The following is a 57671-nucleotide window of genomic DNA, read 5'->3' as shown; positions in this document are numbered from 1 at the left end:
AAATAAACGGTTTTTGGTCCATACCATTACCCTACGCAGCGAAGGACGGTTCGACGAATCACTAAACTTGATCCTAGTGATAAATAGAACAGGAATTGTAACATCGGTGTAATCATCAGTATCTGGCTATAAGGTAAGCTAATTAAGCAACCAATCGCAAAAGCGTTAAACGCCGGTGCAAAGCTCAACAACTGAAGATCCTGCTGGTCCAATTGCTCAAGCATCAGTAATGGCTTTGGCTGACAAACCTTCAGGATATAAATGAATAAGCTAATAAAGAGCAACGTGCCGATCACCCCCACTTCCCACAGCAGCATACTCAGGGAAGTCGAGTCGAGAATTAAGTTGTAGATAATATTCAAAAAGCCCGGCGACACCGTACTACCACTGTTAGTTGCATTGAGTCCGTAGCCAAATAACGTTCCTGAAAGCCCCCACAGATCGTTATTTTTCAACCAGAACAGGAACGTCGTAAAGCGCCCTAACTCACCGGTAGACATAATGTAGTTCGGATCAAAGATATAGCTTAAGGAGTCGATAAAAATGCTTAACGAGCTTTTCGACGGATCGCCGCCGAACGCCGTAGAATAATAGTATGCGAGGATCACAATCGACAGGCTAATAAGCAACAGCATTCCCGCCACAATAACCAACAACGTCTTCAGATTGACCTTACTAACGTCTTTGACGTAGCTCGGTGAAAGCCACACCCACGCCAGGAATATAGGCGATAGCAGGATGACAAACTTTACTTCACCAATGATGCATAACCCGATACCGAGAACAATATGCAGCGCCATGGACTTGAACGTGGTGAGCCCATGCTTATATTCGGAGACTTTTAACAACATAATTAACAGGCAAAACAAGCCCATTGCGGCAGTATTCCCGCCTCCCATTGGGTCACCGCCAAACGTGCCAACCACGGAGTCCCATTTCTCATCTTCGCCGCGCACCGCGACGCGCTGGGGAACGACCAGTAAAACCTGATAAATCATTACCGGAATCTGCGCGTAAAACACCCAATACAGATAGCGCGTTGCGCGGTAAATCTGTGATTCCCGGCAAAAGCCCAGCAGCAAACAGATCATCACCAGCGACAGCGCAATTTCGTTTTTGAATGCCACAATCGCTACGGTGATCCCGCCCTGAATCAGCGTCGATGCTCCAGCCAGCACCAGAAACGAAAAGTACAACGCCAGGACAATCGTCTCCTGGGCATCCAGATGTAAGGAGCCATCACGCGTCTGCATCACCAATAATCCCACCATCAATAAGGTGAGGAAAAAAGGTATCCACAGCACTGACTGCATGCCGGTAAAGTATTGCACCAGGCCACACAGGATCAGCGTGACAAAGGTATAAATCTGTAAATAGTATCCGGTATTCAGCGTCATAGTATCACCGGCTTGTCTTTCAGGAGATTGGCTCGCTTATTCATTTTTAGATAAATGAAGGCGTAGCGAATAAATGTCAGTGAAGAAAACAAGATGACCGACGTTGCATAATCTTTATAAAAATAGGGCGTCACAACAAAAGCGAAGAGTACAATCGCCAGCTGTTCCAGTTGGATGCGCAGAAAATAGCGATGGGAACCAAAAATAAGTTCTATCACCGTCAGAGGGCTTATCGCCAGCGCCGGGAATAAATAGGGCAACATGTAGCGTGATGTCTCAATGGAGTTTATCCAGTCTTCGCTAAAACCAAGGCGCATCACAATCGGGTAGAAAATAAACACGCCAAGAGTACAGAAAACCCCCAGCACCAATAACAGCATCCGTACCCGGGTATATTCCTGATAATTAAAGGTGTTATTTCTAAAATCGATAGACCACTTGGAAAAAATAGTATTACGCACCGCATTCCCGATGATCACCACCGGAGCCAGGCAAAAGCGGCTAACCACGGAAAAATAACCCGCCGTCAGCGCCGAGAACCAAAAGTTAATCAGCATAATAGGCAAATTGCTGCTGGCCATCGCCAACACTTCCGCGCTGCCCACTTTGGTAATGTGATGAATATTCTGTTTGAAAAAATGCCAATTACTGGCGGGTCGCAGATGTCTGGCCGCCACCGAACGAATATCAAACGAATGCAAAATACAGCTTATGGTCAGCACCATCGTCACGCAGGCCCACGACCAATAAAATAGTTGTACATGGTGCGTAAGAAGGACGGAAAGTACAACGACCACAGAAACAGAAATGCGCTGGAAGATCAGAAAACGAAAGTTAGCCGTGCGTAGCGACAGGTTTTCCGAGATTAAAACCCACGCCGTTGCCAGCGTCAGTAAATAGAGGAACAGGATGTTCTGGTGAAACAGCCACGCGGTGAGTACGGCGTAAGGTAAGGCAATGATCGTGCTTTGTATTAGGCAAAACACGACATTCTGCACCAGTTCATCATCCTGCTGTTTAGGAATTAACAGCTGTGATGCAAAGGTACACACCTGAGCGCCCACCACGGCGATGCTGTAGTTGAGCGCATAAAGCCCCACTTCAGCCATATCGTACTTGTGTGAAATCAACCAAATAGACAGTGCACCAATCAACTGCGAGATGACTGATGAACCGGCTATCGTGGAAGCGCTCTTCAGTAGACTCATACGCGGCCTGGCGTTGCCATCAGTTGATCGGTACTGAAGTTCAGTGAACGCAGACCCTCTTGCGTCTCAAGATCCTTTTCTTCAACTGCATTGAGCACAGCACCAATCACCACGCCGTTATTTTCCTCGATCTTATCCAGCGCGTTGGCGATTTGTCCCGCCGACCCCGCCCCGGCTTTCACAATGAAAACAACGCCATCGACGGCACGTTTGATCAGTTGAACATCCTGGCTCTGATTCACAGCAGCAACATCAATAATGATGCGCTGATAATGCGATTTCAACTCGCGCATTAAGAGTTCAACATGCTCCGACGACAGCATCAGTAAAGATGAGATGGTGTTCTTGCCGTGTGGAATAAAGTCGAGATTATCACTGAGTTTGATCCTCGCCTGTTCAAGCTCTGTCTCCCCGCGCAGCAGTTCCGCTAAGCCTGCGGATGTAGCTGAAGCCAGCTCGGATGTGAGCCCACCAGTGTTAAAGAAATCTGCATCAATAAGCAGTGTTTTCTGGTCGAAACTAAAAGAGTTCGCTAACAGATTCGCCAACAAAGAACGCCCATCGCCGTGCTCCGTCGACGCCACGGCGAGTGTCTGTAAAGGTCGATTATCCAGCATAATCCGGGTACGGATGCCGTGCACAATATCGGCATTAAGCGGGTTCTTCATGATCATGTCCCGCACCTGTGCGCGCCCTGAGGTTCCGCTAAAACGACGAATTTCACCCAACGGAACAACATTGAGCCGTTTTTTCATGCGACTGAGTGTACCGATTGAGTTATCCATTGCCGCTTTGACAATGAAATACATGATGCTGAACACCACCACCAGCATGACCACCATCAGCAACAATAGAGATTTATTCGGTTTCGCCGGTTTTAACGCGGGTACCGCAGGGTCGTATAACACCGCATCGGCATTCACGCCGGACAGCGACAGCTCCTGAGTACGTTGATAAAGCGATTTATACAGGTCTTCCATTTTATCTAACGACAGCTTTTGACTGTTCCAGGCATCCCGTTTTGACGCCATTTTCTGGAAGATCTCTTTCTGCTCAATCACTTGCTGTTGATAGTTTTTTTCGTCCGCCAGCGCCGCCAGATATTGCTGACGTAAACCGACTTTCAGCTCGCCCAACACTCGTCCGGTCTGGCTTTGGATCGACTGAACATCGGCCTCGGCTTTTAAAATAGCGGGGTTTTTTGGCCCATACACTTTACGCTGTTCGGACAACGTTCGTTGCGCCTGAATCAACGCAATGCGCAAATCCTGGATCTGAGCGTGGTTAGAGACCGAAGGCAGCGAGATAACGCTCTCAAGGGACTTACCTCCCCCGTTCACCTCGTTATAGACGGATTCAGCGGCAACCCGACGCTGGGTCGCATCGGCCAGGCGATTAGTTACGATACTTAACTGCTCGGTTTCAAAACCATCGATACCGCGGAAGGTCAGCAGCCCGGCATTTTTCAGATAGCTGTCCATCTCGTCTTTTTGCTTAGCTATCGACTTCTGAATCTCTTCCATTTTTTCAAAATTCAGTTCGCGAGCTTTCTCCACCTTCAGACGTTTCTGCTCCACCGTGTAGTTGATGAAAGCCTGCGCGACGCCATTCGCAATGTCAGCCGCTACCTGTGGGGACGTTGATTCATAGGTAATAGACGCCAGGTTCGTCGTACGAATACCAATGACATTCAGATTTTTCGCCAGCGTTTTCAGCGCTTGCTCCATTCTCAGTTGCCGACTTTCATTGCTATCAGCCCCCTGAGCACCGGCTTTTTCCCCGGTAAACTCCGGGTTTTCATCCAGCTTCATATCACGTACGGCTTGCTCCAGCACAATACGTGAATGCATCAACGCATATTGTGTTTCGTAGTAACCACTGCGTGTTGAATCGAAACCATCAACCTGTGGAAACGGAGAAACGTTATCAGCCTGCGCCTTAATCAGCACCGTCGCCGTTGAAACATACTTTGAGGACATCATGCTGATTAACGGATACGCGACGACCCCGGCAACGATACCGGCCAGCGCGATTTTCCAGGCGTTCTTTTTCAGCTCTTTGGCAAAACGGGAGAATTCGACACTGCTTTCTCGTTTTTTGCCGTTTTCCACTATTGATAGTTTCATCGTCAGAAGAACCCCATGCCAATAATCACGACATCCCCAGGATGAACAGAGTGCGTTAAATCGACATTCTCAAGCAGCTGATTGCTCCCTGACAGGCGAATGTTGATATCTTTTCGGTCAGCACGATCTGTAAATCCACCCGCCTGCGCAATAGATTTCTCGACGGTAAGCCCTGGCTCATAAGCGAAGCCATTTGGACTTTTTACCTCACCTGAAACATAGTATTTGCGGAACTCAGCAATACTCACCGTCACCATTGGAGATGTAAAATAATCTCCGGTCAGGCGTTGAGTTAATTCTTTAGTCACTTGATCAACGGTTTTATCTTGTAATTTAAGAGCACCAACAAACGGGAAATTAATTTCCCCGCTCTTATCCAAAATAAACCGCATCGTCATATCGGGTTGACCATGAACAGCGATATTGACCGTATCCCCCGCCCCAAGTCGGTAATCCTGCTGAACAGTAGCAGGATCGTCCATTAATCGCGGGCTGGACGCTGTGCATCCGACCAACAGGATACTGAATAGCAAAACCGCGCACAGTTCTATTATTTTCATTTTAGATCTGAACCTTAGCTTTAAGCATAATCATAGAATTATCATAACCCAACGTTCTAATGACTTCCTGATTGTCGTTGGGACCGATATAAAACGAGTCAGTATCCTTATTCGAATTTAATGTATCTATCTGATATTTAATCTCAAAATTAACCGACGGTGTGTAGTCATAGCTCATGGTGACGCTAAACACGCCATCTTTATCATGTCGATCCTTGTTCTGTTTTTTATAGTCTTCCGAAGTGAATGAGTAGTCCAATAAAGTAGAAAAACGAGTGCCTAACCAGAAATGCTGGTAAGAAAGGCCATACTGGGTCACTAAAATATATCCCCCAACTTCCGATGGGTCTTTAATGCTTTGCGCAGAGTGGGCCGTGAAAACAGACTGTTGTAACGGCTTCCACTCCGCTTTTATGTCCCAGTTTAGACCATTAAAATCATGCGAGTTTGCGTTGTTTTCAAATGTTTTATACAACCATGAAATATTCATGTCGACATTGGTTTTTCCCGTCAACTGCGACTTCAGGCCATACAGTAAATAATACTCATTAGTGTCTTTTTCTGAGTTGTTATCATAGCGACGCTGGTTAGTAATAAAGCTATAGCGAAAGCGCGTTCTGGATGAGTATTGGTCAAAAACTTCCGCTATCAGGCTATTTTCATGCCATTCCTGTTCCTGAATATAATTGTAGAAGTCCTCACTGCTGTCCCGAACATCAGAGGTGTTACCGAAAGTCAGTTTTTTGTATAACAACGCCAGTTCCGCTTTGCCGCGACCATCAGGCGCACCGTAGCTGTAGCGTAATTCACTATTGATAAAATTCGTCGTCAGCGGAGATTTAATCCCATACTGCTCGAACTGACTAGGTAAAAAACCCTCGGTGATGTCACGACCGCGGGATTCATGCCCAAGCGAATCCTCCAGATTGAGGGTTAAGCCATGCTTGAGCCCATACCGCCAGGCACCGTTAAAACGGAAAAAATGATCGTTGTAGTTATCAGCAGAATCGCTTGAGTAGTTACGATAATCCCCAGAGTACATCAGCAAATACTTATCCTGACCACGCTCTCCAATCATACTCAGAACGGGCGCCGCACTCTGAAACGAGGAACCGATAGCATCGCTGCTATGTGGCTGATAAGACACGTTATCATTATAACCATAGTCCACAGCGACCTTGCCCTGGAAGTCTATCCCCGCAAAGCCAATGTGTGATTTCGGTGTTAAATCAGCCCATGCGGACTGCGATATCACGATTCCGGTAATAACGAGTAATTTAGTATGCATTCTTACCGACAAATCCTTTGAAAATAGTTTTAATAATAATTTTTATATCCAGCCATAACGACCAGTTTTGAATGTACTCAATATCGTACTGAACCCTTTTTTCCATCTTATAAAGCGCATCGATCTCCCCGCGGAACCCGTTGATCTGCGCAAGCCCAGTGATCCCTGGCTTAACTTTATGGCGAATCATGTAATTTTCGACCTGTTTTCGGTACTGCTCATTATGCGTAACCGCATGAGGCCTGGGACCGACAATCGACATACTTCCCTGCAAAACATTAATAAATTGCGGAAGTTCATCCAGCGAAGTGCGGCGCAAAAAGCTCCCGAATTTGGTTACCCGCGGATCGTTTTTAGTGGCCTGAATAACCGTATCGGAATTCTCCATGACGCGCATAGAACGAAATTTCCAGACCTTAATTTTTTGCCCACTCAAGCCATAGCGGTCCTGTTTGAAAAAAACCGGCCCACGGGACGTGAGTTTGATACCAATGGCAATCGCCAGCATCAGGGAGGAAATCATCACCATAATGATGCTGCCAAGAACCAAATCTTCCGCCCGCTTAATAAACGAGCCCGCCCCTTCGAACGGTGAACTGAAAATACCGATAGTTTGCAGATTGTGGATGGAGCGTAACTTGGACATGTTGTTACTGTAGGTATAAAAGTCAGGAACAATATAGGTATCTACGGTGGTGTCTGACATCATGGCCAAAAAGTGACGAATACGATGTAAAGCAACCATCGGTAAAGCAATATAGATTTCGTCTATGTTTCCCTTCTTGGCTTCCTCGACCAGATTGATCACCGGACCACGAAAGGGGCTTTTAACCTTATCAACGACATCGCCACAGCGAGATAAGGCGCGCTCATCATAAAAGGCCAGATCTAATGTGATATTGGCGTATTCATTCATTAGCGCGGTTTCTGCGGCCAGACCATTGTCGGTCAGACCAATAATCGCCACACGGATACTCTTTTTCGTTGAATACTTAAAAATAAAAAAACGAATGTAGTAAAGAAAAGGTAATGGAATGAAGTACCAGTAAATAATGGCTGAATAAAAAGGGGAAGGCAGTCTGTCTAAGTAGCCCAGTGACTCAGGTTCAGCCACCGTCATACTGACCAGTTCGTTAAAAAAAATCGCCAGCAGCGTACAAAAAACCAAGCGCTTTTGATTACGTAAACCGATCGTCTTAATCTTTTGCTGGTACATTTTAATGTATTCAGCAAACAGCAAGAAAAAGATTGAGAAGAGAAGACTCAAAATGGCAATGGTGTTAAAGGGCACCAAACCCAGCAGATGGGCGCTAAAAATTAACGTCACATTGATAACAATGAAATCGACCAGTTTTAAAAAGACTGGATATCCTTGGCTGCTAATCTTTAGCGATTTTTTAAGCATATCTCAGCCCATTATTTATTGATCTTTAATTGTTTTTTTCTCATTTCATGTTGCTAATTATATCACAAGTCTAAAAAACGCAATGGTACATTGTCAGTAAATGTAAAAAATAATACTCATTACTGTGACAATACTCCCCAGCGAAATCGTATCTATATGATTTTAATGCAGATGATATCAATAGAAGTTTTATCTACCTCAGCAAAAAAGATAACCTTTAACAACATTTTCGCTATTGACAGATAACATCCCATGGTCTATGAAAAAGTGTTTTATGTATGATAAATTGCACAAAAGTATTGTTTCAGTGACGTTGAATCACCTTAGAGGTGCTGTTTAATACAGTAATTAAAATAAAAACAGCTGCCTTACGACAACATTTCAAATGATATTAATAATACAATTAATTACCTTTTATTATAATTAAACAACAAATATCATCATCATGAATACCTCATACGGTAACGCTTAAAAAGCGTACCCGAACCCTCAGCCCACCTAATGTCTCACTACGCGTTAGCTGAGGATGCGTGCGATGCAGACGAGCAATATCATTGACCAGCGCCAGGCCGATCCCGGCGCCTGGGACATTGCCTACGTTATCAAGACGATGAAACGGTAGCAGGGCCTGATGAACCATCTGCTCATCTATGCCCGGCCCGCTATCTTCGACCACCAGCACCACGGCCTCTCCTTCTCGTTGCAGCCGGGCAGTCACCATCCCCTGCGACGGCGTGTATTTCAGTGCGTTATCCAGCAGATTCCCACACAGTTCACCGAGCAGCACTTCATCTCCCTCGACCCACACCGCGTCCTGTTCCCCCTCATAGCCCAGATCGATCCCTTTACTACGCGACTGCGCCAGTCGGGTAAAACAGCTGGTTTGCACCACCTCATACAGATTAACCGGCGAGAAATGCCTTTCCCCCTGCTCCTTACGCTTCACCGCAGACAGCTGCAACAGCCTCTCCGTCAGTTGAATGGTATTATCGAGCGTGCTACTCATGGCTTGTAAACTCTCATACCATTGCCGCGGTTCGACGCTGGCGAGAGCCACCGATGCCTGAGTTTTCAGTACCGCCAACGGCGTTTTGAGCTGATGGGAAGCATCCGCGCTGAAGCGCTCCTGACGAGAGATCAGACCGCGAAGTCGGTCCAGATAACGGTTGAAAGCCACAATCAGCAGGCGGGTTTCCGACCATGGCAGCAGCTCCGGCAGCGGCGTCAGTAGGCCTGGCTCACGACGCACCATCAGCGATGACAGCTGGCGCATCGGGCGTAGCACCCGGCGCAGCAGCCAGCCAACCAGCACCAGAGTCAGTAGCACCAGCAACCCTTGCGAAACCCACGAGGAAAACAGCAGCTGTCGCGCCAGATAACGCCGCGATTGCAGCGTTTCGGCAACATAAATCTCCGCCATTCCGACAATACCGCCTTCATTGACGGGCTGCAGAAGACGTGCCACGCGGATTGCCTCACCGCGATATTCGGTGTGATAAAACCATGCCAGCGCCGGGTAAAGACGCGTGCGCGAGGTGGCAGGCGGCATCGCCGGTAAATCGTCATAACCAGAGATAACCTTCCCCGCCGGATCAACCACTTTGTAATACAGTCGGTCGTTCATATTCAGTTCAAAGCTGTCCAGCACCACCCATGGCACGTTCACTTCCAGCTGTTTATTGCGCACCACCAGCCGCTCGGAGACGGTCCTGGCGGATGAGAGTAGTGTCCGGTCATACGCCTGGGTCGCCGCCTGTAGCGCACTGACATAGCTGTTAAATGCCGACAGGCCCCACAGCAACATTAGCGGCAGGCCCAGAAACATCAGCAGTTGCAGGTACAACGATTGGGGTTTAACCCACTTCATCGCTACGCTCCAGCACATAGCCCAGACCACGCAGCGTAGCAATACGCACATCGCTTCCCTGTAGCTTTTTACGTAAGCGATGGATATACAGCTCAATGCTTTCGGGACTAACCTCATCACTCAGGCTGAAGACCTGCTCAAACAACTGCTGACGTGAAACCGGCCGCAACCGACGGTACATCAGCACCGTCAACAGCGCCTGTTCACGTGGCGTGAGCGCCAACGGCTGCCCCTGCAACAGAAAATAGCCTTCATCGTGAAACGCCAGCTCCCCCAGTTGCTGTATGCCTTGCACCTGTCCCGCACTGCGACGCAGCAAGGCCCGCAGTCGGGCATCCAGTTCCTCGATTTCAAACGGCTTTGCCAGATAATCATCGGCTCCGACGTTCAACCCTTTCACCCTATCGGCCACCGCGCTACGCGCCGTCAGCAGCAGGACAGGAAGCGTCTGCCCGCGCTTGCGCAGCCGCTGAACGACTTCCAGGCCATCCAGCCCCGGCATATTGATGTCCAGCACCGCCAGCGCATACGTTTCGCTATGTAAAAGATGGTCGGCTGCCAGGCCATCAAACACGCAGTCAACGGCAAAACCGTTTTGCACTAGCGCTTTCTCCAGCCAGTGAGCTAACTCACGGTTATCTTCCGCTAATAAGAGACGCATATCACATCCTGTAAAGTTTCTGCCGCATTGAAAGGGAATTGAAAGGTTAATGTTTTAACAATCACGCAACCGAACTGCTACACATCGGCTCACATAATCACAAAAATCTTCTTCCGTACCTGAAAATCCGGTTTTCCGGTGTGAGGATAAACAATGAAAAAACAGTTATTTCGTACCCTTACTGCAAGCATTTTATTGATGAGTACCTCTGTACTGGCGGAACAAGCGCCGTCGCGCACTGAATGTATCGCTCCTGCTAAACCCGGCGGCGGTTTCGATCTCACCTGTAAGCTGATTCAGGTGAGTTTGATGGAAACCGGCGCTATCGAAAAACCGATGCGCGTAACCTACATGCCCGGCGGCGTTGGCGCTGTGGCCTATAACGCGATTGTTGCCCAACGCCCGGCAGAAGCGGGCACCGTGGTGGCCTTCTCCGGCGGCTCCTTGCTTAATCTGTCACAAGGTAAATTTGGCCGCTACGGTGTGGATGATGTCCGCTGGCTGGCAAGTGTCGGCACCGACTACGGCATGATTGCCGTACGTCAGGACGCGCCATGGAAGACGCTGAAAGATCTGCTGACAGCCATGGAAAAAGATCCCAACAGCGTGGTCATTGGCGCAGGTGCCTCTATCGGTAGCCAGGACTGGATGAAGTCGGCGCTGCTGGCGCAAAAAGCCAATGTCGATCCGCACAAGATGCGCTACGTGGCCTTTGAAGGCGGTGGCGAACCGGTTACCGCATTGATGGGAAATCACGTACAGGTGGTTTCCGGCGATCTCAGTGAGATGGTGCCTTACCTCAGCGGCGACAAAATACGCGTGCTCGCGGTGTTCTCTGAAGAACGCCTGCCGGGTCAGTTAGCCAATGTGCCAACCGCCAAAGAGCAGGGTTACGACCTGGTGTGGCCGATCATTCGTGGCTTCTACGTTGGACCAAAAGTCAGCGATGCCGAATACCAGTGGTGGGTTGATGCCTTTAACAAACTCCAGCAGACCGATGAGTTTAAAAAGCAGCGCGATCTACGCGGTCTGTTTGAGTTCAACATGAGCGGCAAACAGCTCGACGACTACGTGAAAAAGCAGGTCACGGATTATCGTGAGCAGGCTAAAGCCTTCGGTCTGGCGAAGTAAACGCAGAGGCAAAGATGATGAGCGATCGTATTTTCGCAGGTATCTGGCTGTTGCTCTGCATAGCCGGGCTGTTCGTAGCCTGGCAAATCAGCAGCGAATACAGCTATGAGCCGGTTGGCCCGCGTCCCTTCCCGCTTGGCATTATCAGTCTGATGCTGGTCTGCGCCGTGGCGCTGCTGTTGCGCCATCCGGACACCATCAGTTGGCCCCGTCGCCACGTGCTGCAAAAGCTGCTGACGATGGTGATTGTTCTGTTGATGTACGCCTGGGGTTTTGAGTGGCTCGGTTTTCCCATCGCCACCGCCATTCTCACCGTGGTGATTGGCATGCTGTTCGGCGCAACCATCCCGGCTGCAGGAATTTCCGGCGCGGTGCTAGGCATTCTGCTGTGGTATGCCTTTGACAGACTGCTTGACGTCACCTTACCACTCGGCGCCTGGCTGGGTTAACGGAGAAACGATGGATACCTGGATTTATCTTTCTCAGGGTTTCGCGGTGGCAATGACGCCGGAAAACCTGGTCATCGCCTTGATAGGCTGTTTTGTCGGCACCATTGTGGGTTTGTTGCCTGGCCTTGGGCCGATCAACGGCGTGGCGATTCTGCTGCCGTTGGCCTTTGCGCTGCATCTGCCCGCAGAATCCGCGCTGATCCTGCTGGCTACGGTCTACATTGGCTGTGAATATGGCGGGCGCATCTCCTCCATCCTGCTGAACGTGCCCGGCGATGCGGCAGCAATTATGACCGCGCTGGATGGCTACCCGATGGCGCAGCAAGGGCGCGGCGGCGTCGCGCTCTCAATCTCGGCGGTCAGCTCTTTCTTTGGTTCGCTTATCGCCATCGGCGGCATCATTCTGTTTGCCCCAGCGCTAGCCCAATGGTCGCTGGCCTTCGGTCCGGCGGAATACTTTGCCTTAATGGTTTTCGCCATTGCCTGTCTCGGCAGCATGATGGCGCAAAATCCGCTGAAATCATTTCTGGCAGCGCTTATCGGTCTCGGACTTGCGACCGTCGGCGTAGACGCCAACACCGGGGTTTATCGCTTTACTTTTGACAGTGTCCATCTCTCCGACGGTGTGCAGTTTATCGTGGTGGTAATTGGGCTGTTCTCTGTCTCTGAAATATTGTTAATGCTGGAACATACCAGCAGTGGCCAGACGCTGGTGCGTAAAACGGGCCGCATGTTGTTCAACGCCAAAGAAGGCGCACAGTGCGTAGGGGCCACCCTGCGTTCATCAGTGATTGGCTTTTTCGTCGGCGTTCTGCCTGGCGCTGGCGCCACCATTGCCAGTGCCATCACCTACATGACCGAGAAAAAGCTCAGCGGCAACAGCGACAGCTTTGGCAAAGGCGATATTCGTGGCGTAGCGGCACCAGAAGCCGCCAATAACGCCTCGGCTTGTGGCTCTTTCATTCCGATGCTGACGCTCGGCGTGCCGGGCTCCGGTACCACGGCGGTAATGATGGGCGCACTGACGCTGTACAACATCACCCCGGGTCCAGCCATGTTTACCGAGCAGCCGGATATCGTTTGGGGGCTGATTGCGGCGCTGCTGATTGCTAACGTAATGCTGCTGGTGATGAACATTCCGCTGATCGGTCTGTTTACCCGCATGCTGACCATCCCGCTGTGGTTTTTGGTACCGGCTATCGCGGCGGTTTCCGCGGTTGGCGTGTACGCCGTTCACAGCACCACCTTCGATTTGGTATTGATGGTCGCCCTCGGCGTGCTGGGCTACATCCTGCGTAAAATGCACTTCCCAATGTCGCCATTGATTCTGGGCTTCGTTCTCGGGGAAATGCTGGAGCAGAACCTGCGCCGGGCGTTGTCTATCAGTAACGGCAGTATGGATATTCTGTGGGCCAGCGGCGTGGCGAAAGTGCTGCTGGTGATGGCGGTACTGGTTATCGTGGTCCCGCCGGTGCTGCGCATGATCCGTAAACGCAACAGCAAACCGCAGGTGGATATCAGTTAATAATATGCCGGATGGCGGCGCTATTGCGCCCTATCCGGCCTACAATTTGGCTCGGTTGTAGGCCGGATAAGTGCAACGCCATCCGGCATTTTTATTTTCCGCGCAGCCCCTGCGTTCCTTCCAGCACATGTTCAACAAACCGTGTCAGCTTAGGCAAAGGACGCAAATCCTGTCGCCACAGCAAATGAATTGGCCGCGGCTGCGGCGTAAACCCTTCCAGGATCCGAATCAATTTCCCCGTAGCCAGTTCTTGCGCCAGCAGCACCTCAGGTTGCAATAACAGCCCAGCCCCCGCTACCGCTGCCATACGCAGGCCATGACCATCGTTACAGCGCAGGATCGCATCGCGCTTCCATCTGACCTCCCCCGTCACGCCAGGCAGTATCCACTCGTTGCGAGCCGTCCACACGGTATGGGACAGGCACAGATGATCCACCAGATCCGCGGGCGTCCGGGGGGTGCCATGACGAGCAAGATAATCTGGAGAAGCACAAATTGCCATACGGTAGGGACACAGGTATTTCGCCACCACGTCAGTCTGATGGATATCGCCAATGCGGATCGCCAGATCGACACCTTCATTCACCAGATCAACCATCCGGTTGGTGAGATCCAGTTCAATGCGCACCTCTGGCCAGGTCTGTAAAAACGCAGCGGCCAGCGGCGAGATCACGCAAGCGCCAAAAGAAGTAGGCGCGCTAATGCGCAGCGTCCCCGCAGGTGCCAGCCGCAGACGCTCTACCGAACGTTCGGCTATCGATACCTGCTCCAGCACGCGACGGGCTTCTTCAAAATAGACGCGTCCGGCATCGGTCAGACTCTGGCGGCGCGTATTGCGCTCCAGCAAACGCGTGCCGAGCTGCGCTTCCAGTTGGGTGATATATTTTCCCACCATCACCGCAGACATTTCGAGCCTCGTCGCCGCAGAAGTAAAGCTCCCACTCTCCACCACGGCGACAAACGTTTCCATGCCGCGCAGTTTATCCATATTACAAACCCCTGGTTAGTAATCATCTAACTTTTAGCCAGTTTATCTGATTTAATTTTCATTAAAGAATAACGGCTCACACTATTGCGGAGGTGGTTATGAAAATCGTCATTATTGGTGCCAGTGGTACAGTGGGTCGCGCAGTTACGCAAGCATTGAGCCGTAAACATGAGGTGGTCCGCGTGGGTCGCACTCAGGGTGATTACCAGGTCGATATCACCTCGCAGGAGAGTGTCAAGGCCTTGTTTGAAAAAGTCGGTCGGGTAGATGCGATCGTTTCCGCCACCGGTAATCTGTTCTTTGGGCCGCTGTCGACAATGACCGACCAGGACTTTAATCAGGGGCTTCAGGATAAACTATTAGGCCAGATACGCCTGGCATTAACCGGGCAGCATTTCCTGAATGATGGCGGATCGATAACGTTAATTAGCGGCATTATCGCCCACGAGCCCATCGCCCAGGGGACAAACGCCGCAACGATCAATGCCGGGCTGGAAGGGTTTGTTCGCGCCGCGGCCTGTGAACTAGGCCATGGTCAACGCATTAACCTGATAAGTCCGACCGTGCTGAGTGAGTCCGCCGAAGCTTACGACAGTTTCTTCCCGGGCTTTGAAAGCGTGCCCGCCACCACCGTCGCCAACGCCTACCGCCGCAGTGTGGAAGGCATCCAAACCGGGCGTATTTATAAAGTTGGTTACTGACTTTGCCGCTGCCGCTGACACATCACCAACGGCAGCGTGATTAACCCACTGTTTTAAAATACTTTATTTTTTCCCTCGCATTAACCCACACCCTTCATAATGTTAAATATTTGTTGTTTTTGATCACAAATAATAAACAAACAAGCTCATTCTGTGCGCGTTTTTCAAAAATGTAGATATTTTTAATTTATGGCTACGAAACGAGCTGCGCCATATCTCCCTGACAATCTACTGAGAGGAACGATTTGATGAACGCACTGACTGCCGTAAAACCGAACGCTGAAGATCCAGCCCAGCACTACAGCGGTTTCACGCTGAAACCGTCAGCCCAATCCCCACGCCTGCTGGAGCTGACTTTTTCTGCTGAGACCACTGAGCAATTTCTGCAGGCCGTCGCGCAGTGGCCGGTTCAGGCGCTGGAATACAAATCCTTCTTGCGCTTCAAAGTGGGCAAGATCCTCGACGACCTGTGCGGCAATCAGTTACAGCCCCTGCTGCTGAAAACCCTGCTCGATCGTGCCGAAGGCGCACTGCTGATCAATGCCGTTGGCGTAGACGACGTGGCGCAGGCGGAAGAGATGGTCAAGCTGGCAACGGCGGTAGCGCACCTCATCGGACGCTCTAATTTTGATGCGATGAGCGGTCAATATTACGCACGTTTTGTGGTGAAAAACGTCGATAACTCAGACAGCTATCTGCGCCAGCCTCACCGAGTAATGGAATTGCACAACGACGGAACCTACCTCGAAGAAATCACCGATTACGTGCTGATGATGAAGATCGACGAGCAGAACATGACCGGCGGTAACTCGCTGCTGCTGCACCTCGACGACTGGGAGCATCTGGATCAGTACTTTACCCATCCTCTGGCACGTCGCGCCATGCGCTTTGCCGCACCGCCAAGCAAAAACGTCAGTCAGGAAGTGTTCCATCCGGTATTTGACGTTGACCAGCAGGGCCGCCCGGTAATGCGCTACATCGACCAGTTCGTCCAGCCAAAAGACTATGAGGAAGGCGTCTGGCTGAGCGAACTGTCCGATGCGCTGGAAACCAGCAAGAACATTATTTCCGTTCCGGTTTCAGTAGGTAAATTCCTGCTGATCAACAACCTGTTCTGGCTGCACGGGCGCGATCGTTTCACTTCGCATCCGGACTTGCGCCGCGAACTGATGCGCCAGCGTGGTTATTTTGCGTACGCGACCAACCACTACCAGACCCATCAGTAAGCGCGAAGGAAAAGCGGATGTATGATTTTGTGATTATTGGCGGCGGCATTATCGGCATGTCGACCGCCATGCAACTGATTGATGTCTATCCGGACGCCAAAATCGCGCTACTGGAAAAAGAGTCCGGCCCGGCCTGCCACCAGACGGGCCACAACAGCGGCGTCATTCATGCCGGGGTCTATTACACCCCCGGCAGCCTGAAGGCACAATTTTGCCTGGCCGGAAATCGCGCCACAAAAGCCTTTTGCGACCAAAACGGCATCCGCTACGACGTCTGCGGAAAAATGCTGGTTGCCACCTCCGCTCTGGAAATGGAGCGCATGCGCGCGCTTTGGGATCGCACCGCCGCTAACGGTCTGGAGCGCGAATGGCTGAATGCGCAGGAACTTCGCGAGCGTGAACCTAATATCACCGGACTGGGCGGCATTTTTGTCCCGTCGAGCGGGATTGTCAGCTACCGCGAAGTCACCGCCGCGATGGCGAAGATTTTCCAGGCTAAAGGCGGTGAGATTATTTACAACGCCGAGGTCAGCGCGCTGAAAGAGCATGCTGCGGGCGTAATTGTCCGTACCCGTCAGGGCCAGGAATATGAAGGCGCGACGCTGATTAGCTGTTCTGGCCTGATGGCGGACCGACTGGTAAAAATGCTCGGCGTTGAACCTGGCTTTATCATCTGTCCGTTCCGGGGCGAATATTTCCGCCTGGCGCCAGAACATAATCAGATAGTTAACCATTTGATCTACCCCATCCCCGACCCGGCGATGCCGTTTCTCGGCGTTCATCTGACCCGGATGATTGACGGCAGCGTCACCGTCGGCCCCAACGCGGTACTGGCATTTAAACGTGAAGGCTATCGTAAACGTGACTTCTCGCTCAGCGATACGCTGGAGATCCTCGGCTCTTCTGGTATTCGCCGCGTGCTGCAAAACAACCTGCGCTCAGGGCTTGGCGAAATGAAGAATTCGCTGTGCAAAAGCGGTTATCTGCGGCTGGTACAAAAGTACTGCCCGAGCCTGACGCTTAAGGATCTGCAACCGTGGCCTGCGGGCGTACGGGCACAGGCGGTGTCACCTGATGGCAAGCTTATCGACGATTTTCTGTTTGTCACCACGCCACGCTCAATTCACACCTGTAACGCCCCTTCTCCGGCAGCAACGTCGGCAATCCCTATCGGCGCACATATTGTCAGCAAAGTTCATGCGCTGCTGGAGAACCAGAGTAACCCCGGACGCACGCTGCGTGCGGCACGTAGCGTGGAGACATTACACGCCGCATTTACCCGTTAAACCGATTAAGACAGGAAGCAATCATGCAACTTAACGATCCAACCTTATTTCGCCAGCAGGCACTGATCGACGGCAACTGGCGTGACGCCAACAGCGGCGAGACCATCGCGGTGACCAATCCCGCCAACGGTCAGCAATTGGGTAGCGTACCTAAAATGGGGGCAGATGAAACCCGCGAAGCGATTAACGCCGCTAACCGCGCCCTGCCGGCCTGGCGTGCGCTGACCGCCAAAGAGCGAGCCAATATCCTGCGCCGCTGGTTCAACCTGATGATTGAGCATCAGGACGATCTCGCCCGCTTGATGACCCTGGAACAGGGTAAACCGCTGGCGGAGGCCAAAGGCGAAATCACCTATGCAGCCTCATTTATTGAGTGGTTTGCCGAAGAGGGCAAACGCATCTATGGCGATACGATCCCTGGCCATCAGGCTGATAAACGCCTGATCGTCATTAAGCAGCCGATCGGCGTTACCGCCGCGATTACGCCGTGGAACTTCCCCTCAGCGATGATCACCCGTAAAGCCGGTCCGGCGTTGGCAGCAGGCTGTACGATGGTGCTTAAACCCGCCAGTCAAACCCCCTACTCCGCACTGGCGCTGGCAGAACTGGCTAATCGCGCCGGGATCCCGGCTGGCGTTTTCAGTGTGGTGACTGGTTCTGCGAGCGCGGTCGGCAACGAGCTAACAGGCAACCCGCTGGTACGCAAGCTGTCATTTACCGGCTCGACCGAAATCGGCCGTCAGTTAATGCAGCAGTGCGCCAAAGACATCAAAAAAGTATCGCTGGAGCTGGGCGGCAATGCGCCGTTTATCGTCTTTGACGATGCCGATCTTGATAAAGCCGTGGAAGGCGCGCTGGCATCGAAGTTCCGTAACGCTGGTCAAACCTGCGTCTGCGCCAACCGCCTGTACGTGCAGGACGGCGTGTATGAGCGCTTTGCTGAAAAACTCCAGCAGGCGGTGAGCAAGCTGCATCTCGGCGATGGTCTGCAACCTGACGTCACCACCGGACCGCTGATCGACGAGAAAGCGGTTGCCAAAGTGCAGGAACACATCGCCGATGCTCTGGATAAAGGCGCACGCATTATCGCGGGCGGTAAACCTCATGCGTTCGGCGGTAACTTCTTCCAGCCCACCATTCTGGTAGATGTGCCTGATAACGCGAAGGTCGCCAAAGAGGAAACCTTCGGCCCGCTGGCTCCGCTGTTTCGTTTTAAAGACGAAGCTGACGTCATCGCTCAGGCCAACGACACCGAGTTTGGTCTGGCCGCCTATTTCTACGCCCGTGATTTAAGCCGCGTCTTCCGCGTTGGCGAAGCGCTGGAGTACGGCATCGTCGGGATTAACACCGGCATTATCTCCAACGAAGTCGCCCCGTTTGGGGGGATAAAAGCCTCCGGTCTTGGCCGTGAAGGATCGAAATACGGCATCGAAGACTACTTAGAAATCAAATATATGTGCATCGGCCTTTAATAAAACAAATACTGGAGAACACCTGATGAGCACCAACAAAGAACTTATGCAACGTCGCAGCAACGCCGTTCCCCGTGGCGTAGGACAGATCCACCCTATTTTTGCCGAGCGGGCAGAAAACTGTCGGGTCTGGGACGTTGAAGGCCGGGAATTCCTCGACTTTGCTGGCGGTATTGCGGTGCTGAACACCGGTCACCTGCATCCGCAGATCGTCTCTGCGGTAGAAGCGCAGTTGAAAAAGCTGTCCCATACCTGTTTCCAGGTGCTGGCCTATGAGCCGTACCTGGAGCTGTGTGAAATCATGAATAAGAAAGTGCCGGGTGATTTCGCCAAGAAAACCCTGCTGGTGACCACCGGTTCTGAAGCGGTAGAAAACGCGGTGAAAATCGCCCGCGCCGCCACCAAGCGTACGGGGACTATCGCCTTTAGCGGCGCTTACCACGGTCGTACCCACTACACCCTGTCACTGACCGGGAAAGTCAATCCGTACTCCGCCGGAATGGGGCTGATGCCGGGTCACGTCTATCGCGCGCTCTATCCTTGCCCTCTGCACGGCATCAGTGAAGATGATGCTATCGCCAGCATTCACCGCATTTTCAAAAACGATGCCGCGCCAGAAGACGTCGCCGCCATCGTGATTGAACCCGTTCAGGGCGAAGGTGGCTTTTACGCAGCCTCTCCTTCCTTTATGCAACGGCTGCGCGCCATTTGTGACGAACACGGGATCATGCTGATTGCCGATGAAGTACAGAGCGGTGCGGGCCGTACCGGTACGCTGTTTGCCATGGAGCAGATGGGCGTTGCGCCCGATCTCACCACCTTCGCCAAATCCATCGCCGGAGGCTTCCCGCTGGCGGGCGTGACCGGACGCGCCGAAGTCATGGACGCAATCCCACCGGGCGGTCTGGGCGGTACCTATGCCGGTAACCCAATTGCCTGCGCCGCCGCGCTGGCGGTACTGAACATTTTTGAACAGGAAAATCTGCTGCAAAAAGCCAACGAGCTGGGACAAACCCTGCGCGAAGGCCTGCTGGCTATCGCGGAAACCCATCGCGAGATTGGCGACGTACGCGGGCTGGGCGCGATGATTGCTATCGAACTGTTCGAAAACGGCGACCACACGAAACCAGACGCCAAACTGACTGCGGAAGTGGTGGCGCGTGCACGCGAGAAAGGACTGATCCTGCTCTCCTGCGGACCTTACTACAACGTGCTGCGCATTCTTGTCCCGCTGACTATTGAAGATGCGCAAATCCGCCAGGGGCTGGACATTATCGCCCAGTGTTTTGCCGAGGCAAAGCAGGGTTAAACCCCCGAATAAAAACGGGAAATTGTAGGCCGGATAAAGCGCAAGCGCTGCCATCCGGCAATGTTGTGATGCCCGGTGGCGCTACGCTTACCGGGCCTACGGGTAAGGTGCAGGAAGCGACGTCAATAACAATAACGAGGTTTAAAGATGGGGCAAGTGTCACAATCACATGATTTAGGGGGCGGGCTGAAATCACGCCACGTCACCATGCTGTCTATTGCCGGGGTAATCGGCGCAAGTCTGTTCGTCGGTTCAAGTGTGGCGATTGCAGAAGCCGGTCCCGCAGTATTATTAGCCTATCTGTTCGCCGGATTGCTGGTGGTGATGATTATGCGCATGCTGGCCGAAATGGCCGTTGCCACCCCGGATACCGGTTCTTTTTCCACTTACGCCGATAAGGCCATTGGCCCGTGGGCAGGTTATACCATCGGCTGGTTGTACTGGTGGTTCTGGGTATTAGTTATCCCTCTGGAAGCGAATATCGCCGCCATCATTCTGCACTCCTGGGTACCGGGTATTCCTATCTGGCTGTTTTCTCTGGTTATCACGCTGGCGTTAACCGGCAGTAATTTGCTGAGCGTCAAAAATTACGGTGAGTTCGAGTTCTGGCTGGCGCTGTGCAAAGTGATTGCCATTCTGGCGTTTATTACCCTCGGTGCAGCGGCGATTAGCGGTTTCTACCCTTATGCCGAGGTTAGCGGAGTTTCACGCCTGTGGGATCAGGGCGGCTTTATGCCCAACGGTTTTGGCGCCGTGATCAGCGCGATGTTAATCACCATGTTCTCCTTTATGGGCGCAGAGATAGTTACCATCGCCGCCGCCGAATCCGATACCCCGGATAAACATATCGTTCGCGCCACCAACTCGGTTATCTGGCGTATCTCTATCTTCTATCTGTGCTCTATTTTTGTGGTGGTGGCGCTGATCCCGTGGAATATGCCGGGCCTGAAAGAAGTCGGTTCTTATCGCTCGGTGCTGGAGCTACTGCATATCCCGCACGCGAAATTGATCATGGACTGCGTCATTTTACTGTCAGTGACCAGCTGTCTTAACTCCGCACTGTATACGTCATCGCGTATGCTCTACTCCCTTAGCCGCCGTGGCGATGCCCCCGCCTTTATGGGTAAAACGAACCGCAGCAAAACGCCTTATGTGGCGGTGTTACTGTCGACAGGTGCTGCGTTCCTCACCGTCATCGTCAACTATTACGCCCCGGCCAAGGTATTTAAATTCCTAATCGACAGCTCCGGTGCCATCGCGCTGCTGGTGTATCTGGTCATTGCCGTTTCTCAACTGCGGATGCGCAAAATCCTGCTGGCGCGAGGCGGTGAAATTAAACTGAAAATGTGGCTCTATCCGTGGCTTACCTGGCTGGTCATCGCGTTTATTATCTTTGTGTTGGTGGTCATGCTGTTTCGCCCGGCCCAACAGCTGGAAGTTATCTCTACCGGGTTGTTAGCCATAGGAATTATTTGCACCGTGCCCATTATGTCACGCTGGAAAAAACTGCTATCGTGGCAAAAAGCACCATTGCAAAATACGCATTAAACCTGTTCCCGGCGCAGGCCGGGAAATCCTTTCAGGAGTATGACCATGACCGCCATTCCCCAACCGACGGCCATTGATGGATACCGCTGGCTGAAGAACGACATCATCCGCGGTGTGTATCAGCCTGATGAAAAACTGCGTATGAGTCTGCTAACCTCACGCTATGAGCTAGGCGTGGGACCGCTGCGCGAAGCGCTTTCGCAGTTAGTTGCCGAGCGGTTAGTGACGGTGGTTAATCAGAAAGGGTATCGTGTCGCCCCGATGTCAGAGCAGGAGTTGCTCGATATTTTCGATGCCCGCGCCAATATGGAAGCCATGCTGGTCGCGCTGGCCATTGAACGCGGCGACGACGCCTGGGAAGCTGAAATTCTGGCGCGCGCGCATATGCTCAGTAAGCTTGAAGCCATTGATGCCAGCGAACAGATGCTCGACGAGTGGGATCAGCGCCATCAGGCGTTTCACTCGGCGATTGTCGCCGGCTGTGGTTCACAATATCTGCTGCAAATGCGTGAACGGCTGTTTTCTCTGGCGGCGCGCTACCGGTTTATCTGGCTGCGTAAAACGGTACTGTCGGTTGAAATGCTGGAAGACAAACACGATCAGCACAAGACGCTGACCGAAGTGATTCTGGCACGTGATGCCGCGCGCGCCAGCGAATTAATGCGCCAGCACTTGCTGACGCCGATTCCGATTATTCAACAGGCTATGAGCGGTAAATTGCTGACGCAATAAGCCTGAATAATATTACTGTTCCGGAATACGTAAAACCTGTCCAGGATAGATTTTATCCGGGCTTTTCAGCATTGGTTTATTCGCTTCAAATATCTGGTTATACAGGTTGGCATTACCGTAAACCTGTTTGGCAATAGCGCTCAGGGTATCCCCTGATTTCACGGTATAAAACTGGCTTTCGCTCGCGGGTGCAGAAGTTTTAACCTGATCATCTACGCTGGCGATACCAGAGATATTACCAATCGCGATCAGAATTTTTTCTTTCGCTTCCTGACTTAATCCATCACCAGAAACAGTGGCTTTGCCTTCATTAATTTGCACGTCCACTTTATCCGCATCAGGGATGCCGGTTTTGTTCAGGTGTTCCTGCACTCTTTTTGCCAGATCGGCTGTGTCATGGTTTCCAGTGACCGCATCCCACAGTTTTTCACCTGCATCTTTTACGAAATTGAAGAGTCCCATATCCACCTCGGTAATTAACAATCAACACCCAAAAGTGTAGCAGAGGAGAAAGGGACACAAAGAAAACGGCGCCGAAGCGCCGTAGTAGAAAGGAATTAATTACGCGTCTGTATCCAGAAGGCATGGATCAAACCAGGAATGTAGCCCAGCAGCGTCAGAACGATATTGAGGATAAATGCCCAGCCGAATCCCTTCCCCAGCAGCACGCCAAGCGGGGGCAGAATAATAGTAAAAACGATTCTCCAGAAACCCATACACACTCCCTACAAGCAAAAATTAATCATTGTTTAAAAAGAGATTTTATCTCTAAGATTAATCAGTGTAGCTAACTCCTCCCGTCTCGCCCTGCTGTTTTACCCTCCTTTACGCTCTTTACGCTGGCGTACGTTGGCCGTTTATTTTAGAATATACTTAATTTAGACAATACTTAAATACATATGACTGAACTTGAACAACTCCAGGCCAGCGCTGAACAGGCTGCCGCCCTGCTAAAAGCGATGAGTAACCCGAAACGGTTGCTGATTTTGTGCATGCTCTGTGGTTCACCCGGTACCAGCGCGGGTGAGTTAGCCCGTGTTACCGGCCTTAGTCCTTCCGCCACTTCCCAGCATCTGGCGCGTATGCGTGAAGAAGGTCTGATAGAAAGCCAGCGCGATGCCCAGCGCATCCTCTACTCCATTAAAAATGCGGCCGTGAATTCGCTGATCGCCACATTAAAAACACTGTATTGCCCATAAGGAGCCATCATGACTATTGGGACGATTTCCCCACACGAGGCGCAGACACTGGTCGCGCAGGGTGCAAAACTGATTGATATCCGCGATGCTGACGAGTATCTGCACGAGCATATTCCTGAGGCACATCTGGCGCCATTACCCGCGCTTGAGCAGGGATCGCTGCCTGCGAATTTACGCGCCGAGCAGGTGATTTTTCACTGCCAGTCAGGCAAACGTACACAAAATGCGGCAACAAAACTAAGCGCTATCGCCGCACCCGCGCAGGTCTGGTTGCTGGAAGGTGGAATTGACGGCTGGAAAGCCGCAGGGTTGCCGGTGGCGAAAGACAGTTCACAACCGTTACCGCTGATGCGTCAGGTGCAGATAGCCGCAGGCAGCCTTGCCCTACTCGGCGTTATTCTGGGCTATAGCGTTAGCAGCGCCTTCTTCCTGCTGAGCGGTTTTGTGGGCGCCGGGCTGATACTCGCTGGTGTAACTGGCTTTTGCGGTATGGCGCGATTACTGGACATCATGCCCTGGAACCGACGTACTCATTAAGCGGTAATCATTGAAACAGCACTGTACCCGCCGGTTGACGTGATCTATGGTGAGTTCTGCGATAAATGATAAATAAAGGAGCACAACAATATGTTTAAACCTGGCGATCTGGTTCAACCGCGTATGGGCGGTCCAAAACTGAAGGTTGTTGAAGTCAATGACGATCAAATTGTGGCGGTACAAGCCAGTAATGAAAGCGGTGATAAATTCACGCTGAAAGCAGCTGATGTCACGCGATATACCGAAGAGGGTGATTTCGGCGTTTGCTGAAAATAAGCGGTGAGATCTCCTCACCGCCTTCGCAATTAGATCAAAAAGTCATCAAGAGATTTGCCGGCCGCCAGCGCCTGGGCAATTGGCTTCGGTGTGCGACCTTGTCCGGTCCATGTTTTCGTTTCACCATTGAGATCGATAAAACGATATTTCGCCGGGCGCGGTTGGCGTTTTTTAACTGAACGTGCCGTCGCAGGTGTTATGCTCAGCAGCTCCTCCGGGCTGATCCCGTCTGCCTGCATCTGTGCCAGCAAGGCATTAATTTTTGCCTGCTGTTCTGCACGTTGGCGCTGTAGCTGTTCTTCTTCATCGCGCCGTTCTTTGGTCACTACTCTGAATTTTTCGAGCATATCTTCGAGCACATCAACGGAAAATTCACGCGCCATTACACGCAGCGAGCGGATATTATTTAAGTTTTTTAACATTGAACTCATATTAACAAAACCTCTTTAACGTAAAACATAAAAATGGTATTACGCTAAATATTGTATGCAACTGATTATTATAATTCCAGTCTAATTTATTCGTTTATCATTAAACAAATAGCCAACTCTGATATTTATAGCATCCATTCTGCTATCGCCCAGACAATATATTCTATTACCCTGATTGCAGCTTTGAATATACCTGCAAGGTATCTCAGCGCGTCACTTAAGAAACAAGCCACAGCATCTCGTGGAACCAACGAGTATACCTATTGCACATCAGTCAACATTCAGAAAAGGAGCGCAAAAAATTCAGAAAAACAAGCAACAATAACTCTTTGATCTAAAAAGACTTTAATTAACACAGCAACGAAAACACCAAAACGAACAAAAAACAAACCATTGCAGAGCATTTTATCGACAAAAAGACAATAAATAAAAATTTTCAGCTAGTTGCTAGTTATTATCCAGGCAGATATCCTATTAAAACGCGAAAGCAGCAAGACAAATCACTGGCAGTTAAGGTATTCAAAACCTTTTTTCCCCTTTTTACAAGGAGCATTAACATGTTCTCTCCGCAGTCACGCTTGCGTCATGCAGTAGCAGACACGTTCGCGATGGTTGTTTATTGTTCTGTCGTGAACATGTTGATCGAAATATTCCTTTCTGGAATGAGCTTCGAACAGTCGCTGTATTCCAGATTAGTCGCTATCCCTGTCAACATACTGATCGCGTGGCCATACGGCATGTATCGTGATTTGTTCATGCGCGCGGCCCGTAAAGCCACGCAGGCAGGATGGGCAAAAAATCTGGCGGATGTGCTGGCTTATGTCACCTTCCAGTCGCCGGTGTATGTGATTATTCTACTGACGGTTGGCGCAGACTGGCATCAGATTACGGCTGCAGTAAGTTCGAACATCGTGGTGTCAATGCTGATGGGCGCTGTCTATGGCTACTTTCTTGATTATTGCCGCCGCTTGTTTAAGGTCAGCAGCTATCATCAGGCTAAAGCCTGACACGCTTCTTCGCGACTGGCACTGCCAGTCGCGTTATTAGTTAGAATTAACGTCGCCAAACAGCCCGCTCAGATAACGTTCAAGCGCAATACGCGAGCTAAAGCCGTGCGGAATACCATAATGCTCATGAGTCTCTCCGGCTAAATACAGCGGGAATTGCTGGTAATGATCGCAAGTTTTAATATCCGTTGCCGGTTCCGCCAGCGAAGAGCTACGCTCTTTCAACGTGGGATGGATAATTAATGCGGTACGCCCCATGCGAGCTTCACGATTAACATACACATAATTTTCGCCACGCCGATAGCCGTACGTTTTCTGCGTCACTACATCAACGGTAAAGCCCACTTTTTCAAGTACGCGCGCCACCTCATCAGGTCGTAAATACATATTATTTTCCTCGTTATCTTTTACTGCGGGCTTACCTTACCTGATTCAGCATTAGCAACGCTTTCAGAAAAGTCCATAAACGAGTGAACACGATGAGACGAATATCTTAAGTAACGTACAGATTTATGTCAGCGCCAACCGCAGTTGGTAGGCCGCCTGTTGCGCCATTTCCGCCGAGCTGATATTGGTAAATGACAGCAATATTCCCCCCTTTCCTTCTGACGTTATTCGCCAGCGGCTTAGCGCCTGAACCGCTAACCCGGCCTGATTCGCTTTGCGCACCAGCGCAGTATCATCTCCGTCTACACTCATCACCAGTTGAATCCCACCTTCCTGAGGAATGACGCTAAATCCTTGTTCGGTCAGGGCGTTTTCCATCCATTGTCGTCGTTCGGCATAATGCTGTCGCATACGTTTTAAGTGCCGCCAGAAGTGGCCGTCTCGCATGAAATCCGCCAGCGTTTGCTGCCATAGAACCGGGACGCTACAGGCCGTTAGCGCCGCTTGTTGGCGAAAGCGTTCAACCTGGGTCAGAGGCACCACCAGCCATGCCGTACGCAAAGCCGGAAACATCGATTTGCTGAACGTTCCGGCATAAATCACCCGCTGAGGCGCATCCAGACTTTTTAGCGGCGGCAACGGCTTACCGTGGTAACGAAATTCACTGTCATAGTCATCTTCGATTACCCACGCCTGCGCACGAGTCGCCCACTCCAGCAACTGGTGGCGACGGTCCAAAGACAGTGCTACCCCCAGAGGGCTTTGATGAGCGGGAGTGAGCAGTACAAAACGCGCCTGCGGGTAGTCGCGGATCCCGGCGCTGACATCCAGACCATCGGCATCCACCACTACCGGCATCAACTCAATGCGTTCCTGAGCCACCACGGGCCGGATCAGCGGAAAACCGGGATCTTCGACCCACATTCCCTCACCGGGATGCGCCAGAGCGCGCAGGATTAACGTCATTGATGCCGCATAGCCTGAAGTGATAAAAATCTGCTCTGGCTGGCATTCAATGCTGCGTGAAACGCGCAGATAATCAACAATTGCCTGGCGTAACACCCGTTCGCCACATACATCGCCCACCGCCAGATCAAAACGCGTTTGGGTGCGTAAACGCCGTCCCATCACCCGTGCCCAGACTTCACGCGGAAAAAGATCGAGTGCGGGTAATCCCATCTGAAAAGGTTGCGGTCTGGGATTTTCTCCGGCGAAGATGGCAGGCGATGCAGGCGCCCTTTCTGGTCGCAGTTGCTCACTGACAAACGTTCCTGCCTGTCCACGCCGCGCGAGCCAGCCCTGCGCCACCAGCTCTGCATAGGCATTTTCCACCGTCGAGCGTGATACTCCCAGCTCCTGGGCCCAGGTCCTGCTGGAGGGCAATCTGGTACCGGGCTTGAGTTCACCTTTCTCAATTGCGTTTTTTAACTGACGGGCGATTTGCTGATAACGTGGCATTTATGGTCTGCTTTTTTGGCAACAATATGGCTCTCTGTTGCAGTCCATTATAGTGCTACATTGCGGGTCATCCAAACGAGGAGAAATACCATGACAATGTTACGCCAGCCCTATTACGAACTCAGTCCTGAAATCTATAACGCTCTTGTTCAGGCAAGCCAAGCGCTGGAAAACTGCGCGCTTGAACCTACGTTGACGGAGCTGATTTACCTGCGGGTCTCGCAAATCAACGGCTGCGCCTTTTGTCTGGAAATGCACAGTAAAGCACTGCGCAAATCCGGTGTTGCGCAGGCCAAACTGGACGCACTGGCAGGCTGGCGGGTGAGTCACCACTTCAGCGAACAGGAACGTGCGGCGCTGGCGTGGGCCGAATCGGTCACCCAGATTGCCACTACTCACGCCGAAGATGACGTTTATCTGCCGCTGCTAGACCATTTCAGCGCGAAAGAAATTAGCGACCTGACATTTGCCATTAGTCTGATGAACTGCTTTAACCGTCTGGCGGTGGGGATGCGCATGTGATTTTGCGCTGCCGGATGGCGGCATAAATGCCTTATCCGGCCAAGGAAGTACTTTCCTGTAGGCCGGATTAGACGCGACGCGTCGCCATCCGGCAACCTGCGATGGTACATACCACTTCCCCCGCCACGCTCATCACCTTGCTCATTATCAATCTAAAATTCCCATATCTTGTATGGTTGAATCTTTTTAAATCTACATCTAGTATCTTTCCTATCAGGACACACACAACCCGACGCCCTCTATCGCGCCGATCCTTTATTTTTAAATGGAAATACGAATCATGAGTATTATTATTTACACTCGCAATAACTGTGTTCAGTGCCACGCCACCAAACGGGCAATGGAAAGCCGTGGTTTTGACTTTGAGATGGTAAACGTCGATTTACAACCCGATTTGGCTGATAGCCTGCGCGATCAAGGGTTTCGCCAGCTACCGGTCGTGGTCGCGGGTGAAACCAGTTGGTCAGGGTTTCGCCCGGACATGATCAACCGTCTGCATCCGGAACACCGTGTGGCCAGCGCATGAGTCAGCTCGTCTACTTCTCCAGCAGCTCCGAAAATACGCACCGCTTTATGCAGCGTCTGGGGCTGCCAGCCATCCGCATTCCGCTTAACGAACGCGAGCGGATCCGGGTAGACGAACCTTACATATTAATCGTGCCATCCTACGGCGGTGGCGGCACTGCTGGCGCGGTCCCAAGACAGGTGATCCGCTTTTTAAACGATACGCACAACCGGGCGTTAATCCGTGGAGTGATCGCCTCCGGCAATCGTAATTTCGGTGACGCCTACGGTCGCGCGGGTGATGTCATCTCACAAAAATGCGGCGTGCCGTGGCTCTATCGCTTTGAGCTGATGGGCACCCAAAGCGATATCGACAACGTTCGAAAAGGAGTGAGCGAATTTTGGCAACGACAACCGCAGAACGTGTAATGCAGCCAACGCTGGATTATCACGCCCTGAACGCCATGCTGAATCTGTACGATAAAGCCGGGCGCATTCAGTTCGACAAAGACCATCAGGCGGTGGAGGCTTTCTTTGCCGCCCACGTCCGCCCAAACTCGGTGGCGTTTGCCAGCCAGCAGAAGCGCCTGGAAACGTTGGTGGATGAAGGCTATTACGATGCCAGCGTGTTAGCCCGCTACGATCGCGCGTTCGTGCTGAAGCTATTCGACCACGCCCACGCCAGCGGATTCCGTTTCCAGACGTTCCTCGGCGCATGGAAGTTCTACACCAGCTATACGCTGAAAACGTTCGACGGTAAGCGCTATCTCGAAGACTTTGAGGATCGGGTCACGATGGTGGCGCTCACGCTGGCGCAGGAAGATGAAACGCTCGCCATGCAGCTGACCGATGAAATGCTCTCCGGGCGCTTTCAGCCCGCCACACCAACCTTTTTAAACTGCGGCAAACAGCAACGCGGTGAGCTGGTCTCCTGCTTCCTGTTACGCATTGAAGACAACATGGAGTCTATTGGTCGGGCGGTCAACTCTGCGCTGCAACTTTCCAAGCGCGGTGGCGGCGTGGCGTTTTTGCTCTCTAACCTGCGCGAAGCAGGTGCGCCGATTAAACGCATTGAGAATCAGTCCTCCGGCGTAATCCCGGTAATGAAAATGCTGGAAGATGCGTTTTCTTATGCCAATCAACTCGGCGCGCGTCAGGGTGCGGGCGCAGTGTACCTGCACGCACACCATCCGGATATTTTACGTTTTCTGGATACCAAACGTGAAAACGCCGACGAGAAAATCCGCATCAAAACCCTGTCGCTTGGCGTGGTGATCCCGGATATCACCTTTAAGCTGGCCAAAGAGAATGCCGACATGGCGCTGTTCTCACCCTATGACGTGGAACGCATTTACGGCAAAGCGTTCGGCGATATCGCCGTCAGTGAACGCTATGACGAACTGCTTGCCGACGAACGTGTGCGTAAAAAATACATTAACGCCCGCGATTTCTTCCAGCGTCTGGCCGAGATCCAGTTTGAGTCTGGCTATCCTTACATCACGTTTGAAGATACGGTGAATCGCGACAATCCGATTGCCGGTCGGATCAATATGAGCAACCTGTGCTCGGAGATTTTGCAGGTTAACAGTGCCTCCACCTACGATGAAAATCTCAATTACGCGCAGACCGGGCACGATATTTCCTGCAATCTCGGCTCGTTGAACATTGCCCATACTATGGATTCACCCGACTTTGGTCGTACCGTGGAAACGGCGGTTCGTGGCTTAACCGCCGTTTCGGACATGAGCCATATCCGCAGCGTGCCCTCGATTGAGGCCGGAAACAGCGCATCACACGCGATTGGTCTTGGGCAGATGAATCTGCACGGGTATCTGGCGCGGGAAGGGATCGCCTACGGTTCGCCGGAAGGGCTGGATTTCACCAATATCTACTTTTACACCATCACCTGGCATGCGCTGAATACGTCAATGAAGATCGCCCGCGAGCGCGGTCAAACCTTTGCCGGATTCAAACAGTCGCGCTACGCCAGCGGCGAGTATTTTAACCAGTATCTGCAGGGCGACTGGCAGCCAAAAACCGACAAAGTTCGCGCGCTGTTTGCCGCCAGCGGCATTACGCTGCCGACGCGCGAGATGTGGTCACAGCTGCGTGAAGATGTGATGCACTACGGCATTTATAACCAGAATTTACAGGCGGTTCCCCCCACCGGTTCTATCTCTTACATCAATCATGCCACGTCAAGCATTCACCCGATCGTGTCGAAAGTGGAGATTCGCAAAGAGGGCAAAACCGGGCGCGTTTACTACCCTGCCCCGTTTATGACCAATGAGAATTTGGCCTTGTATCAGGATGCCTACGAGATTGGTCCACAAAAAATCATTGATACCTACGCAGAAGCAACGCGCCATGTCGATCAGGGGCTTTCACTGACGCTCTTTTTCCCCGATACCGCCACCACGCGCGATATCAATAAAGCGCAGATTTACGCCTGGCGTAAGGGCATCAAATCCCTGTACTACATCCGACTACGCCAGCTGGCGCTGGAAGGCACCGAAATCGAAGGCTGCGTGTCATGCGCGCTGTAAGGAGGAGAAAATGACATTATCCCGCGTGAGCGCCATCAACTGGAACAAGATTGAGGATGATAAAGATCTTGAGGTATGGAACCGTCTGACCAGTAACTTCTGGCTCCCGGAAAAGGTCCCGCTCTCCAATGACATTCCGGCCTGGCAAACTTTGAACGCCGCCGAACAGCAGTTAACAATCCGCGTTTTTACCGGGCTGACGCTACTCGACACCATTCAGAATGTTGCCGGAGCACCAGCGTTAATGGCTGATTCGTTAACGCCGCATGAAGAGGCAGTGCTGTCGAATATCAGCTTTATGGAGGCGGTGCACGCCCGTTCATACAGCTCAATATTCTCCACCCTTTGCCAGACCAAAGACGTGGATGCAGCCTACGCCTGGAGTGAAGAAAATACCCCACTCCAGCGCAAAGCGCAGATCGTTTTGACACATTACGCCAGCGACGAACCGTTGAAGAAAAAAATAGCCAGCGTGTTTCTGGAATCCTTCCTCTTCTATTCTGGCTTCTGGTTACCGATGTATTTCTCCAGCCGCGGTAAACTGACCAATACCGCCGATCTCATTCGTCTGATCATTCGTGATGAAGCGGTTCATGGGTATTACATTGGTTATAAATATCAAAAAGGTCTGGAGCATATTTCCGAATCCGCACGCGAGGAGTTAAAGAATTTTGCCTTTGACCTGCTGATGGAATTGTATGATAACGAAGCGCGTTATACGGAAGAGTTGTATGCAGAAACCGGCTGGGTGGATGACGTCAAAGCCTTCCTTTGTTACAACGCCAATAAGGCATTAATGAATTTGGGATATGAGGCGCTATTTCCGCCTGAAATGGCGGAGGTTAACCCGGCAATCCTTGCCGCGCTGTCGCCCAACGCTGATGAAAACCACGATTTCTTCTCGGGTTCCGGCTCATCCTATGTGATGGGAAAAGCGGTCGAAACCGAAGATGACGACTGGAATTTCTAGCGCTCATTTTCGCGGGAAATACCGTACATTTTTCGCGGAAATATTTTAACAGGATCACACTTTTGTCGTGCAAATATAATTGTGTGATCTACACTCAATATCAGCCGCATTATTCGCCTGCATTCCAGCAATTCAGGCGATTTTTCATTGCCATTTACAAAAAATATTACCCCGTTCACATTCACGCTCAGCCCTTATATCACGGGAAGTCCCGCCACTTGGCCTTTGGCAATATTCATGCCACAACCAAATTCAGGGTTGTCTCAGATTCTCAGTATGTTAGGGTAGAAAAAGGTCACTATTTCCATCAGGTAATATATCGATATAAACAAATAACAGGAATCATTCTATTGCATGGCAATTAAATTAGAAGTTAAAAATCTCTATAAGATATTTGGAGAGCATCCCCAGAGAGCCTTCAAATATATTGAAAAAGGACTTTCAAAAGAGCAGATTCTGGATAAAACGGGGCTATCGCTTGGCGTTAAGAACGCCAGTCTGGCCATTGAAGAAGGCGAGATATTTGTCATCATGGGATTATCCGGTTCGGGTAAATCCACAATGGTACGCCTTCTCAATCGCCTGATTGAACCCACCCGCGGACAGGTATTGATTGACGGCGTAGACATCGCCCGGATATCCGATGCTGAGCTTCGCGAGGTGCGCAGAAAAAAGATTGCGATGGTGTTCCAGTCCTTTGCCCTGATGCCGCACATGACGGTTCTCGACAATACGGCATTTGGCATGGAATTAGCCGGCGTAGGTGCGGATGAACGTCGTGAAAAAGCGTTAGATGCACTGCGTCAGGTTGGTCTGGAGAATTATGCTCACGGCTACCCGGATGAACTTTCCGGGGGGATGCGCCAGCGTGTAGGCCTCGCCCGCGCATTAGCCATTAACCCTGACATCTTATTAATGGATGAGGCCTTCTCAGCCCTCGATCCATTAATTCGTACTGAGATGCAGGATGAACTGGTAAAACTACAGGCGAAGCATCAACGTACCGTGGTCTTTATATCGCATGACCTCGACGAAGCCATGCGCATTGGCGACAGAATTGCCATTATGCAAAACGGTGAAGTGGTCCAGGTCGGCACGCCAGATGAAATCCTGAATAATCCGGCCAATGATTATGTACGCACCTTCTTCCGTGGCGTCGATATTAGCCAGGTCTTTAGCGCGAAAGATATTTCACGCCGTAGTCCCGAAGGTTTGATTCGTAAAAACCCCGGGGTGGGTCCACGTTCTGCGCTGCAATTATTGCAGGACAAAGATCGCGAATATGGTTACGTGATCGAACGCGGCAATAAATTCGTTGGCGTTGTCTCTATCGACTCATTAAAAACAGCGTTAAGTCAGGCGCAAGGTATTGAAGCGGCATTGATCGATGAGCCGTTAGCCGTAGATGCACAAACCCCTCTCAGCGAGTTGCTTTCTCATGTCGGTCAGGCCCCGTGCGCGGTGCCGGTTGTAGATGAGGAACAGCAGTATGTGGGCGTCATTTCAAAACGCATGCTGTTACAGGCTTTAGATCGTGAGGGGGTAAACAATGGCTGATCAAACTAATCCGTGGGACACCACACCAGCGGCCGATAGTGCCGCACAAAATGCTGATGCCTGGAGTACGCCATCAGGCGCACCCACTGACGGTGGTGGTGCGGACTGGCTGACCAGCGCACCCGCGCCGGCACCAGAGCATTTCAATATTATGGATCCGTTCCATAAAACGCTGATCCCGCTGGACAGTTGGGTCACAGAGGGGATCGACTGGGTCGTTACCCATTTCCGTCCGGTCTTCCAGGGCATTCGTGTCCCGGTGGATTACATTCTCAACGGCTTTCAACAGCTGCTGTTAGGTATGCCAGCCCCGGTAGCGATTATCCTGTTCGCGCTGATTGCCTGGCAGATTTCCGGCGTGGGGATGGGCGTTGCTACGCTGATTTCCTTAATTGCCATCGGTGCCATCGGCGCGTGGTCGCAGGCCATGATAACCCTGGCGCTGGTGTTGACCGCGCTGCTGTTCTGCGTGGTGATCGGTCTGCCGATGGGGATCTGGTTGGCGCGCAGTCCACGGGCAGCAAAAATTGTTCGCCCGCTGCTGGACGCCATGCAAACCACACCCGCGTTTGTCTATCTGGTGCCGATTGTCATGCTGTTCGGTATTGGTAACGTCCCGGGCGTAGTGGTGACGATTATCTTCGCCCTGCCGCCAATCGTGCGTCTGACTATTCTGGGGATTAACCAGGTGCCAGCCGATCTGATTGAAGCCTCGCGCTCGTTTGGCGCCAGCCCGCGTCAGATGCTGTTTAAAGTGCAGCTCCCGCTGGCAATGCCCACCATTATGGCTGGGGTTAACCAGACGCTGATGCTGGCGCTCTCAATGGTCGTCATCGCATCGATGATTGCCGTCGGCGGACTGGGCCAGATGGTTCTACGCGGAATCGGTCGTCTGGATATGGGGCTTGCCACCGTCGGCGGGGTTGGGATTGTGATCCTCGCTATCATTCTCGACCGCCTGACGCAGGCCGTCGGTCGCGACTCGCGTAGTCGTGGCAACCGTCGCTGGTATACCACCGGTCCCATTGGGCTTATCACTCGCCCTTTCACGAAGTAATACACCCGTTGCCCGGTAGCGCTGTGCTTACCGGGCTTACAATTCATTAGCTTACACAAAATCATTCAAGTTGCATCGCGGCGGCAAACGAATGTATCTCCAGGAGCGTACAAGTAGTACGTGACTGGAGTGCATGAGTGCAGCCAACAAAGAGGCAGCTTGAAGGATGAAGTGTAATAAGGAACAACGATGCGACAGAAAGTTATTATTGCCACAGCGTTTGCCACCCTTGTCTCCACCAGCGCTTTCGCTGCCGACCTGCCGGGCAAAGGCATCACCGTACAGCCAATCCAGAGCACTATCTCTGAAGAATCCTTCCAGACGCAGTTAGTCGCCCGTGCGCTGGAGAAACTGGGTTACACCGTTAACAAAACCAGCGAAGTTGACTACAACGTCGGCTATACCTCCATTGCCTCTGGCGATGCAACTTTTACCGCCGTGAACTGGCAGCCGCTGCATGATGATATGTACGCCGCTGCGGGCGGAGACAAAAAGTTTTATCGCGAGGGGGTATTCGTTACGGGTGCCGCGCAGGGTTATCTGATCGACAAGAAAACCGCTGAGCAGTATAAAATCACCAATATCGCCCAGTTAAAAGATCCGAAGATCGCCAAAATCTTTGACACCAACGGTGACGGAAAAGCCGATATGATGGGCTGTTCACCAGGCTGGGGCTGTGAAGCAGTAATCAACCACCAGAACAAAGCTTTCGATCTGGAAAAAACCGTCGAGGTCAGCCACGGTAACTATGCGGCGATGATGGCCGACACCATTACCCGCTTCAAAGAAGGTAAACCCATTCTTTACTACACCTGGACACCGTACTGGGTGAGCGACGTAATGAAACCAGGTAAAGATGTGGTCTGGCTGCAGGTGCCGTTCTCTTCCCTGCCAGGCGAGCAGAAAGATATTGATACCAAACTGCCAAACGGTGCCAACTACGGCTTCCCGGTGAACACTATGCATATTGTCGCCAATAAAGCCTGGGCGGAGAAAAACCCGGCTGCGGCGAAACTGTTTGCCATCATGAAGCTGCCGCTGGCGGATATCAACGCGCAGAACGCAATGATGCACGACGGGAAAGCGTCTGAAGCCGACGTACAGGGTCACGTTGACGGCTGGATCAAAGCCCACCAGCAGCAGTTTGACGGCTGGGTGAACGAAGCGCTGGCCGCGCAGAAATAATCCACTCACAGGCCTGATGAGTGTAGCGCCATCAGGCCAGTAACCGCATAAATGCCGGAGGGTGGCGCGATGCACCTAATCCGGCCTATCCTCCCTCCCCCAATCGCACAATCCATCACTCAACAAATCAGCAACATTTAATCACTTCCGTTATGATTGTTTTCTGCAACCCATTACTCAGTTGAAAACCATGACGAAAACCACTCAGGGACTTAGCCCTTCGCTGATCCTGTTAATGTCTATCGCCACCGGCCTTGCCGTCGCCAGTAACTATTACGCGCAACCGTTGCTCGACACCATCGCGCGCAACTTTTCGCTATCTGCCAGTACTGCAGGGTTTATCGTCACTGCGGCCCAGCTCGGCTACGCCGCCGGCCTGCTGTTCTTAGTGCCGCTCGGCGATATGTTTGAACGTCGGATGCTGATTGTCTCCATGACGTTGCTCGCGGCTGGCGGCATGCTGATCACCGCCAGCAGCCAGTCGCTGGGTATGCTGATTCTCGGTACTGCCCTGACCGGGTTGTTCTCGGTAGTGGCACAGATTTTGGTTCCGCTGGCGGCAACGCTTGCCACACCGGACAAGCGCGGGAAGGTTGTCGGCACGATTATGAGCGGCCTGCTGCTGGGTATTCTGCTGGCGCGCACCGTGGCGGGATTACTGGCGAATCTTGGCGGCTGGCGCACCGTATTTTGGGTCGCATCAGTATTAATGGCGCTGATGTCGGTTGCGCTGTGGCGCGGCCTGCCGAAGATGAAATCCGATACTCATCTTAACTATCCTCAGCTGTTAGGCTCGGTATTCAGCCTGTTTATTCACGATAAATTGCTGCGTACCCGCGCGATGCTGGGCTGCCTGACTTTTGCCAATTTCAGTATTCTGTGGACCTCAATGGCGTTTTTGCTCGCCGCGCCGCCGTTTAACTATTCGGAAGGAATGATTGGTCTGTTCGGTCTGGCGGGTGCCGCAGGGGCGTTAGGTGCACGTCCTGCGGGCGGTTTTGCCGATAAAGGTAAATCCCACCTGACCACAACCATGGGGCTGCTATTACTGCTGCTCTCCTGGCTTGCTATTTGGTTTGGGCACGCTTCAGTCCCCATGCTGATTATCGGTATTCTGGTGTTGGACCTCACCGTTCAGGGAGTACACATCACCAACCAGACGGTTATCTATCGCATTCATCCGGATGCGCGTAATCGCCTGACCGCCGGATACATGACCAGCTATTTTATTGGCGGAGCGGCAGGTTCGCTAATTTCAGCCTCTGCCTGGCAGCATGCCGGGTGGGCTGGCGTTTGTCTGGCGGGTACGACCGTTGCCGTACTCAACCTGGTGGTCTGGTGGCGAGGTTTTCACCGTCAGGAAGCCGTAAATTAAGCGTATAGCGCATGTTTACCGCTGATTGGGCTCCACAGGGTGTTAAGGAGCCCATCAGTCTGCTAAGGTTATAACTCATTGAACCAAGTTATATTAATTTCGGTAATGAAACCTATAACCCTATGGAAAGCCCTGTACCCCAGTCTGAATCCTGTTCGGCAACGTTAACGGAAGGATTCAAAGACAGCCTGCCAATAGTCATCAGCTATATTCCGGTCGCTTTTGCATTTGGTCTCAATGCCACTCGCCTTGGCTTTACGCCGGTTGAAAGCGTCTTTTTCTCCTGCATTATCTATGCGGGAGCCAGCCAGTTTGTCATTACCACCATGCTCGCTGCGGGCAGTTCGCTGTGGGTCGCCGCCCTTACCGTCATGGCCATGGATGTCCGCCATGTTTTGTACGGCCCTTCCCTGCGCAGCCGAATAGCCCAGCGACTGAGTAAACCCAAAAGCGCGCTGTGGGCTTTTGGCCTTACCGATGAAGTCTTTGCCGCCGCAACGGCAAAACTGGTCCGGGATAATCGACGCTGGAGTGAAAACTGGATGATCGGCATCGCACTGTGTTCCTGGGCCTCCTGGGTGTTTGGTACGGTGATCGGCGCGTTTTCCGGCAGTGGTTTACTCAAGGATTACCCGGCGGTTGAAGCGGCACTGGGATTCATGCTCCCGGCGCTGTTTATGAGCTTCCTGCTCGCGTCATTCCAACGTAAACAAGCGCTCTGCGTGACAGCGGCCCTGGCCGGGGCGCTGGCTGGCGTGATACTGTTTTCCATCCCTGCCGCTATCCTTTCAGGTATTGTCTGTGGATGCCTGACGGCGCTCATCCAGTCATTTTGGCAGGGAGGTCCTGATGAGCTATGAGGTTCTGCTGCTTGGCCTGTTGGTCGGCTGCGTTAATTACTGTTTTCGCTATTTGCCGCTCCGTCTTGGGGTCGGCAATGTTCGCCCGACGAAGCGCGGCGCGACGGGCATATTACTCGACACTATTGGCATTACATCAATTTGCGCCCTGCTGGTGGTGTCTACAGCGCCAGAAGTGATGCACGACGCTCGTCGGTTCGTGCCTACTCTGGTGGGGTTTGTCATACTGGGTGCAAGCTTCTATAAGACCCGCAGCATCATCATTCCAACGTTACTGAGTGCTCTGGGCTATGGATTAGCCTGGAAAATGCTGGTTGTCTTATAGATAAAAACAATCATTTTAAATAAATAATACATTTACTTTATTTGTCACTGTCGTTACTATATCGGCTGAAATTAATGAGGTTATACCCAAATGGATAGTTCGTTTACGCCCATTGAACAAATGCTAAAATTTCGCGCCAGCCGCTACGAAGAGTTCCCTTATCAGGAAGTGCTTCTGACTCGCCTCTGTATGCACATGCAGGGTAAGTTGCTGGAAAACCGCAATAAGATGCTGAAAGCTCAAGGGATTAACGAGACATTGTTTATGGCGTTGATTACGCTGGAGTCTCAGGAAAACCACAGTATTCAGCCTTCTGAACTGAGTTGCGCGCTTGGCTCGTCACGCACTAACGCTACCCGCATTGCGGATGAGTTAGAAAAACGTGGCTGGATCGAACGTCGTGAAAGCGATAACGATCGCCGCTGTCTGCATCTGCAATTGACCGAGAAAGGCCATGCATTTTTGCAAGAGGTGTTACCGCCTCAGCATAACTGCCTGCATCAGCTCTGGTCGTCTCTTAGCACCACCGAAAAAGATCAGCTTGAGCAAATTACCCGTAAACTTCTGACCCGTCTTGATCAGATGGAGCAGGATGGCGCGGTGTTAGAAGCGCTGCGCTAACGCGCCGACTCGCTCAGAAATCCAGATTTATAAATGAAAAAACCGACAGGCCAGCACGCATACTGCTGGCCTGTCTGATAAACAGGTCGGCTCAGCCGATGTGAAAAAAATAAGATCGTGGAGAACAACATGAGCGCAAATGCGGAGACTCAAACCCCGCAGCAACCGGTCAAGAAGAATGGCAAACGTAAAAGTATGCTACTCCTTCTGACCTTGCTCTTTATTATCATTGCCGTGGCATATGGAATTTATTGGTTTTTAGTACTTCGTCATGTCGAAGAGACAGACGATGCGTACGTGGCAGGGAACCAGGTTCAAATCATGGCTCAGGTATCAGGCAGCGTGACGAAAGTCTGGGCTGATAACACTGACTTTGTAAAACAAGGCGATGTGCTGGTCACCCTCGACCAGACAGACGCAAAGCAGGCATTTGAAAAAGCCAAAACTGCGCTGGCTTCCAGCGTGCGTCAGACGCACCAGTTGATGATCAACAGCAAGCAGTTACAGGCAAGTATTGAAGTGCAGAAAACCGCACTGGCGCAGGCACAAAGCGACTTTAATCGCCGAGTTCCGCTGGGCAATGCCAACCTGATTGGCCGCGAAGAGCTGCAACACGCTCGTGATGCCGTCGCCAGCGCTCAGGCCCAGCTTGATGTCGCGATCCAACAATATAATGCTAACCAGGCGATGATTCTGGGCAGCAAGCTGGAAGATCAGCCCACTGTGCAACAGGCTGCCACCGAAGTGCGCAATGCCTGGCTGGCGCTGGAACGTACCAGAATTGTCAGCCCAATGACCGGTTATGTATCCCGTCGCGCCGTACAGCCTGGTGCGCAAATTAGCCCAACCACGCCGCTGATGGCGGTTGTTCCGGCCACTAACCTGTGGGTAGATGCCAACTTCAAAGAAACACAGCTCGCGCACATGCGTATCGGCCAACCGGCGACCGTTATCAGCGATATTTACGGCGATGACGTAAAATATACCGGTAAAGTTGTCGGTCTCGATATGGGTACGGGCAGCGCCTTCTCCCTGCTGCCAGCGCAGAACGCAACCGGCAACTGGATCAAAGTCGTCCAGCGTCTGCCGGTACGTATCGAACTGGATACGCAGCAACTGGCACAGCATCCATTACGTATTGGTTTGTCTACGCTGGTTACGGTAGATACCTCAAATCGTGACGGACAAATTCTGGCAAGCCAGGTTCGTACCACGCCGGTATCAGAAAGTAATGCACGTGAAATCAACCTTGCTCCGGTCAATAAGATGATCGAAGAGATCGTGCGGGCCAACGCGGGTTAATTCAAAGGTGCGTGTGATGCAACAGCAAAAACCGCTGGAAGGCGCGCAGCTCGTCATTATGACGATCGCGCTGTCCCTGGCGACATTCATGCAGGTGCTGGACTCCACCATTGCTAACGTGGCGATCCCCACTATCGCCGGGAACCTCGGCTCTTCACTGAGCCAGGGGACCTGGGTGATCACCTCATTCGGGGTGGCGAACGCTATCTCTATTCCGATCACCGGCTGGCTGGCAAAACGCTTTGGCGAAGTAAGACTCTTTATGTGGTCAACTATCGCCTTCGTCATTGCGTCATGGGCATGCGGGATGTCCACCAGCCTGAACATGCTGATTTTCTTCCGCGTAATCCAGGGTATTGTCGCCGGTCCATTAATTCCGCTGTCACAGAGCCTGTTGCTGAATAACTATCCACCCGCCAAGCGTTCCATCGCCCTCGCGCTATGGTCGATGACGGTGATTGTTGCCCCGATATGTGGTCCTATTCTTGGGGGCTATATCAGCGACAACTATCACTGGGGCTGGATATTTTTTATCAACGTACCAATCGGGGCTGTGGTGGTATTGATGACACTGCAAACTCTGCGCGGTCGGGAAACCAAAACCGAGCAGCGGCGCATTGACGCCATTGGTCTGGCACTGCTGGTCATCGGTATCGGCAGTTTGCAGATTATGCTCGACCGCGGCAAAGAGCTGGACTGGTTCGCCTCGCAGGAGATTATCATCCTGACTGTGGTTGCCGTGGTTGCTATCAGCTTCCTGATCGTCTGGGAGCTTACCGACGAGCACCCCATTGTCGATCTCTCGCTGTTTAAGTCGCGCAACTTTACCATCGGCTGCCTGTGTATCAGCCTGGCCTATATGCTTTACTTCGGCGCAATCGTCCTGCTGCCGCAGCTGTTGCAGGAGGTATACGGCTATACAGCAACCTGGGCTGGTCTGGCGTCAGCGCCGGTTGGGGTGATTCCGGTGATCCTGTCTCCGATTATCGGCCGCTTCGCGCACAAGCTGGATATGCGTCGGCTGGTAACGTTCAGTTTTATTATGTACGCCGTCTGTTTCTACTGGCGTGCGTGGACGTTCGAGCCGGGTATGGACTTTGGCGCATCGGCCTGGCCGCAGTTTATTCAGGGGTTCGCGGTAGCCTGCTTCTTTATGCCGCTAACCACCATTACGCTGTCCGGCTTACCACCAGAGCGTCTGGCGGCGGCATCCAGCTTGTCGAACTTTACGCGAACGCTGGCAGGTTCCATTGGCACATCGATTACGACGACAATGTGGACAAATCGAGAGTCGCTGCACCATGCTCAGCTAACGGAATCTGTTAACCCCTACAACCCAAATGCACAGGCTATGTACGATAAGCTGCAGGATTTAGGGATGACGCACCAGCAGGCTTCAGGTTGGATAGCTCAGCAGATCACTAATCAGGGGCTGATTATTTCCGCTAACGAAATCTTCTGGATGTCGGCGGGGATCTTCCTGGTCCTGCTTGGCCTGGTGTGGTTCGCCAAACCGCCCTTCGGTGCGGGCGGCGGTGGTGGTGGCGCACACTAACTATCTGATAAAAGGGATCTGCGGATCCCTTTTTTATTAGACCTACAATCAGAAGTAATATTTGAATCTCAGACGCCCGCCGTAACGCGCATCTTCGCTGTTATCACCATTATTCGGATTGGCCTCTACCCATGAAGCATAGGCACCGAGGTAGATGTTAAAGTTTTTCATATCCATCACATTGGGGAATAAATATGAGGCATGAATAGTGTGAATGTCATAATTGCCGGGATCGGTGATCCAGCAATCGTCCTCACAAACGGCATCGATATTGGTAGCATTGAAAGCTTCGATTTTGTTATGCGCATAGATATAACCCAGTTCAAATCGATGCCACAACGCATTCACCCCAGCGGTAAAATCTGTCTCATCGGTCGCATCCATATAGGCGGTATTCAGGTTAATCACTGCGCCATCTTCCGGGTCCGTTTTTTGACCATTCCAGGTCATGGTAAAACCATAGCCCGTACGATCTGACTGATCGATCCACGTCCCATTTTGGTAATAGCCGTAGGCGTTGTTAACGACGTTACTTTCCATCGCTATCGCCGTTGAAAAACGCCCGTTTTGCCAGGCGATAACCGGACGGACGTAAGCCACGTTTTTATCGTTGGTTAAATCCATTCCGTGGTACTGCTTCTCGGTATATAACGTACTGCCATTTTCCAGCAATGTGTTAACTTCGAAATACCAGTTGTCGATGGTTTTGCTCAGCAGGAAGTTCCCCCCGCTGTCGCTACGTCCCCGTCCTTCTTTCATCATATAGATATAGCCGTAACCGTCACTGTAGAGATCGTTCGCTGTATTCCCCGAATATTCAACAAACGTATCCTGATTCAGCGGGAACATATCGTAGGCTTCAAAACGACCAACCTTAATTTTCCAGTCATTCTCACGACCAAAGAAGAAAACGGCATCATCGAGGTTCATTTTTCCGGTCAGGTCCGCCAGAGGCTGTACCGAGAACCCTGCAAAATTACAGTTGTCCCGCCGCTGGTAACCATCAAAGCCCAGCAACAGGCGTCCGTTAATATCCCAGCGTTCATTGGTTCCTGGTGCCCAATCTTTATTCGCTGATGTTCTCATCGATGTCAGGCTACCGGAACGGCTTGCCGCATCCATATTAAATTCGACATCGCCATAGAACTTAATATCGCTGAAGCCGGATAATGTCAGCTTAGGCGGAGTTTCACCTGCTGCAATCGGCTCGGCAGACTGGACATTCACCGTCGGCGTAGCGGCGACCTGCTGCTGCTTCAGTGAGCGAATTTGTGCCTCGGCATCGGATGCCCGTTTTTCGGCATTAACAACACGTTGCTCCAGTTCAGCCAGACGCTGCTCAATAGTGATATTATTTGCTGCCCAAAGGTTATGAGAAAAGCAAGCACCGATCATCAGCGCCAAATATTTAGCCTTCATTTTCATCCCTAAAGTTTAATGTATACCAGATAAGATTTGATAAAAACCCTATCTACCGGCTATTAAAAGAGTCTTGTTATTACCCGGATATCTGGCGTATTCCATTATGTTTTTCTATTAATTATTTATGTTTTTTAGTTTATGTGATCAATACACTCTGGCATCGTTAATTATCCACCTCTTTCTGCTTGCCAGATCACATTTTATTATTTAACAGGTCAGGCATCATTTAAATTAAAATATATTCTCGCCGCAAATATAATAAACGCACATTATATTAAGCAATAAAAAACCCCGGACATAAACCGGGGTTAATTTAAATACTGGAACAGCTAATCAATAAGACTAAATATGCAGTTCCTGCAGTTTCTCTTTCGGTAGCGCCAGCTCTTCATTGCTGTTCACGCGTACATCACGCTCCAGAATATGACGCGCGATATCCTGTGCTTCGCTAAGAGAGTGCATCTGATACGTACCGCACTGGTAAACGTTCAGCTCCGGGATCTGGTTCTGATCCTGTACTTTCAGCACGTCCGCCATTGCCGCTTTCCACGCGTCGGCTACACGCTGTTCGTCCGGCGTACCAATCAGGCTCATGTAGAAGCCGGTACGGCATCCCATCGGAGAGATATCAATAATCTCAACGCCGTTACCGTTAAGGTGGTTACGCATAAAACCTGCAAACAGGTGTTCCAGCGTATGGATACCTTTCTCAGGCATCACTTCTTTGTTCGGAATGCAGAAACGCAGATCAAACACGGTGATTGCGTCGCCATGCGGGGTGTTCATCGTTTTTGCAACCCGGACCGCGGGAGCTTCCATCCGGGTGTGATCGACAGTAAAACTATCTAACAACGGCATTTAGCCACCTCCGATAAATTTTTTAAAAATAATCTGAACTCTTTGTTCCGGGGCGAGTCTGAGTATATGAAAGACGCGCATTTGTTATCATCATCCCTGTTTTCAGAGATGAAATTTTGGCCACTCCCGAGTGGCCTTTTTCTTTTGTATCAAGCGTGCTTTTCCAGCCACACGCTAAACGGCTCAGTATCAGCCGCTTCGATCTCCTGCTGACGACGCTTTGAAGCCTCGGTTTCAGCAATAAATTCAGCTTCCTGCACTATTTCTAACGGCTCTTCACGCAGCAGATTTCGGTAAGCCTCACCCAGCGCTTTGCCCGTGCCGCCAATACCTTCATCAATCATAGACCGTAGGATCCGGGCAGAGAAAGTCAGTTCAGGATTGTCAAAACAGGCAACCAGTTCATCACAGACCTTCTGATACTCCTCTCCCCCATCGATGCTGTCCAGCGTTTGTGCCACGCGTTTCAGATCGCGGAACAAATCTTTCCCAACCTTCGGCAGCGGGAACTGGGCTGTTTCACAGCCAATACCTAACGTCAGCCCAGGCTTACGCCCTTCGAGAATCACGCGATTCCAGTTTTTACGCGTACACAGCAATTCATCGCTGCTCATTTCCGGGGCATCAGCCAGCGCACACCAGACCATAAACAGATCGAGGAAACGCACCTGCTGCTCGTCCACGCCGATAGGCGAGAACGGGTTGATATCCAGCGAGCGTACTTCGATGTACTCGATACCGCCACGCAGAAGCGCATCTGATGGCGTTTCTCCACGACGAGTGACGCGTTTCGGGCGAATAGGCGCATACAGCTCATTTTCAATCTGCAGAACGTTGCTGTTGATTTGCAGACGCTTACCGTCTTTCTCCAGACCGATCGCCGCGTACTCCTCGGAAGGCGTCTTAATCGCGCGCTTTAATCCTGCCACATACTCATGCAAATCGTTAAACGTAATTCCGAGATTGCTTTGCGACTTATTGGTATAGCCCAAATCACTCAGACGCAGCGACGTTGCGTACGGCAGGTAATACATCCCACAGTCGGTTTTTTCAAACGGCAGAGTTGTCGGTTTTCCTTGCAGGAATGAGGAACAAATGGCCGGAGAGGCACCAAACAAATACGGGATCACCCAACCAAAACGGTAGTAGTTGCGGATCAGACGGAAGTAGCCCGCGGAGATCTTCTCTTTTGCATCCTCACCTTCGGTTACACCGCATTTCGCCTGCCAGAAAGCCATAGGCAGCGAGAAATTGTAGTGTACGCCCGAGATTGTCTGCATCAACGCGCCGTAACGGTTTTTGAGGCCTTCACGGTACAGCGTCTTCAGGCGACCGGTATTCGACGTACCATACTGTGCCAGTTCGATATCCTGACCTTCGGCAATATAGCAAGGCATGCTCAACGGCCACATACGCTCGTCGCCAAGGTTTCTGGCGGTATAACGATGTAAGTCGCGCATGAACGTGAGCATTTTCTCAATGTCGTCACCGGGAGGAGTAATGAACTCCAGCAATGCTTCGGCAAAGTCAGTGGTTATCCACTTATGCGTTAGCGCTGAGCCTAACACCTCAGGATGGCCTGTTGTTGCTAATGACCCATCTGCATTAACACGCAGCGTTTCGCGCTCCAGACCACGTTGAATCCCCTTTAACGCCTGAGGATGGTTTTCCAGCCAGGCCAGCGCCTGTGATACGTCCGGGATCAAATTGACCTCCCGCCTGTCAAAATCGTTTTAATTAGCATAATGGTATTGGTTACCCTGAAGGCTATCCCACAACACAATTAGTGCCACCACATAATGCCTTGTGTCGTAACCGCTGCGACAACAACATAGCGCAGCGCCTTGCCAAGGCATAAGAAAAAGAGAACTGGGCCCCACGAGATGCGCATCCACCCGGCTAACAGGCACAGCAAATCCCCCACAACCGGCATCCAGCTTAATAATAGTGTGACAGCGCCATAGCGCCGCAGCCAGCCAGTGGCTTTTTCTTGCCAGCGCGATGTTTTACGCAATGGAAAGAAACGCCCAAGGATAACGTTAGTTAACCCTCCAAGGCTATTACCCATTGTTGCTGTTAAGACTAAGACCCAGGGATGACTGACCCCGGAAACCAACAAAGCAACCAGAACAACTTCAGAATTGCCGGGTAATAGCGTGGCACTGAGAAAACTGCTGGCAAACAGTGACAGGAGCGACAGTCCATCACTCACAATAACCGGACATCCACGGCATCCATTCCCGCGGCATGCGCCGCCTGTATTCCAAAATCGGCATCTTCAAACACGACGCAACGAGCCGGAACAACCCCCATACGTTCGGCACAAAGCAAAAACGTATCAGGAGCCGGTTTATGGTGTTGTACGTGATCGGCTGCGACTACAGCATCAAAATAGCGACGCAGACCAAGGTGAGCGAGCAGCGCTTCTGCAATTGCGCTTTCACTACCCGTACCTACCGACATAGGACGACGACCATGCCAGGCTTTCACGACATCAACCAACGGCAAAGGCTGGACGCTATCCAGCAGCATGCTTCTCACCTTGTCGGTTTTTTCACGTGCCAGTGCATGAGGATCAAGATCGGCATGGTTCAATTCAATTACCGACTGCGCAATACGCCACGTTGGGGAGCCATTGAGGGCGACCATGGCATGTTCATCAAACCGTAGTCCATAATGCCCCAATACCTCATGCCACGCTTTACGATGCGTAGGCTCGGTATCCAGGATGGTACCATCCATATCAAAAATTAAACCCGCATAACGTTCGTACATCGTCTTCTCACAAGCCGAATGACCAGACGTTATTTTATCGTAATTGATTGATTTTGTCGCTGACAGCGAATTGAGGGGTATTCAGAGTGTATGTGGAAATGATTTAGAGGGGGAAGATGGTGCATCCGGGAGGATTCGAACCTCCGACCGCTCGGTTCGTAGCCGAGTACTCTATCCAGCTGAGCTACGGATGCATCAGGGAAACTTACTTTACTGCAGATTTGGTATCGCTGCTAAAGCGATATCAAATAATATGGTGCATCCGGGAGGATTCGAACCTCCGACCGCTCGGTTCGTAGCCGAGTACTCTATCCAGCTGAGCTACGGATGCATCGGGAAACTTGCTTTACTGCCGATATTGATACCGTGATAAGCGGTATCAAGTAAGAGATGGTGCATCCGGGAGGATTACTCGGCTGCGCCTCGCCCTGCGGGCCGTTGCTGAAGCAACGTTATCCTCCCTGGTGCTCGCGATTATCTCGCAGACCATGAAACAACAGTTTTGCTGTTATTTCGGAGAAGATGGTGCATCCGGGAGGATTCGAACCTCCGACCGCTCGGTTCGTAGCCGAGTACTCTATCCAGCTGAGCTACGGATGCATCAGGGAAACTTACTTTACTGCAGATTTGATGTCGCTGCTAAAGCGCTATCAAGTAATATGGTGCATCCGGGAGGATTCGAACCTCCGACCGCTCGGTTCGTAGCCGAGTACTCTATCCAGCTGAGCTACGGATGCAAATGGCGGTGAGGCGGGGATTCGAACCCCGGATGCAGCTTTTGACCGCATACTCCCTTAGCAGGGGAGCGCCTTCAGCCTCTCGGCCACCTCACCAACACGCCTCTTGCGAGTGCTTCGAAGAACTTGTTTCTGCTCATCGTCGCTGCGTGGCGCACATATTACTTTCTGGGACTTATAAGTCAAACAATTTTTCCAGAGCTTTTATCGTTTGCACATTTCACGCGCAATTAGTCTGCAAAAACGGCAAAAAGAGTGTTTTATCAACAGATAAATTGGCAATTTCCTGAAGGAGTGAACAAACGGAAACTTCGCAGGAAAAGGCATTACGCGCAGTGGAATCGAAAAAATGGGGAAGACGAAGAAGAAAAGAGAAGAAAAAGAGTAACTCAATCAGGTTGCGCCTCACCAGAAAGGTGAGACGCGAAAACCTTAGTAACTGGACTGCTGGGATTTTTCAGCCTGGATACGCTGGTAGATCTCTTCACGATGGACAGAAACTTCTTTCGGGGCGTTTACGCCAATGCGCACCTGGTTGCCCTTCACCCCTAAAACTGTCACGGTGACCTCATCGCCTATCATGAGGGTCTCACCAACTCGACGAGTCAGAATCAGCATTCTTTGCTCCTTGAAAGATTAAAAGAGTCGGGTCTCTCTGTATCCCGGCATTATCCATCATATAACGCCAAAAAGTAAGCGATGACAAACACCTAAGTGTAAGCAGTCACGGCATCACATTCTGTTAAACCTAAGTTTAGCCGATATACACAACTTCAACCTGACTTTATCGTTGTCGATAGCGTTGATTCAAACGCTGCGGATTGAAGTCCGCAGCGTCGACTTACGCTTATAATTATTACAGTTTTGCGCTGACCCAGCCTTTCACACTGGCTAACGCTGCAGGCAGAGCCGCTGCATCCGTACCACCGGCTTGCGCCATGTCTGGACGACCGCCACCCTTACCGCCGACCTGCTGAGCGACCATTCCAACCAGTTCCCCTGCTTTCACGCGATCTGTCACGTCCTTAGACACACCCGCAATCAGAGAAACCTTACCTTCCACTACCGTTGCCAGAACGATAACGGTAGACCCCAGTTGATTTTTCAGATCATCAACCATGGTACGCAACATTTTCGGCTCAACGTCCGCGAGTTCGCTGACCAGCAGCTTCACGCCGTTGATATCAACCGCTTTGCTGGAAAGATTTGCACTCTCCTGCGCCGCAGCCTGTTCCTTCAATTGCTGCAATTCTTTTTCCAGTTGACGTGTACGCTCCAGCACGGAACGAACTTTGTCACCGATATTCTGGCTATCGCCTTTCAGCAGCTGCGCAACATCGCTTAAGCGATCGCTCTCAGCATGCACGGTTTGGATAGCACCTTCACCGGTTACGGCTTCAATACGACGAACGCCTGCCGCAGTACCTGACTCGGACACAATGCGGAACAGACCGATATCACCCGTACGGCTGGCGTGAGTACCGCCACACAACTCGGTAGAGAAATCACCCATGCTCAGAACGCGCACATGGTCGTCATATTTCTCGCCAAACAGTGCCATTGCGCCTTTGGCTTTTGCCGCTTCGAGATCCATGATGTTCGTTTCAATCGGCAAGTTGCGACGGATTTGCGCGTTCACCAGATCTTCAACGGCACGGATTTCAGCAGGCTTCATTGCTTCGGTATGAGAGAAGTCGAAGCGCAGCAGTTTATCGTTAACCAACGAACCTTTCTGTGCCACATGCGTGCCCAGAACCTGGCGCAGCGCCGCGTGCATCAGATGCGTTGCGGAGTGGTTCAAACGAATACGCGCACGACGGGCTTCATCCACATCAGCCTGTACCGCATCACCAATTTTCAGAGAACCCGCAGACAGCTTGCCGATGTGACCAATGGCCTGGCCATATTTCTGCGTGTCGCTAACGGCAAACGCGAAGCCTGCGCCTTTCAGTTCACCCTTGTCGCCAACCTGACCACCAGATTCCGCATAGAACGGCGTCTGATCCAGTACGACAACGGCTTCCTGACCTGCGTTAATTGCGTCTACCGCTTTACCATCAACAAACAGCGCGGTCACTTTGCCGTTCAGTTCCAGGTGCTCGTAGCCTTTAAATTCAGAGGCGCCATCAACGCGAATCATCGCATTGTAGTCTGCGCCGAAGCCGCTGGCTTCACGCGCACGACGGCGCTGTTCTTCCATTGCAGCTTCAAAGCCTGCTTCGTCAACCTTAATGTTACGCTCGCGGCAAACGTCTGCCGTCAGGTCAACCGGGAAACCGTAGGTGTCATACAGACGGAATGCGGTTTCGCCATCCAGCGTATCGCCAGACAGTTTTGCCAGTTCTTCGTCCAGCAGCGCCAGACCACGCTCCAGAGTACGCGCAAACTGCTCTTCTTCGGTTTTCAGAACCTGTTCAACCATAGCCTGCTGACGCTTCAGTTCTTCACCTGCAGAGCCCATGACGTCTACCAACGGACCAACCAGCTTGTAGAAGAAGGTATCCTTCGCGCCCAGCATGTTGCCATGACGTACCGCGCGACGAATGATACGGCGCAGCACATAGCCACGGTTTTCATTCGACGGCACAACGCCATCGGCAATCAGGAATGCACAGGAACGGATATGGTCAGCGATAACGCGCAGAGACTTGTTGCTCAGATCGGTTGCGCCAGTGACTTTCGCCACGGATTCAATCAGTGAGCGGAACAGGTCGATTTCATAGTTGGAGTTAACGTGTTGCAGCACGGCCGCAATACGCTCCAGACCCATACCGGTATCCACGGACGGTTTCGGCAGCGGTTCCATGGTGCCGTCAGCCTGACGGTTGAACTGCATGAAGACGATGTTCCAGATCTCAATGTAGCGATCGCCATCTTCTTCTGCGCTTCCCGGAGGTCCACCCCAGATATGGTCACCGTGGTCGTAGAAAATTTCGGTACATGGACCGCAAGGACCGGTATCACCCATCTGCCAGAAGTTGTCTGAAGCATAAGCCGCACCTTTGTTATCACCGATACGGATGATACGTTCGCGCGGAATACCGACTTCTTTTTCCCAGATTTCATAGGCTTCATCGTCAGTTTCATAGACGGTTACCCACAGACGCTCTTTTGGCAGAGCAAACCAGTTTTCACCGGTCAGCAGTTCCCATGCATATTGAATAGCGTCGTGTTTGAAGTAATCGCCGAAGCTGAAGTTGCCCAGCATTTCGAAGAAAGTGTGGTGACGTGCAGTGTAACCGACGTTTTCCAGGTCATTGTGCTTACCGCCCGCACGTACACAACGCTGCGAGGTGGTTGCGCGGGAATAATTACGCTTGTCGAGGCCAAGGAAAACATCCTTGAACTGGTTCATCCCGGCGTTGGTAAACAACAAAGTAGGGTCATTGTTCGGTACCAGGGAGCTGCTGGCAACTACCTGGTGTCCTTTACTATGGAAAAAATCGAGAAACGCCTGACGGATCTCAGCGGTGCTCTTGCTCATAATTATCCTGAAGAAATCAAGCTAACGAAATGTCATTACCAGCATCGGCACGCAAACTGCGCCTCTGGCAATCGAAAAGTGGGAATAAGATAAGTTTTCTTTACTGGGAAGTAAAATCCCGTATGCGGTCAATCGTCAAAATTTCGCCATATTGCCTGAATATCTTCCATCAGATAGCCGCGATAGAGCAAAAAACGCTGGACCTTTACTTTATCTGAAAAATCGACAGGTAAAGGTTCACCGTACTTCCGAATGGCCTGCTCGCGTGCAAGCACTGCCCAGTCAATTTCGCACTCACGCATGGCCCGCTCGATAGCTTCACGCGCGATCCCTTTTTGGTTTAATTCCTGGCGCACTCGGGCTGGTCCATAACCTTTGCGGCTACGGCTGGCGATAAACTGCTGCACGAAACGATCATCATCCAGATAACGACTTTCAATACACCAGGCGATGACCTTGTCGTAATCCTCCGGCGTGGCATCAATTTCTTCTGGTCCATTTTTCCCCATCACCGGAGCGGCCAGCTTACGCCGCAGTTCCTGCTCGCTGTGGTCGCGCATCGCCAGAATGCGTACGGCGCGGTCAAGCAGTCGGGAATAAGCAGAACGGCGGGAAGTTGCTTCTGTCATAGTAAGCCTTCAGAAATGAAAAAGGGCTGCATGATATGCAGCCCTTTACTATATGTGATTCACAACATGCGATTCAAAACAGATTATCAGAAATCTTCGTTCGTTTCTTTTACGTCTTCGCCGCTGTCATCAACGGAGAAATCAGGCGTTGAATCCTGGTTATTGAGCAGTAACTCACGCAATTTCTTCTCAATTTCTTTCGCAGTTGCCGGGTTTTCTTTCAGCCAGTTGGTCGCATTCGCTTTACCCTGACCGATTTTCTCACCGTTGTAGCTGTACCATGCACCGGCTTTTTCAATCAGCTTCTCTTTCACGCCCAGGTCAACCAGTTCGCCGTAGAAGTTGATGCCTTCACCGTAAAGGATCTGGAATTCAGCCTGTTTGAACGGCGCTGCAATTTTGTTTTTCACAACCTTAACGCGGGTTTCGCTGCCAACCACGTTGTCGCCTTCTTTCACCGCGCCAATACGACGGATGTCCAGACGAACAGACGCATAGAATTTCAGGGCGTTACCACCGGTGGTGGTTTCCGGGTTACCAAACATAACGCCAATCTTCATACGGATCTGGTTGATGAAAATCAGCAGCGTGTTGGACTGCTTCAGGTTACCGGCCAGCTTACGCATTGCCTGGCTCATCATACGCGCCGCAAGGCCCATGTGAGAGTCGCCAATCTCGCCTTCGATTTCTGCCTTCGGCGTCAATGCGGCAACGGAGTCGACAACGATAACGTCAACCGCACCGGAGCGCGCCAGCGCATCACAGATTTCCAGCGCTTGTTCACCGGTATCCGGCTGAGAACACAGCAGGTTGTCGATATCAACACCAAGCTTACGGGCATAGACCGGATCCAGCGCGTGTTCCGCATCGATAAATGCACAGGTTTTACCTTCACGCTGCGCAGCGGCAATAACCTGCAGGGTCAGCGTTGTTTTACCGGAGGATTCAGGCCCGTAGATTTCGACGATACGGCCCATTGGCAAACCGCCCGCGCCCAATGCGATATCCAGAGAAAGCGAACCGGTGGAGATAGTTTCCACATCCATGGAACGGTCTTCACCCAGGCGCATGATGGAGCCTTTACCGAATTGCTTTTCGATCTGACCCAGCGCTGCAGCCAACGCTTTCTGTTTGTTTTCGTCGATAGCCATTAATTACTCCTGTCATGCCGCTTTCGGGTTAAACCGCGAAACGTGATAGATAATGTTCTGTTGAGGCAATTATACTGTATGCTCATACAGTATCAAGTATTTTGTAGAAATTGTTGCCACAGGGTTTGTAACGCGTAGACGGTCGCCTGTCGACGTACCGCGTCGCGATCGCCGCTGAAGCATTCCCGACGCGTAATACCCTCGCCGCTCGCGCTGGCAAAGGCGAACCATACGGTACCCACGGGCTTTTCTTCACTGCCGCCATCCGGCCCGGCAATACCACTGATCGAGACCGCGAAATGCGCGCGGGCAGCTTTTAGCGCGCCAATCGCCATCTCCACCACCACAGGCTCGCTCACCGCCCCATGCTGGGCCAGCGTCTCTTCGCGCACGCCAATCATTTGTGCTTTGGCTTCGTTGCTGTAGGTCACAAACCCGCGTTCAAACCAGGCGGAGCTTCCGGCAATATCCGTAATCGCTTTGGCCACCCAGCCGCCGGTGCAGGACTCCGCCGTCGTAACGGTCGCCCCACGCGCTTTCAGCGCCAGGCCAACCTGCTCACTTAACTGCATCAGTTCACTGTCGGTCATTTCAGCCTCTGTCAGTTAAAAAATATGCCGGACAAGATAGCACTTTCATAACTAATGTGGGGATGGAGAGAACGTTTTACGAGGGGGATTCCAAAAATTGCTCCGTTGCATAAATAAGACCTGCCGGATGACGATGTCAGGGCATCTTATCCGGCCTACGAGAGATTTCTTCCTGTAGGCCGGTGGAGCGATTACTGCACGCGCGCCAGCGCGACCGCCTGACCCAACTGCCACACGGCCATCGCGTAGTGGGTACTGTGGTTGTAGCGGGTGATGGTGTAGAAGTTCGGCAGTCCATACCAGTACTGATAGCCGGTACCAATATCCAGGCGCAGCAGGCTGGCCTGCTGATGATTACCCAACGACTGCTGTGGCGTCAGACCCGCGGCAGCAAGCTGAGAAATGCTGTACTGGGTTTTAAAGCCGTTCGCCAGCCCAGGTGCCTGACCATTTGCCGGCACCGCGACCGTATCGCCTTTCACCCAGCCGTGGCCCTTGAAGTAATTCGCCACGCTACCGATGGCATCAACCGGATCCCACAGGTTAATGTGGCCATCACCATTAAAATCAACGGCATATTGCTTATAGGAAGACGGCATAAACTGGCCGTAGCCCATCGCGCCGGCAAAAGAACCTTTCAAATCGAGCGGATCGTCGCTTTCATCTCGCGCCATCAGCAGGAAGGTTTCCAGTTCACCAGAGAAGTATTCCGCACGACGAGGATAGTTAAACGACAGCGTCGCCAGCGCATCCAGAATCCGCGTTTTACCCATCACGCGACCCCAACGCGTTTCAACGCCGATAATGCCAACGATAATTTCCGGCGGAACACCATAGACCTGCCACGCGCGGTTCAGCGCATCTTCATATTGATTCCAGAAGGCCACACCATTTTGCACGTTGTCAGGCGTGATGAACTGTTTGCGGTAGCGCAGCCATGCGCCGTTAGGACCGGCTGGCGGTTGAGTCGTCGGTGCCTGGCGGTCCATCAAACGCAATACCGAGTCCAGACGCTTGGCCTGCGACAGGATCTCCTGCAACTGCTGGCGGTCAAAGCCGTGCTTGTTGACCATTTTTTCGATGAACTGCTGCGCGTTCGGATTATTGGCAAAATCACCGCCCGTTTGCATGACGTTGTGCTGTGGCTCAAGCAGGAAGCCGCCGGATGGCGCACCCGTAGTCGTTTGAGTCTCTGAAGGTTTAGGTTTGCTGCTACAGGCAGCGAGCAGTACGAAAAAGGGGAGTAACGCTACATAACGACGCTTGAACATGAGACATCCATTAAACAAATTCAGCCTGGGAGAAGTATGGTAAAGCATCCTCCGCCATACAAGGAAGCGGTAGTCGCTCTCCTTCACAGAATTTACATCCCCTTTCATCTCTGACCTTCACATTTGCGAGCTTTCACGCAATAACTTTCAAATTAAAATATTTATCTTTCATTTTGAGATCAAAATAACACTTTTATATCTTTCGATCTGATTAAAATTAACCACCGTTTGGCAAGATAACTAAAATCCCTACAGGAGAGAATAATGATCGACACCATCACACTCGGTGCTGAGTGGTTTATCGGGCTGTTCCAGAAAGGCGGAGAAGTGTTTACCGGTATGGTGACCGGTATTCTTCCCCTGCTGATTAGCCTGCTGGTCATCATGAATGCGCTGATTAACTTTATCGGCCAGCAACGTATTGAACGTTTTGCTCAGCGCTGCGCCGGAAATCCACTGTCCCGCTATTTGCTACTGCCGTGCATCGGCACATTTGTATTTTGTAACCCGATGACGCTGAGTCTGGGTCGCTTTATGCCAGAAAAATACAAGCCCAGCTACTACGCCGCCGCCTCTTACAGTTGCCATTCCATGAACGGCTTATTCCCGCACATCAACCCCGGCGAACTGTTTGTCTATCTGGGGATCGCCAGCGGCCTGACCACGCTGGGGCTTCCGCTTGGCCCACTGGCGGTGAGCTACCTGCTGGTCGGTTTGGTGACTAACTTCTTCCGCGGCTGGGTGACCGATTTCACCACCACTATCTTCGAGAAAAAAATGGGCATTCAACTTGAGCAGAAGGTGCATCTGGCGGGAGCAACATCATGACACGTATTCGTATTGAAAAAGGCACCGGTGGCTGGGGCGGCCCCCTTGAACTGGATGCCGTACCGGGCAAGAAAATTGTCTATATCACCGCCGGAACTCGCCCCGCAATAGTCGACAGGATAGCAAGCCTGACCGGTTGGCAGGCAGTTGATGGCTTCAAAGAAGGCGAGCCGCCGGAGAACGAAATTGGTGTGGCGATCATCGACTGCGGCGGCACGCTGCGCTGTGGGATCTATCCCAAACGCCGTATACCGACGGTGAATATTCACGCTACGGGTAAATCCGGCCCGCTGGCTCAGTACATTGTCGAAGATATCTATGTCTCTGGCGTGAAAGAAGAAAACATCACGATTGTCGGCGAGGCATCCGCTGCGCCGCAACCTGCAAGCAGCACTATCGGTCGCGATTACGACACCAGTAAAAAGATTACCGAACAAAGCGACGGCCTGTTGGCAAAAGTGGGAATGGGCATGGGTTCAGCCGTTGCGGTTCTGTTCCAGTCCGGACGTGACACCATCGATACCGTCCTGAAAACTATTCTGCCATTTATGGCGTTCGTCTCGGCACTGATCGGCATCATTATGGCTTCGGGTCTGGGAGACTGGATTGCCCATGGACTCGCGCCGCTGGCCAGCCATCCGTTGGGACTGGTTACTCTGGCGCTGATCTGCTCTTTCCCGCTGCTGTCGCCTTTCCTCGGCCCCGGTGCGGTTATCGCCCAGGTTATCGGCGTGCTGATCGGTGTACAGATTGGTCTGGGGAACATTCCTCCGCATCTGGCGCTACCTGCCCTGTTCGCCATTAACGCCCAGGCTGCATGTGACTTTATTCCAGTCGGATTGTCGCTGGCCGAAGCACGTCAGGACACGGTCCGCGTCGGCGTGCCATCCGTACTGGTGAGCCGTTTTCTGACCGGCGCACCTACCGTTCTCATCGCCTGGTTTGTTTCTGGCTTTATTTACCAATAAGGGGCACTCAAAAATGACCGTAATTTATCAAACCACCATTACCCGTATCGGCCAGAGCGCCCCGGATGCACTGTGCGACCAGATGCTGATTACCTTTCGTGAAGGCGCGCCAGCGGATATCGAAGAGTTTTGTTTCATCCATTGCCACGGGGACCTGAACGGCTCTTTACAAGCCGGGATCCAGTTTGAACTGGGCCAGCACCACTACCCGGTCACCGCCGTTGGCAGCGTGGCGGAACAAAACTTACGTGAACTCGGGCATATCACCCTGCGCTTTGACGGGCAGAGCGAAGCGGAATTCCCCGGCACTGTACACGTTGCGGGCCCCGTCCCGGACGGTATCACCCCGGGCTGTATTTTGAAGTTTGTTGCTTAAGATTGAAGGAGATAAAAATGAATCAGGTT

The 57671-nt window shown here is 51.7% G+C and carries 58 protein-coding genes and 5 tRNA genes (2 of these 63 cut by a window edge); 32 read left to right on the top strand and 31 right to left on the bottom strand.

Annotated features, from left to right (window positions below; all coding sequences use genetic code 11):
* The 9 genes from LY264_RS05485 to tctD form a co-directional block, all read right to left on the bottom strand.
* A protein-coding gene (locus LY264_RS05485; protein WP_048215716.1) for a glycosyltransferase family 2 protein crosses the window boundary here: on the bottom strand, positions 1-22 show its beginning. 968 nt of this gene lie to the left of the window's left edge; only the first 22 of its 990 coding nucleotides appear in the window; its start codon is at positions 20-22; the stop codon falls past the left edge of the window.
* A 4-nt stretch (positions 23-26) separates the two neighbouring features.
* Positions 27-1397, bottom strand: coding sequence for a hypothetical protein (locus LY264_RS05480; protein ID WP_048225201.1), 1371 nt, complete (start codon positions 1395-1397; stop codon positions 27-29).
* Positions 1394-2605, bottom strand: coding sequence for a lipopolysaccharide biosynthesis protein (locus LY264_RS05475; protein WP_048225204.1), 1212 nt, complete (start codon positions 2603-2605; stop codon positions 1394-1396). The genes LY264_RS05480 and LY264_RS05475 overlap by 4 nt, the downstream gene beginning before the upstream one ends.
* The gene (locus LY264_RS05470) at positions 2602-4731 is read right to left on the bottom strand and encodes a GumC family protein (RefSeq protein WP_048225206.1); all 2130 of its coding nucleotides are present in this window, start codon (positions 4729-4731) and stop codon (positions 2602-2604) included. Before LY264_RS05470 ends, LY264_RS05475 begins: the two co-directional genes overlap by 4 nt.
* A gap of 2 nt (positions 4732-4733) precedes the next feature.
* On the bottom strand, positions 4734-5291 hold the full coding sequence (locus LY264_RS05465; RefSeq protein WP_003826038.1) for a polysaccharide biosynthesis/export family protein: 558 nt from the start codon (positions 5289-5291) through the stop codon (positions 4734-4736).
* A 1-nt stretch (position 5292) separates the two neighbouring features.
* Complete coding sequence (locus LY264_RS05460) at positions 5293-6579, bottom strand: outer membrane beta-barrel protein (protein WP_008785589.1); 1287 nt, start codon at positions 6577-6579, stop codon at positions 5293-5295.
* Positions 6569-7984 (bottom strand): undecaprenyl-phosphate glucose phosphotransferase, encoded by a 1416-nt coding sequence (locus LY264_RS05455; protein WP_008785590.1) that lies wholly within the window; start codon positions 7982-7984, stop codon positions 6569-6571. The genes LY264_RS05460 and LY264_RS05455 overlap by 11 nt, the downstream gene beginning before the upstream one ends.
* A 454-nt stretch (positions 7985-8438) precedes the next feature.
* Complete coding sequence (locus LY264_RS05450; RefSeq protein ID WP_048225208.1) at positions 8439-9851, bottom strand: sensor histidine kinase; 1413 nt, start codon at positions 9849-9851, stop codon at positions 8439-8441.
* Complete coding sequence (gene tctD / locus LY264_RS05445) at positions 9838-10512, bottom strand: transcriptional regulator TctD (RefSeq protein ID WP_003826032.1); 675 nt, start codon at positions 10510-10512, stop codon at positions 9838-9840. The genes LY264_RS05450 and tctD overlap by 14 nt, the downstream gene beginning before the upstream one ends.
* A 153-nt stretch (positions 10513-10665) precedes the next feature.
* Here tctD and LY264_RS05440 point away from each other — a divergent pair, with 153 nt between their 5' ends.
* Genes LY264_RS05440 through LY264_RS05430 form a run of 3 tightly spaced genes read left to right on the top strand, consistent with a single transcriptional unit; the run spans position 10666 to position 13617 of the window.
* Positions 10666-11643: a Bug family tripartite tricarboxylate transporter substrate binding protein gene (locus LY264_RS05440; protein WP_048225211.1), complete on the top strand. Its 978-nt coding sequence runs from the start codon at positions 10666-10668 to the stop codon at positions 11641-11643.
* 14 nt (positions 11644-11657) lie between these two features.
* Positions 11658-12092, top strand: a complete 435-nt coding sequence (locus LY264_RS05435; protein ID WP_008321484.1) for a tripartite tricarboxylate transporter TctB family protein — start codon at positions 11658-11660, stop codon at positions 12090-12092.
* Between the two features lie 10 nt (positions 12093-12102).
* Positions 12103-13617 (top strand): tripartite tricarboxylate transporter permease, encoded by a 1515-nt coding sequence (locus LY264_RS05430; RefSeq protein WP_003846009.1) that lies wholly within the window; start codon positions 12103-12105, stop codon positions 13615-13617.
* Between the two features lie 91 nt (positions 13618-13708).
* On the opposite strand, the gene LY264_RS05425 is transcribed toward LY264_RS05430, so the two are convergent.
* Complete coding sequence (locus tag LY264_RS05425) at positions 13709-14605, bottom strand: LysR family transcriptional regulator (protein WP_032944682.1); 897 nt, start codon at positions 14603-14605, stop codon at positions 13709-13711.
* A 98-nt stretch (positions 14606-14703) separates the two neighbouring features.
* Between LY264_RS05425 and LY264_RS05420 the strand changes: the two genes are divergently transcribed.
* From LY264_RS05420 to csiR, 7 genes are all read left to right on the top strand, one after another.
* Positions 14704-15306: a short chain dehydrogenase gene (locus LY264_RS05420; protein ID WP_048215708.1), complete on the top strand. Its 603-nt coding sequence runs from the start codon at positions 14704-14706 to the stop codon at positions 15304-15306.
* Between the two features lie 248 nt (positions 15307-15554).
* On the top strand, positions 15555-16532 hold the full coding sequence (glaH, locus tag LY264_RS05415; RefSeq protein ID WP_048225214.1) for a glutarate dioxygenase GlaH: 978 nt from the start codon (positions 15555-15557) through the stop codon (positions 16530-16532).
* Between the two features lie 17 nt (positions 16533-16549).
* Complete coding sequence (gene lhgO / locus LY264_RS05410) at positions 16550-17818, top strand: L-2-hydroxyglutarate oxidase (RefSeq protein ID WP_032944687.1); 1269 nt, start codon at positions 16550-16552, stop codon at positions 17816-17818.
* Positions 17819-17841: 23 nt separating this feature from the next.
* Positions 17842-19290, top strand: a complete 1449-nt coding sequence (gene gabD, locus LY264_RS05405) for an NADP-dependent succinate-semialdehyde dehydrogenase (RefSeq protein ID WP_048225216.1) — start codon at positions 17842-17844, stop codon at positions 19288-19290.
* A 25-nt stretch (positions 19291-19315) separates the two neighbouring features.
* Positions 19316-20599 carry a 4-aminobutyrate--2-oxoglutarate transaminase gene (gene gabT / locus LY264_RS05400; protein WP_008785600.1) on the top strand — a complete coding sequence of 428 codons (1284 nt, stop codon included), beginning with the start codon at positions 19316-19318 and terminating at the stop codon, positions 20597-20599.
* 147 nt (positions 20600-20746) lie between these two features.
* Positions 20747-22147, top strand: a complete 1401-nt coding sequence (gabP, locus tag LY264_RS05395; RefSeq protein ID WP_048225221.1) for a GABA permease — start codon at positions 20747-20749, stop codon at positions 22145-22147.
* A gap of 45 nt (positions 22148-22192) precedes the next feature.
* Positions 22193-22879: a DNA-binding transcriptional regulator CsiR gene (gene csiR, locus LY264_RS05390; RefSeq protein ID WP_048225222.1), complete on the top strand. Its 687-nt coding sequence runs from the start codon at positions 22193-22195 to the stop codon at positions 22877-22879.
* 12 nt (positions 22880-22891) lie between these two features.
* Here the strand turns inward: csiR and lysM are convergent, their stop codons facing one another.
* Together lysM and LY264_RS05380 are read right to left on the bottom strand one after the other, a co-directional pair.
* Positions 22892-23341, bottom strand: a complete 450-nt coding sequence (gene lysM / locus LY264_RS05385; RefSeq protein ID WP_048215704.1) for a peptidoglycan-binding protein LysM — start codon at positions 23339-23341, stop codon at positions 22892-22894.
* Positions 23342-23436: 95 nt separating this feature from the next.
* Positions 23437-23595 (bottom strand): YqaE/Pmp3 family membrane protein, encoded by a 159-nt coding sequence (locus LY264_RS05380; protein WP_003037242.1) that lies wholly within the window; start codon positions 23593-23595, stop codon positions 23437-23439.
* Positions 23596-23778: 183 nt separating this feature from the next.
* On the opposite strand from LY264_RS05380, the gene LY264_RS05375 reads away from it, so the two are divergent.
* The 3 genes from LY264_RS05375 (at position 23779) to LY264_RS05365 (ending at position 24885) form a co-directional block, all read left to right on the top strand.
* Entirely contained in the window at positions 23779-24078 is a 300-nt protein-coding gene (locus tag LY264_RS05375) for an ArsR/SmtB family transcription factor (RefSeq protein ID WP_003037247.1), read from the top strand.
* A gap of 9 nt (positions 24079-24087) precedes the next feature.
* Positions 24088-24615: a rhodanese family protein gene (locus LY264_RS05370; protein ID WP_048225225.1), complete on the top strand. Its 528-nt coding sequence runs from the start codon at positions 24088-24090 to the stop codon at positions 24613-24615.
* A gap of 90 nt (positions 24616-24705) precedes the next feature.
* Positions 24706-24885: a hypothetical protein gene (locus tag LY264_RS05365; RefSeq protein ID WP_003825999.1), complete on the top strand. Its 180-nt coding sequence runs from the start codon at positions 24706-24708 to the stop codon at positions 24883-24885.
* Positions 24886-24920: 35 nt separating this feature from the next.
* Here the strand turns inward: LY264_RS05365 and stpA are convergent, their stop codons facing one another.
* Positions 24921-25322, bottom strand: a complete 402-nt coding sequence (stpA, locus tag LY264_RS05360) for a DNA-binding protein StpA (protein WP_048225229.1) — start codon at positions 25320-25322, stop codon at positions 24921-24923.
* A 557-nt stretch (positions 25323-25879) separates the two neighbouring features.
* Between stpA and alaE the strand changes: the two genes are divergently transcribed.
* Positions 25880-26329: an L-alanine exporter AlaE gene (gene alaE, locus LY264_RS05355; RefSeq protein ID WP_003037259.1), complete on the top strand. Its 450-nt coding sequence runs from the start codon at positions 25880-25882 to the stop codon at positions 26327-26329.
* Positions 26330-26365: 36 nt separating this feature from the next.
* On the opposite strand, the gene LY264_RS05350 is transcribed toward alaE, so the two are convergent.
* Complete coding sequence (locus tag LY264_RS05350; protein WP_003037262.1) at positions 26366-26716, bottom strand: DUF2002 family protein; 351 nt, start codon at positions 26714-26716, stop codon at positions 26366-26368.
* Positions 26717-26839: 123 nt separating this feature from the next.
* On the bottom strand, positions 26840-28174 hold the full coding sequence (pdxR, locus tag LY264_RS05345) for a MocR-like pyridoxine biosynthesis transcription factor PdxR (protein WP_048215702.1): 1335 nt from the start codon (positions 28172-28174) through the stop codon (positions 26840-26842).
* Between the two features lie 90 nt (positions 28175-28264).
* On the opposite strand from pdxR, the gene LY264_RS05340 reads away from it, so the two are divergent.
* From LY264_RS05340 to emrB, 14 genes are all read left to right on the top strand, one after another.
* Positions 28265-28696, top strand: a complete 432-nt coding sequence (locus tag LY264_RS05340; protein WP_003825991.1) for a carboxymuconolactone decarboxylase family protein — start codon at positions 28265-28267, stop codon at positions 28694-28696.
* Between the two features lie 280 nt (positions 28697-28976).
* A complete protein-coding gene (nrdH, locus tag LY264_RS05335) occupies positions 28977-29222 on the top strand; it encodes a glutaredoxin-like protein NrdH (RefSeq protein ID WP_032944700.1) in 246 nt (81 codons plus the stop codon).
* On the top strand, positions 29219-29629 hold the full coding sequence (gene nrdI / locus LY264_RS05330; RefSeq protein WP_003825987.1) for a class Ib ribonucleoside-diphosphate reductase assembly flavoprotein NrdI: 411 nt from the start codon (positions 29219-29221) through the stop codon (positions 29627-29629). Before nrdH ends, nrdI begins: the two co-directional genes overlap by 4 nt.
* Positions 29602-31746, top strand: coding sequence for a class 1b ribonucleoside-diphosphate reductase subunit alpha (nrdE, locus tag LY264_RS05325; RefSeq protein WP_048225232.1), 2145 nt, complete (start codon positions 29602-29604; stop codon positions 31744-31746). Before nrdI ends, nrdE begins: the two co-directional genes overlap by 28 nt.
* Before the next feature lie 10 nt (positions 31747-31756).
* Positions 31757-32716 (top strand): class 1b ribonucleoside-diphosphate reductase subunit beta, encoded by a 960-nt coding sequence (gene nrdF / locus LY264_RS05320; protein WP_048215699.1) that lies wholly within the window; start codon positions 31757-31759, stop codon positions 32714-32716.
* A 354-nt stretch (positions 32717-33070) separates the two neighbouring features.
* Complete coding sequence (proV, locus tag LY264_RS05315) at positions 33071-34273, top strand: glycine betaine/L-proline ABC transporter ATP-binding protein ProV (RefSeq protein WP_003825980.1); 1203 nt, start codon at positions 33071-33073, stop codon at positions 34271-34273.
* Positions 34266-35330, top strand: a complete 1065-nt coding sequence (gene proW / locus LY264_RS05310) for a glycine betaine/L-proline ABC transporter permease ProW (protein ID WP_008785611.1) — start codon at positions 34266-34268, stop codon at positions 35328-35330. The genes proV and proW overlap by 8 nt, the downstream gene beginning before the upstream one ends.
* 189 nt (positions 35331-35519) lie before the next feature.
* The gene (gene proX / locus LY264_RS05305; protein ID WP_048215698.1) at positions 35520-36515 is read left to right on the top strand and encodes a glycine betaine/L-proline ABC transporter substrate-binding protein ProX; all 996 of its coding nucleotides are present in this window, start codon (positions 35520-35522) and stop codon (positions 36513-36515) included.
* A gap of 190 nt (positions 36516-36705) precedes the next feature.
* Positions 36706-37890 (top strand): MFS transporter, encoded by a 1185-nt coding sequence (locus LY264_RS05300; protein WP_048225236.1) that lies wholly within the window; start codon positions 36706-36708, stop codon positions 37888-37890.
* Positions 37891-38012: 122 nt separating this feature from the next.
* Entirely contained in the window at positions 38013-38750 is a 738-nt protein-coding gene (locus LY264_RS05295; RefSeq protein ID WP_048225239.1) for an AzlC family ABC transporter permease, read from the top strand.
* The gene (ygaH, locus tag LY264_RS05290) at positions 38740-39075 is read left to right on the top strand and encodes an L-valine transporter subunit YgaH (protein ID WP_003037297.1); all 336 of its coding nucleotides are present in this window, start codon (positions 38740-38742) and stop codon (positions 39073-39075) included. The genes LY264_RS05295 and ygaH overlap by 11 nt, the downstream gene beginning before the upstream one ends.
* Before the next feature lie 90 nt (positions 39076-39165).
* Positions 39166-39696, top strand: coding sequence for a multidrug efflux transporter EmrAB transcriptional repressor EmrR (gene emrR / locus LY264_RS05285; RefSeq protein ID WP_003037300.1), 531 nt, complete (start codon positions 39166-39168; stop codon positions 39694-39696).
* A gap of 129 nt (positions 39697-39825) precedes the next feature.
* Positions 39826-40998, top strand: coding sequence for a multidrug efflux MFS transporter periplasmic adaptor subunit EmrA (emrA, locus tag LY264_RS05280; RefSeq protein WP_071692225.1), 1173 nt, complete (start codon positions 39826-39828; stop codon positions 40996-40998).
* A 16-nt stretch (positions 40999-41014) separates the two neighbouring features.
* Positions 41015-42553, top strand: coding sequence for a multidrug efflux MFS transporter permease subunit EmrB (gene emrB / locus LY264_RS05275; protein ID WP_003825966.1), 1539 nt, complete (start codon positions 41015-41017; stop codon positions 42551-42553).
* Between the two features lie 48 nt (positions 42554-42601).
* On the opposite strand, the gene LY264_RS05270 is transcribed toward emrB, so the two are convergent.
* The 16 genes from LY264_RS05270 to mltB all read right to left on the bottom strand — a co-directional run bounded on the left by LY264_RS05270 (position 42602) and on the right by mltB (position 55470).
* On the bottom strand, positions 42602-43972 hold the full coding sequence (locus tag LY264_RS05270; RefSeq protein ID WP_048225856.1) for a carbohydrate porin: 1371 nt from the start codon (positions 43970-43972) through the stop codon (positions 42602-42604).
* 345 nt (positions 43973-44317) lie between these two features.
* Positions 44318-44833, bottom strand: coding sequence for an S-ribosylhomocysteine lyase (luxS, locus tag LY264_RS05265; protein ID WP_003037312.1), 516 nt, complete (start codon positions 44831-44833; stop codon positions 44318-44320).
* Positions 44834-44982: 149 nt separating this feature from the next.
* Positions 44983-46539: a glutamate--cysteine ligase gene (gshA, locus tag LY264_RS05260; RefSeq protein ID WP_032944711.1), complete on the bottom strand. Its 1557-nt coding sequence runs from the start codon at positions 46537-46539 to the stop codon at positions 44983-44985.
* A gap of 77 nt (positions 46540-46616) precedes the next feature.
* On the bottom strand, positions 46617-47045 hold the full coding sequence (locus LY264_RS05255) for a YqaA family protein (protein ID WP_003825961.1): 429 nt from the start codon (positions 47043-47045) through the stop codon (positions 46617-46619).
* The gene (gene yqaB / locus LY264_RS05250) at positions 47042-47608 is read right to left on the bottom strand and encodes a fructose-1-phosphate/6-phosphogluconate phosphatase (protein WP_003825960.1); all 567 of its coding nucleotides are present in this window, start codon (positions 47606-47608) and stop codon (positions 47042-47044) included. Before yqaB ends, LY264_RS05255 begins: the two co-directional genes overlap by 4 nt.
* 117 nt (positions 47609-47725) lie before the next feature.
* Positions 47726-47802: transfer RNA gene (locus LY264_RS05245), tRNA-Arg, on the bottom strand.
* 60 nt (positions 47803-47862) lie between these two features.
* Positions 47863-47939, bottom strand: a tRNA-Arg gene (locus LY264_RS05240).
* A gap of 192 nt (positions 47940-48131) precedes the next feature.
* Positions 48132-48208, bottom strand: a tRNA-Arg gene (locus tag LY264_RS05235).
* Positions 48209-48268: 60 nt separating this feature from the next.
* Positions 48269-48345, bottom strand: a tRNA-Arg gene (locus LY264_RS05230).
* 3 nt (positions 48346-48348) lie between these two features.
* A tRNA-Ser gene (locus tag LY264_RS05225) sits at positions 48349-48441 on the bottom strand.
* 336 nt (positions 48442-48777) lie between these two features.
* Positions 48778-48963 (bottom strand): carbon storage regulator CsrA, encoded by a 186-nt coding sequence (gene csrA, locus LY264_RS05220; protein ID WP_000906486.1) that lies wholly within the window; start codon positions 48961-48963, stop codon positions 48778-48780.
* 238 nt (positions 48964-49201) lie between these two features.
* Positions 49202-51829, bottom strand: a complete 2628-nt coding sequence (gene alaS / locus LY264_RS05215; protein WP_048225245.1) for an alanine--tRNA ligase — start codon at positions 51827-51829, stop codon at positions 49202-49204.
* 128 nt (positions 51830-51957) lie between these two features.
* Entirely contained in the window at positions 51958-52458 is a 501-nt protein-coding gene (gene recX, locus LY264_RS05210) for a recombination regulator RecX (RefSeq protein WP_048225248.1), read from the bottom strand.
* Between the two features lie 86 nt (positions 52459-52544).
* Entirely contained in the window at positions 52545-53609 is a 1065-nt protein-coding gene (gene recA / locus LY264_RS05205; protein ID WP_003037330.1) for a recombinase RecA, read from the bottom strand.
* 92 nt (positions 53610-53701) lie between these two features.
* Positions 53702-54199: a nicotinamide-nucleotide amidase gene (pncC, locus tag LY264_RS05200; protein ID WP_048225249.1), complete on the bottom strand. Its 498-nt coding sequence runs from the start codon at positions 54197-54199 to the stop codon at positions 53702-53704.
* 191 nt (positions 54200-54390) lie between these two features.
* Positions 54391-55470 (bottom strand): lytic murein transglycosylase B, encoded by a 1080-nt coding sequence (gene mltB / locus LY264_RS05195; RefSeq protein WP_048225252.1) that lies wholly within the window; start codon positions 55468-55470, stop codon positions 54391-54393.
* 264 nt (positions 55471-55734) lie between these two features.
* Here mltB and srlA point away from each other — a divergent pair, with 264 nt between their 5' ends.
* The 4 genes in view from srlA to srlD are tightly spaced (at most 17 nt apart) and all read left to right on the top strand, a layout consistent with a single transcriptional unit that may run on beyond the window.
* A complete protein-coding gene (gene srlA / locus LY264_RS05190; RefSeq protein WP_003037339.1) occupies positions 55735-56298 on the top strand; it encodes a PTS glucitol/sorbitol transporter subunit IIC in 564 nt (187 codons plus the stop codon).
* A complete protein-coding gene (gene srlE, locus LY264_RS05185) occupies positions 56295-57266 on the top strand; it encodes a PTS glucitol/sorbitol transporter subunit IIB (protein WP_048225255.1) in 972 nt (323 codons plus the stop codon). Before srlA ends, srlE begins: the two co-directional genes overlap by 4 nt.
* A 13-nt stretch (positions 57267-57279) precedes the next feature.
* Positions 57280-57642, top strand: a complete 363-nt coding sequence (gene srlB / locus LY264_RS05180) for a PTS glucitol/sorbitol transporter subunit IIA (protein WP_008785621.1) — start codon at positions 57280-57282, stop codon at positions 57640-57642.
* Positions 57643-57659: 17 nt separating this feature from the next.
* Positions 57660-57671: the 5' portion of a sorbitol-6-phosphate dehydrogenase gene (gene srlD / locus LY264_RS05175; protein WP_003037345.1), read on the top strand. The gene runs 768 nt beyond the window's last position; only the first 12 of its 780 coding nucleotides appear in the window; its start codon is at positions 57660-57662; the stop codon falls past the right edge of the window.

This window comes from Citrobacter portucalensis (assembly GCF_023374935.1).
GTDB lineage: Bacteria > Pseudomonadota > Gammaproteobacteria > Enterobacterales > Enterobacteriaceae > Citrobacter > Citrobacter portucalensis.
This window is presented reverse-complemented; position numbering and strand designations above follow the sequence as displayed.

Bases quoted from the DNA above. Each gene is read 5' to 3' on its own strand.
- LY264_RS05480 (WP_048225201.1), bottom strand. From the start codon at position 1,397: ATGACGCTGAATACCGGATACTATTTACAGATTTATACCTTTGTCACG.
- LY264_RS05475 (WP_048225204.1), bottom strand. From the start codon at position 2,605: ATGAGTCTACTGAAGAGCGCTTCCACGATAGCCGGTTCATCAGTCATC.
- LY264_RS05470 (WP_048225206.1), bottom strand. From the start codon at position 4,731: ATGAAACTATCAATAGTGGAAAACGGCAAAAAACGAGAAAGCAGTGTC.
- LY264_RS05465 (WP_003826038.1), bottom strand. From the start codon at position 5,291: ATGAAAATAATAGAACTGTGCGCGGTTTTGCTATTCAGTATCCTGTTG.
- LY264_RS05460 (WP_008785589.1), bottom strand. From the start codon at position 6,579: ATGCATACTAAATTACTCGTTATTACCGGAATCGTGATATCGCAGTCC.
- LY264_RS05455 (WP_008785590.1), bottom strand. From the start codon at position 7,984: ATGCTTAAAAAATCGCTAAAGATTAGCAGCCAAGGATATCCAGTCTTT.
- LY264_RS05450 (WP_048225208.1), bottom strand. From the start codon at position 9,851: ATGAAGTGGGTTAAACCCCAATCGTTGTACCTGCAACTGCTGATGTTT.
- tctD (WP_003826032.1), bottom strand. From the start codon at position 10,512: ATGCGTCTCTTATTAGCGGAAGATAACCGTGAGTTAGCTCACTGGCTG.
- LY264_RS05440 (WP_048225211.1), top strand. From the start codon at position 10,666: ATGAAAAAACAGTTATTTCGTACCCTTACTGCAAGCATTTTATTGATG.
- LY264_RS05435 (WP_008321484.1), top strand. From the start codon at position 11,658: ATGATGAGCGATCGTATTTTCGCAGGTATCTGGCTGTTGCTCTGCATA.
- LY264_RS05430 (WP_003846009.1), top strand. From the start codon at position 12,103: ATGGATACCTGGATTTATCTTTCTCAGGGTTTCGCGGTGGCAATGACG.
- LY264_RS05425 (WP_032944682.1), bottom strand. From the start codon at position 14,605: ATGGATAAACTGCGCGGCATGGAAACGTTTGTCGCCGTGGTGGAGAGT.
- LY264_RS05420 (WP_048215708.1), top strand. From the start codon at position 14,704: ATGAAAATCGTCATTATTGGTGCCAGTGGTACAGTGGGTCGCGCAGTT.
- glaH (WP_048225214.1), top strand. From the start codon at position 15,555: ATGAACGCACTGACTGCCGTAAAACCGAACGCTGAAGATCCAGCCCAG.
- lhgO (WP_032944687.1), top strand. From the start codon at position 16,550: ATGTATGATTTTGTGATTATTGGCGGCGGCATTATCGGCATGTCGACC.
- gabD (WP_048225216.1), top strand. From the start codon at position 17,842: ATGCAACTTAACGATCCAACCTTATTTCGCCAGCAGGCACTGATCGAC.
- gabT (WP_008785600.1), top strand. From the start codon at position 19,316: ATGAGCACCAACAAAGAACTTATGCAACGTCGCAGCAACGCCGTTCCC.
- gabP (WP_048225221.1), top strand. From the start codon at position 20,747: ATGGGGCAAGTGTCACAATCACATGATTTAGGGGGCGGGCTGAAATCA.
- csiR (WP_048225222.1), top strand. From the start codon at position 22,193: ATGACCGCCATTCCCCAACCGACGGCCATTGATGGATACCGCTGGCTG.
- lysM (WP_048215704.1), bottom strand. From the start codon at position 23,341: ATGGGACTCTTCAATTTCGTAAAAGATGCAGGTGAAAAACTGTGGGAT.
- LY264_RS05380 (WP_003037242.1), bottom strand. From the start codon at position 23,595: ATGGGTTTCTGGAGAATCGTTTTTACTATTATTCTGCCCCCGCTTGGC.
- LY264_RS05375 (WP_003037247.1), top strand. From the start codon at position 23,779: ATGACTGAACTTGAACAACTCCAGGCCAGCGCTGAACAGGCTGCCGCC.
- LY264_RS05370 (WP_048225225.1), top strand. From the start codon at position 24,088: ATGACTATTGGGACGATTTCCCCACACGAGGCGCAGACACTGGTCGCG.
- LY264_RS05365 (WP_003825999.1), top strand. From the start codon at position 24,706: ATGTTTAAACCTGGCGATCTGGTTCAACCGCGTATGGGCGGTCCAAAA.
- stpA (WP_048225229.1), bottom strand. From the start codon at position 25,322: ATGAGTTCAATGTTAAAAAACTTAAATAATATCCGCTCGCTGCGTGTA.
- alaE (WP_003037259.1), top strand. From the start codon at position 25,880: ATGTTCTCTCCGCAGTCACGCTTGCGTCATGCAGTAGCAGACACGTTC.
- LY264_RS05350 (WP_003037262.1), bottom strand. From the start codon at position 26,716: ATGTATTTACGACCTGATGAGGTGGCGCGCGTACTTGAAAAAGTGGGC.
- pdxR (WP_048215702.1), bottom strand. From the start codon at position 28,174: ATGCCACGTTATCAGCAAATCGCCCGTCAGTTAAAAAACGCAATTGAG.
- LY264_RS05340 (WP_003825991.1), top strand. From the start codon at position 28,265: ATGACAATGTTACGCCAGCCCTATTACGAACTCAGTCCTGAAATCTAT.
- nrdH (WP_032944700.1), top strand. From the start codon at position 28,977: ATGAGTATTATTATTTACACTCGCAATAACTGTGTTCAGTGCCACGCC.
- nrdI (WP_003825987.1), top strand. From the start codon at position 29,219: ATGAGTCAGCTCGTCTACTTCTCCAGCAGCTCCGAAAATACGCACCGC.
- nrdF (WP_048215699.1), top strand. From the start codon at position 31,757: ATGACATTATCCCGCGTGAGCGCCATCAACTGGAACAAGATTGAGGAT.
- proV (WP_003825980.1), top strand. From the start codon at position 33,071: ATGGCAATTAAATTAGAAGTTAAAAATCTCTATAAGATATTTGGAGAG.
- proW (WP_008785611.1), top strand. From the start codon at position 34,266: ATGGCTGATCAAACTAATCCGTGGGACACCACACCAGCGGCCGATAGT.
- proX (WP_048215698.1), top strand. From the start codon at position 35,520: ATGCGACAGAAAGTTATTATTGCCACAGCGTTTGCCACCCTTGTCTCC.
- LY264_RS05300 (WP_048225236.1), top strand. From the start codon at position 36,706: ATGACGAAAACCACTCAGGGACTTAGCCCTTCGCTGATCCTGTTAATG.
- LY264_RS05295 (WP_048225239.1), top strand. From the start codon at position 38,013: ATGGAAAGCCCTGTACCCCAGTCTGAATCCTGTTCGGCAACGTTAACG.
- ygaH (WP_003037297.1), top strand. From the start codon at position 38,740: ATGAGCTATGAGGTTCTGCTGCTTGGCCTGTTGGTCGGCTGCGTTAAT.
- emrR (WP_003037300.1), top strand. From the start codon at position 39,166: ATGGATAGTTCGTTTACGCCCATTGAACAAATGCTAAAATTTCGCGCC.
- emrA (WP_071692225.1), top strand. From the start codon at position 39,826: ATGAGCGCAAATGCGGAGACTCAAACCCCGCAGCAACCGGTCAAGAAG.
- emrB (WP_003825966.1), top strand. From the start codon at position 41,015: ATGCAACAGCAAAAACCGCTGGAAGGCGCGCAGCTCGTCATTATGACG.
- LY264_RS05270 (WP_048225856.1), bottom strand. From the start codon at position 43,972: ATGAAGGCTAAATATTTGGCGCTGATGATCGGTGCTTGCTTTTCTCAT.
- luxS (WP_003037312.1), bottom strand. From the start codon at position 44,833: ATGCCGTTGTTAGATAGTTTTACTGTCGATCACACCCGGATGGAAGCT.
- yqaB (WP_003825960.1), bottom strand. From the start codon at position 47,608: ATGTACGAACGTTATGCGGGTTTAATTTTTGATATGGATGGTACCATC.
- csrA (WP_000906486.1), bottom strand. From the start codon at position 48,963: ATGCTGATTCTGACTCGTCGAGTTGGTGAGACCCTCATGATAGGCGAT.
- alaS (WP_048225245.1), bottom strand. From the start codon at position 51,829: ATGAGCAAGAGCACCGCTGAGATCCGTCAGGCGTTTCTCGATTTTTTC.
- recX (WP_048225248.1), bottom strand. From the start codon at position 52,458: ATGACAGAAGCAACTTCCCGCCGTTCTGCTTATTCCCGACTGCTTGAC.
- recA (WP_003037330.1), bottom strand. From the start codon at position 53,609: ATGGCTATCGACGAAAACAAACAGAAAGCGTTGGCTGCAGCGCTGGGT.
- pncC (WP_048225249.1), bottom strand. From the start codon at position 54,199: ATGACCGACAGTGAACTGATGCAGTTAAGTGAGCAGGTTGGCCTGGCG.
- mltB (WP_048225252.1), bottom strand. From the start codon at position 55,470: ATGTTCAAGCGTCGTTATGTAGCGTTACTCCCCTTTTTCGTACTGCTC.
- srlA (WP_003037339.1), top strand. From the start codon at position 55,735: ATGATCGACACCATCACACTCGGTGCTGAGTGGTTTATCGGGCTGTTC.
- srlE (WP_048225255.1), top strand. From the start codon at position 56,295: ATGACACGTATTCGTATTGAAAAAGGCACCGGTGGCTGGGGCGGCCCC.
- srlB (WP_008785621.1), top strand. From the start codon at position 57,280: ATGACCGTAATTTATCAAACCACCATTACCCGTATCGGCCAGAGCGCC.